This is a genomic window from Streptomyces albicerus (genome assembly GCF_008905045.1).
GTDB lineage: Bacteria > Actinomycetota > Actinomycetes > Streptomycetales > Streptomycetaceae > Streptomyces > Streptomyces albicerus.
In genome coordinates this window covers 55,276-112,946 of sequence record NZ_VWMY01000008.1, presented here as the reverse complement: position 1 = coordinate 112,946, position 57,671 = coordinate 55,276, and the positions used below count along the sequence as shown (strand labels likewise).

51 protein-coding genes and 7 pseudogenes (1 of these 58 running past the window's edge) are annotated in these 57,671 nt (G+C 68.2%); 31 read left to right on the top strand and 27 right to left on the bottom strand.

The genetic code is table 11. The features are described from left to right. Positions 1–105: 105 nt before the first annotated feature. Together GAS53_RS58295 and GAS53_RS08860 are read right to left on the bottom strand one after the other, a co-directional pair. Positions 106–339: a type 2 periplasmic-binding domain-containing protein gene (locus tag GAS53_RS58295; protein ID WP_404829190.1), complete on the bottom strand. Its 234-nt coding sequence runs from the start codon at positions 337–339 to the stop codon at positions 106–108. Positions 340–369: 30 nt separating this feature from the next. Then, a complete protein-coding gene (locus tag GAS53_RS08860; RefSeq protein WP_404829189.1) occupies positions 370–972 on the bottom strand; it encodes a LysR family transcriptional regulator in 603 nt (200 codons plus the stop codon). 70 nt (positions 973–1,042) lie between these two features. Here GAS53_RS08860 and GAS53_RS08855 point away from each other — a divergent pair, with 70 nt between their 5' ends. The 9 genes from GAS53_RS08855 (at position 1,043) to GAS53_RS08815 (ending at position 10,580) form a co-directional block, all read left to right on the top strand. Next, complete coding sequence (locus GAS53_RS08855) at positions 1,043–1,639, top strand: short chain dehydrogenase (RefSeq protein WP_151476901.1); 597 nt, start codon at positions 1,043–1,045, stop codon at positions 1,637–1,639. 196 nt (positions 1,640–1,835) lie between these two features. Further along, the gene (locus GAS53_RS08850) at positions 1,836–3,080 is read left to right on the top strand and encodes an NAD(P)/FAD-dependent oxidoreductase (RefSeq protein ID WP_151476900.1); all 1,245 of its coding nucleotides are present in this window, start codon (positions 1,836–1,838) and stop codon (positions 3,078–3,080) included. Between the two features lie 41 nt (positions 3,081–3,121). Next, positions 3,122–4,039 (top strand): dihydrodipicolinate synthase family protein, encoded by a 918-nt coding sequence (locus tag GAS53_RS08845; protein ID WP_151476899.1) that lies wholly within the window; start codon positions 3,122–3,124, stop codon positions 4,037–4,039. Further along, positions 4,039–5,133, top strand: a complete 1,095-nt coding sequence (locus GAS53_RS08840) for a proline racemase family protein (protein WP_151476898.1) — start codon at positions 4,039–4,041, stop codon at positions 5,131–5,133. The genes GAS53_RS08845 and GAS53_RS08840 overlap by 1 nt, the downstream gene beginning before the upstream one ends. A 3-nt stretch (positions 5,134–5,136) precedes the next feature. Further along, on the top strand, positions 5,137–6,627 hold the full coding sequence (locus GAS53_RS08835; RefSeq protein ID WP_151476897.1) for a gamma-aminobutyraldehyde dehydrogenase: 1,491 nt from the start codon (positions 5,137–5,139) through the stop codon (positions 6,625–6,627). 529 nt (positions 6,628–7,156) lie between these two features. Beyond that, complete coding sequence (locus GAS53_RS08830) at positions 7,157–7,390, top strand: hypothetical protein (protein WP_151476896.1); 234 nt, start codon at positions 7,157–7,159, stop codon at positions 7,388–7,390. Positions 7,391–7,403: 13 nt separating this feature from the next. Continuing rightward, entirely contained in the window at positions 7,404–7,610 is a 207-nt protein-coding gene (locus tag GAS53_RS08825; RefSeq protein WP_151476895.1) for a hypothetical protein, read from the top strand. A 421-nt stretch (positions 7,611–8,031) separates the two neighbouring features. After that, the gene (locus tag GAS53_RS08820) at positions 8,032–9,294 is read left to right on the top strand and encodes a sensor histidine kinase (RefSeq protein WP_225858814.1); all 1,263 of its coding nucleotides are present in this window, start codon (positions 8,032–8,034) and stop codon (positions 9,292–9,294) included. A gap of 314 nt (positions 9,295–9,608) precedes the next feature. After that, a complete protein-coding gene (locus tag GAS53_RS08815; protein WP_151476894.1) occupies positions 9,609–10,580 on the top strand; it encodes an aldo/keto reductase in 972 nt (323 codons plus the stop codon). On the opposite strand, the gene GAS53_RS08810 is transcribed toward GAS53_RS08815, so the two are convergent. Then, complete coding sequence (locus tag GAS53_RS08810; RefSeq protein WP_151476893.1) at positions 10,571–11,980, bottom strand: glycosyltransferase family 39 protein; 1,410 nt, start codon at positions 11,978–11,980, stop codon at positions 10,571–10,573. The two genes, GAS53_RS08815 and GAS53_RS08810, sit on opposite strands and share 10 nt — an antisense overlap. Positions 11,981–12,424: 444 nt before the next feature. Next, the gene (locus GAS53_RS08805; RefSeq protein WP_151476892.1) at positions 12,425–14,425 is read right to left on the bottom strand and encodes an RICIN domain-containing protein; all 2,001 of its coding nucleotides are present in this window, start codon (positions 14,423–14,425) and stop codon (positions 12,425–12,427) included. A gap of 558 nt (positions 14,426–14,983) precedes the next feature. Between GAS53_RS08805 and GAS53_RS08800 the strand changes: the two genes are divergently transcribed. Together GAS53_RS08800 and GAS53_RS08795 are read left to right on the top strand one after the other, a co-directional pair. Continuing rightward, on the top strand, positions 14,984–15,664 hold the full coding sequence (locus tag GAS53_RS08800) for a response regulator (protein WP_151476891.1): 681 nt from the start codon (positions 14,984–14,986) through the stop codon (positions 15,662–15,664). A 199-nt stretch (positions 15,665–15,863) separates the two neighbouring features. Next, positions 15,864–16,562, top strand: coding sequence for a class I SAM-dependent methyltransferase (locus GAS53_RS08795; protein ID WP_151476890.1), 699 nt, complete (start codon positions 15,864–15,866; stop codon positions 16,560–16,562). A 261-nt stretch (positions 16,563–16,823) separates the two neighbouring features. Here GAS53_RS08795 and GAS53_RS08790 read toward each other — a convergent pair whose 3' ends face one another. The 8 genes and pseudogenes from GAS53_RS08790 to GAS53_RS08750 form a co-directional block, all read right to left on the bottom strand. Continuing rightward, complete coding sequence (locus GAS53_RS08790; protein WP_192583026.1) at positions 16,824–17,276, bottom strand: MaoC/PaaZ C-terminal domain-containing protein; 453 nt, start codon at positions 17,274–17,276, stop codon at positions 16,824–16,826. Between the two features lie 165 nt (positions 17,277–17,441). Next, positions 17,442–17,867 (bottom strand): MarR family winged helix-turn-helix transcriptional regulator, encoded by a 426-nt coding sequence (locus GAS53_RS08785; protein ID WP_151476888.1) that lies wholly within the window; start codon positions 17,865–17,867, stop codon positions 17,442–17,444. Between the two features lie 119 nt (positions 17,868–17,986). Further along, positions 17,987–18,094: pseudogene (locus GAS53_RS56155) on the bottom strand (ABC transporter ATP-binding protein); the annotation flags it as partial. Positions 18,095–18,355: 261 nt separating this feature from the next. Beyond that, a complete protein-coding gene (locus GAS53_RS08775) occupies positions 18,356–19,678 on the bottom strand; it encodes a HupE/UreJ family protein (protein ID WP_225858813.1) in 1,323 nt (440 codons plus the stop codon). Between the two features lie 10 nt (positions 19,679–19,688). Next, positions 19,689–20,867 (bottom strand): DUF3500 domain-containing protein, encoded by a 1,179-nt coding sequence (locus tag GAS53_RS08770; protein ID WP_151476887.1) that lies wholly within the window; start codon positions 20,865–20,867, stop codon positions 19,689–19,691. 325 nt (positions 20,868–21,192) lie between these two features. Continuing rightward, entirely contained in the window at positions 21,193–22,056 is an 864-nt protein-coding gene (locus GAS53_RS08760; protein ID WP_151476886.1) for a triphosphoribosyl-dephospho-CoA synthase, read from the bottom strand. Positions 22,057–22,065: 9 nt separating this feature from the next. Then, on the bottom strand, positions 22,066–23,010 hold the full coding sequence (locus tag GAS53_RS08755) for an intradiol ring-cleavage dioxygenase (RefSeq protein WP_404829187.1): 945 nt from the start codon (positions 23,008–23,010) through the stop codon (positions 22,066–22,068). Between the two features lie 217 nt (positions 23,011–23,227). Then, entirely contained in the window at positions 23,228–23,692 is a 465-nt protein-coding gene (locus tag GAS53_RS08750; protein WP_151476885.1) for a hypothetical protein, read from the bottom strand. 409 nt (positions 23,693–24,101) lie between these two features. Between GAS53_RS08750 and GAS53_RS08745 the strand changes: the two genes are divergently transcribed. Continuing rightward, positions 24,102–24,347 (top strand): hypothetical protein, encoded by a 246-nt coding sequence (locus GAS53_RS08745; RefSeq protein WP_225858812.1) that lies wholly within the window; start codon positions 24,102–24,104, stop codon positions 24,345–24,347. A 111-nt stretch (positions 24,348–24,458) separates the two neighbouring features. Here GAS53_RS08745 and GAS53_RS08740 read toward each other — a convergent pair. From GAS53_RS08740 to GAS53_RS08695, 10 genes and pseudogenes are all read right to left on the bottom strand, one after another. Continuing rightward, a pseudogene (locus GAS53_RS08740) lies at positions 24,459–24,776 on the bottom strand (glutamate ligase domain-containing protein); the annotation flags it as partial. Positions 24,777–24,930: 154 nt separating this feature from the next. Next, positions 24,931–25,335, bottom strand: a pseudogene (locus tag GAS53_RS08735) (C39 family peptidase); the annotation flags it as partial. A gap of 37 nt (positions 25,336–25,372) precedes the next feature. Further along, positions 25,373–25,729, bottom strand: coding sequence for a D-alanine--D-alanine ligase family protein (locus tag GAS53_RS57570; RefSeq protein WP_263974116.1), 357 nt, complete (start codon positions 25,727–25,729; stop codon positions 25,373–25,375). Continuing rightward, positions 25,708–26,310 (bottom strand): D-alanine--D-alanine ligase family protein, encoded by a 603-nt coding sequence (locus GAS53_RS57565; RefSeq protein ID WP_263974115.1) that lies wholly within the window; start codon positions 26,308–26,310, stop codon positions 25,708–25,710. The genes GAS53_RS57570 and GAS53_RS57565 overlap by 22 nt, the downstream gene beginning before the upstream one ends. Beyond that, positions 26,292–27,035 carry a diaminopimelate epimerase gene (gene dapF, locus GAS53_RS08725; RefSeq protein WP_151476883.1) on the bottom strand — a complete coding sequence of 248 codons (744 nt, stop codon included), beginning with the start codon at positions 27,033–27,035 and terminating at the stop codon, positions 26,292–26,294. The genes GAS53_RS57565 and dapF overlap by 19 nt, the downstream gene beginning before the upstream one ends. A 388-nt stretch (positions 27,036–27,423) precedes the next feature. Beyond that, on the bottom strand, positions 27,424–27,966 hold the full coding sequence (locus tag GAS53_RS08715) for an NUDIX hydrolase (RefSeq protein WP_151476882.1): 543 nt from the start codon (positions 27,964–27,966) through the stop codon (positions 27,424–27,426). Next, entirely contained in the window at positions 27,963–28,238 is a 276-nt protein-coding gene (locus tag GAS53_RS08710) for a hypothetical protein (RefSeq protein ID WP_225858811.1), read from the bottom strand. Before GAS53_RS08710 ends, GAS53_RS08715 begins: the two co-directional genes overlap by 4 nt. A gap of 211 nt (positions 28,239–28,449) precedes the next feature. Next, on the bottom strand, positions 28,450–29,295 hold the full coding sequence (locus tag GAS53_RS08705) for a helix-turn-helix domain-containing protein (protein ID WP_151476880.1): 846 nt from the start codon (positions 29,293–29,295) through the stop codon (positions 28,450–28,452). A gap of 27 nt (positions 29,296–29,322) precedes the next feature. Beyond that, entirely contained in the window at positions 29,323–29,832 is a 510-nt protein-coding gene (locus GAS53_RS08700) for a DUF6879 family protein (RefSeq protein WP_192583024.1), read from the bottom strand. Next, positions 29,813–30,043, bottom strand: a complete 231-nt coding sequence (locus tag GAS53_RS08695) for a hypothetical protein (protein WP_060904594.1) — start codon at positions 30,041–30,043, stop codon at positions 29,813–29,815. Before GAS53_RS08695 ends, GAS53_RS08700 begins: the two co-directional genes overlap by 20 nt. Before the next feature lie 1,066 nt (positions 30,044–31,109). Between GAS53_RS08695 and GAS53_RS08680 the strand changes: the two are divergent. From GAS53_RS08680 to GAS53_RS08625, 13 genes and pseudogenes are all read left to right on the top strand, one after another. Then, positions 31,110–32,192, top strand: a pseudogene (locus GAS53_RS08680) (reverse transcriptase domain-containing protein); the annotation flags it as partial. Beyond that, complete coding sequence (locus GAS53_RS56145) at positions 32,126–32,779, top strand: group II intron maturase-specific domain-containing protein (RefSeq protein ID WP_263974118.1); 654 nt, start codon at positions 32,126–32,128, stop codon at positions 32,777–32,779. The pseudogene GAS53_RS08680 and the gene GAS53_RS56145, both read left to right, overlap by 67 nt. Continuing rightward, positions 32,751–33,005 (top strand): hypothetical protein, encoded by a 255-nt coding sequence (locus GAS53_RS08675; RefSeq protein ID WP_225858810.1) that lies wholly within the window; start codon positions 32,751–32,753, stop codon positions 33,003–33,005. The genes GAS53_RS56145 and GAS53_RS08675 overlap by 29 nt, the downstream gene beginning before the upstream one ends. Positions 33,006–33,086: 81 nt before the next feature. After that, on the top strand, positions 33,087–33,467 hold the full coding sequence (locus tag GAS53_RS08670; protein ID WP_151476879.1) for a hypothetical protein: 381 nt from the start codon (positions 33,087–33,089) through the stop codon (positions 33,465–33,467). 2 nt (positions 33,468–33,469) lie between these two features. Continuing rightward, positions 33,470–33,760, top strand: a complete 291-nt coding sequence (locus GAS53_RS08665) for a hypothetical protein (protein WP_151476878.1) — start codon at positions 33,470–33,472, stop codon at positions 33,758–33,760. 491 nt (positions 33,761–34,251) lie between these two features. Continuing rightward, positions 34,252–34,398 carry a hypothetical protein gene (locus GAS53_RS55040; protein WP_192583023.1) on the top strand — a complete coding sequence of 49 codons (147 nt, stop codon included), beginning with the start codon at positions 34,252–34,254 and terminating at the stop codon, positions 34,396–34,398. Next, positions 34,399–34,644 (top strand): helix-turn-helix domain-containing protein, encoded by a 246-nt coding sequence (locus tag GAS53_RS08660; protein ID WP_151476983.1) that lies wholly within the window; start codon positions 34,399–34,401, stop codon positions 34,642–34,644. It abuts the gene before it with no gap. Positions 34,645–34,801: 157 nt separating this feature from the next. Further along, entirely contained in the window at positions 34,802–36,040 is a 1,239-nt protein-coding gene (locus tag GAS53_RS08655) for a PucR family transcriptional regulator (protein WP_192583022.1), read from the top strand. 138 nt (positions 36,041–36,178) lie between these two features. Then, positions 36,179–38,254: an NADH:flavin oxidoreductase gene (locus tag GAS53_RS08650; RefSeq protein ID WP_151476876.1), complete on the top strand. Its 2,076-nt coding sequence runs from the start codon at positions 36,179–36,181 to the stop codon at positions 38,252–38,254. Between the two features lie 858 nt (positions 38,255–39,112). Continuing rightward, complete coding sequence (locus tag GAS53_RS08640; protein WP_225858809.1) at positions 39,113–40,282, top strand: quaternary amine ABC transporter ATP-binding protein; 1,170 nt, start codon at positions 39,113–39,115, stop codon at positions 40,280–40,282. Further along, a complete protein-coding gene (locus tag GAS53_RS08635) occupies positions 40,251–41,177 on the top strand; it encodes an ABC transporter permease (protein ID WP_151476874.1) in 927 nt (308 codons plus the stop codon). The genes GAS53_RS08640 and GAS53_RS08635 overlap by 32 nt, the downstream gene beginning before the upstream one ends. Before the next feature lie 30 nt (positions 41,178–41,207). Further along, on the top strand, positions 41,208–42,095 hold the full coding sequence (locus tag GAS53_RS08630; RefSeq protein WP_151476873.1) for a glycine betaine ABC transporter substrate-binding protein: 888 nt from the start codon (positions 41,208–41,210) through the stop codon (positions 42,093–42,095). Between the two features lie 135 nt (positions 42,096–42,230). Further along, a pseudogene (locus GAS53_RS08625) lies at positions 42,231–43,622 on the top strand (IS1380 family transposase). A 224-nt stretch (positions 43,623–43,846) separates the two neighbouring features. Here GAS53_RS08625 and GAS53_RS58290 read toward each other — a convergent pair. Next, positions 43,847–44,392: pseudogene (locus tag GAS53_RS58290) on the bottom strand (SIR2 family protein); the annotation flags it as partial. 841 nt (positions 44,393–45,233) lie between these two features. Beyond that, positions 45,234–45,569 (bottom strand): annotated as a pseudogene (locus tag GAS53_RS56135) (PIN domain-containing protein); the annotation flags it as partial. A gap of 399 nt (positions 45,570–45,968) precedes the next feature. On the opposite strand from GAS53_RS56135, the gene GAS53_RS08610 reads away from it, so the two are divergent. After that, on the top strand, positions 45,969–47,213 hold the full coding sequence (locus tag GAS53_RS08610) for a hypothetical protein (RefSeq protein WP_225858808.1): 1,245 nt from the start codon (positions 45,969–45,971) through the stop codon (positions 47,211–47,213). A gap of 290 nt (positions 47,214–47,503) precedes the next feature. Further along, entirely contained in the window at positions 47,504–47,806 is a 303-nt protein-coding gene (locus tag GAS53_RS08605; protein ID WP_151476871.1) for a hypothetical protein, read from the top strand. 25 nt (positions 47,807–47,831) lie between these two features. Here the strand turns inward: GAS53_RS08605 and GAS53_RS08600 are convergent, their stop codons facing one another. Further along, positions 47,832–50,282: a tetratricopeptide repeat protein gene (locus tag GAS53_RS08600; RefSeq protein ID WP_151476870.1), complete on the bottom strand. Its 2,451-nt coding sequence runs from the start codon at positions 50,280–50,282 to the stop codon at positions 47,832–47,834. 177 nt (positions 50,283–50,459) lie between these two features. Here GAS53_RS08600 and GAS53_RS08595 point away from each other — a divergent pair, with 177 nt between their 5' ends. From GAS53_RS08595 to GAS53_RS08580, 4 genes are all read left to right on the top strand, one after another. Continuing rightward, positions 50,460–53,525, top strand: a complete 3,066-nt coding sequence (locus GAS53_RS08595; RefSeq protein WP_151476869.1) for an AfsR/SARP family transcriptional regulator — start codon at positions 50,460–50,462, stop codon at positions 53,523–53,525. A 458-nt stretch (positions 53,526–53,983) separates the two neighbouring features. Beyond that, entirely contained in the window at positions 53,984–54,388 is a 405-nt protein-coding gene (locus GAS53_RS08590; protein WP_151476868.1) for a hypothetical protein, read from the top strand. A gap of 829 nt (positions 54,389–55,217) precedes the next feature. After that, positions 55,218–55,571 carry a type II toxin-antitoxin system RelE/ParE family toxin gene (locus tag GAS53_RS08585; RefSeq protein WP_151476980.1) on the top strand — a complete coding sequence of 118 codons (354 nt, stop codon included), beginning with the start codon at positions 55,218–55,220 and terminating at the stop codon, positions 55,569–55,571. A gap of 12 nt (positions 55,572–55,583) precedes the next feature. Then, a complete protein-coding gene (locus tag GAS53_RS08580) occupies positions 55,584–55,934 on the top strand; it encodes a helix-turn-helix domain-containing protein (protein WP_151476867.1) in 351 nt (116 codons plus the stop codon). A 547-nt stretch (positions 55,935–56,481) separates the two neighbouring features. Here GAS53_RS08580 and GAS53_RS08575 read toward each other — a convergent pair. Both GAS53_RS08575 and GAS53_RS08570 read right to left on the bottom strand, forming a co-directional pair. Beyond that, the gene (locus GAS53_RS08575; RefSeq protein WP_192583021.1) at positions 56,482–57,207 is read right to left on the bottom strand and encodes an SMI1/KNR4 family protein; all 726 of its coding nucleotides are present in this window, start codon (positions 57,205–57,207) and stop codon (positions 56,482–56,484) included. 164 nt (positions 57,208–57,371) lie between these two features. Then, positions 57,372–57,671: the 3' end of a response regulator transcription factor gene (locus GAS53_RS08570; protein WP_151476865.1), read on the bottom strand. It continues 312 nt past the right edge of the window; the window shows 300 of its 612 coding nt (coding positions 313–612); its start codon lies off the right edge, out of view; it ends in the stop codon at positions 57,372–57,374.

Sequence of the window (57,671 nt, the reverse complement as noted above, 5' to 3'; positions counted from 1 at the left end):
TGATACTTCGAGCGGTGCCGCTCCGCCGCGCATGCCGCTCGCCGCGGGTTACGTGCCGCCTGCATCAGGGGCTTGAGCTGGGCGGATGTGAGGCGCCGGCGGCGGCTACGCGCCCAGCCCCGCGGCGCCGGTCGTGTCCCGCACATGGTCGAGAAAAGCGAGGGTGGCCGGATGCGTGGGCGTGCGCGGCCAGGCCATCCGGACCGTCACGGGAGGCGCGTCCGACAGGGGCAGATAGCGGACGCCGGGGTGCGGATGGCTTTGCTCCGTGGCCTGGGCCGTGACGCCCACCGCGTCACCCGTGGCGATCACCGTGAGCCATTCGTCGACGTTGGCCACCTCGAACGTGCGCGGCCGCGCCCCCTCGGGCTAGAGGCCGGCCGTGGTTGCGGCGGTGGCGCAGAGCACAACCGGCCGGTCGGCGAGGTCGGCGAGGCGTACGGCCGGGCGACCCGCGAGCGGATCGTCCTCGGGGACGGCGACCAGGCGCCGTTCCCGGTACAGCGGCCGGACCTCCAGTCCGGCTTCCGGGGCGGGCTCGGTGCGCAGGAGCGCGGCGTCGACGTCCCCTCGGCGCAGAGCGGCTTCCGGGTCGTCGCCGCGGTGTACCTGTACGGGAGTGTCGGGATGCTTCTCCCGCCAGGTGCGCAGCAGTGGCACGGTACGGTCGCCGAGGGCCGCCCAGGCGAAACCGATCCGCAGCGGTCGTATCCCCGTCGCGGCTTCTGTCAGTGCGTCGTCCAGCTGATGCAGGATCTGGTGGGCCCGCTCGTGCAGCCGCTGTCCCGCATCGGTGAGGGAGAGCGCGCGGGTCGTACGCTCCACGAGGCGCACGCCGACCCGGCTCTCCAGCTGCTCCAGGGTGCGCGAGAGGGCGGGCTGGCTGATGCGGAGCACGGCCGCGGCGCCGGTGATGGTGCCCTCGTCGCCGATCGCGGCGAGCGCCCGCAGATGCCGGAGCTCCACATTCATAACCCTGGAGCATAAGTGCTCTGCGGAAGGTATTTCCCTCGCTCCACGGACCGGACCTAGCGTCGCTGTCATGAAGATTCTCCTCATCGGCGCCACCGGCACGCTCGGCTCAGGCGTTCACCAGGCACTGGCCGTCCGTGGGCATGAGGTCCTCACCGTGGGACGCGGCGGCGGCGACCTGCGCTGCGACATCACCGACCCGGCGCAGGTCACCGAGCTGTACGACCGGGCGGGCCGGGTGGACGCGGTGGTCAGCGCCGCCGGTCACGTGCCGTACAAGCCGGTCACCGAGCTGGCGCCCGAGGACTACCTGGCCGCCTTCCGGGACAAGGTGCTCAGCCAGATCGACCTGGTGCGGCAGGGGGTTCCGCGCATTGCCGAGCGGGGTTCCTTCACCCTGATCACGGGTGTGCTGGCCCGCGAGCCGATCCCCACCGGCAGTGCGGCCTCCATGGCCAACGGGGCGGTGGAGGCGTTCGTGCGTGCCGCCGCCATCGAGATCGCGCCGCAGCGCGTCAACGCCGTCAGCCCCACGGTGTTCACCGAGAGCCTCGACGCCTACGGGGACTTCTTCCCGGGCATGCCCTCGGTCGATCTCGCCGACGTCGCCCAGGCGTACGTCCGCTGCGTCGAGGGCGCCCAGACCGGGCAGGTCTACGCTTTGTAGTGACCGTTTACGCAGTTCAGGGGTCCTCGCGCAAGCGGGGGCCCTTCTTGCTTTCCGTGCCATCACTGCGCCGACTCACGGCAACAACTTCACCGCGACTTATTGACTGCGCCGGGCGTCGAGCCTAGCGTCGCCTCCATCGCCGCAGATTGTTTGACAATCTGCACGCACTTCTCTGTCGGAGGTACACGACTCCATGCGGATCATCGTTGTGGGTGCCGGGGCCGTCGGCCTGGCCAGTGCCTACCGGCTGGCCAAGAGCGGCTGTGAGGTGGTGGTCCTGGACGCCCGGCGCGCGGGCTCCGCCGCCACGCACGGCAACGCGGCCAAGATCGCGCTGGCCGAGAGCGGCCCGGTGCCCGCCCCCGGCGTCATCCTGCAGTCCCTGAAGTGGATGCTGAAGCCGGACAGCCCCCTGTACGTCAGGCCCTCGCTGGCCCCGTCCTTCGTGAAGTTCATGCTGAGCATGGCCCGGCACTGCACCGCCCGGGACTTCCGCCACGGCCTTCAGACCCAACTGCGCCTGGCCGAGGGCACCATGGACATCCTCGACGACTGGACCCGGGACGGCATCGACTTCGAGATGCACAAGGCCGGCGTCCTGCTCGCCTTCGAGACCCGTGAGCGGTACGAGGAGCAGTGCGCCTCCCTCGACGTCTTCGAGAGCTTCGGCATGGTCCCCGAGCACCTGCACGCGGACGCCGTCCAGGCTCGCGAACCGGCACTGAACAGCCGTACCCGCCACGGCCTCTACTTCCCGGACGACCGCCAGGTCGAGCCCGACTCCCTCACCGCCGGCCTGCTCAAGCGCTGCCAGGAATTGGGCGTGGAGATCCACGAGCACACCCCGGTACGCCGCTTCCCGCGCCAGGGCGACACCGTCACCGGCGTACTGACCGACAAGGGCGAGTTCACCTGCGACACACTGCTCCTGGCGGCCGGCGTATGGACCGGCCCCATGACCCGCCAACTGGGCGTTCCGCTGCCCATCCGCCCCGGCAAGGGCTACAGCGTCGACTACACCCCCGCGCCCCTGCAGCTGCGTACGTCCCTCACCCTGGAGGACGCCCGCGTCGCGGTGACCCCGCTGGGTGGCTTCCTGCGTCTCGCCGGGACGATGGAGTTCGGCGGCCTGGAGGAGAACATCAACCCCCGGCGCGTCGCCGCCATCAAGCAGGCCGCGGCCGACGCCTTCACCGACTGGGGCAACCCGCCGGGAGAGGCCGCTCCCTGGGCGGGCTTGCGGCCCATGACCCCGGACGGCCTTCCCGTCATCGGCCGGCTTCACCCGCTGCCCAACGTCTACGTCGCCTCGGGCCACGGCATGCTCGGCCTCACCCTGGCCCCCGCGACCGCCGAGATCATCACCGAGGCCATCACACGGCAGCGTCTCCCCGCTGTCGCCGAGACGGTCTCCCCGCGCCGCTTCATCCGCCGGTGACCTTCACCCTCCACTTCCCCTCTCACTTCAGGAGACCGCCCATGAGCGCCCCGCAGTTCACCGGCATCCTCGCCGCCGTCGTGACACCGCTGACCGAGGACGGCTCCGCTGTAGACGCGGCGGGCGTCCAGCGCCAGGCCGACCACATCATCGGCGGCGGTATCCACGGCCTCGTCCCCGGCGGCAGCACCGGCGAGTTCACGACGCTGACCCTCGGCGAACGCAAGCAGGTCACCGAGCTGTACGTCGAGGCCGCCGCCGGACGTGTCCCGGTCATCGCCGGCACCGGCGCGCTGAGCACGGCCGAGACCGTGGAGCTGAGCGTCCACGCCCAGAAGGCCGGCGCGACGGCCGTCATGATCGTGCCGCCGTTCTACGACGCGCCGTCCTACGAGGAACTCCTCGCCTACTTCGGCGCGGTCTCGGAGGCGATCGACATCCCGATCATGTACTACAACATCCCCTCCGCCTCGGGCGTGCACCTCACCCCCGAGCAGCTGGCGAAGCTGGCCCGCGAGACCGCGGTGAGCTCGTACAAGGACACCGGCGGCGACTTCGCCTGGCTCTCCGCCGTCCAGCAGCAGCACGCGGAGGACATCACCACCCTCAACGGCTGGGACACCCTCACCTTCGCCGCCCTCGCGAGCGGCGCGAAGGCCGGCGTATGGGGCACCGCCAGCGTGATCCCCCGGCTGTGCGCCGACCTGTACGACGCCCTCGCCGTCCGCGGCGACCTGCACGCCGGGCGCGAGCTGTGGGCGAAGATCTTCCCGATCTGCCAGTTCCTGGAGTCCCACAACTACGCCTGCGGCATCAAGACCGGCCTCGACCTCGTCGGCGTCAGCGCCGGCCCCACCCGCCGCCCCGTCCTGCCGCTGGCTCCCGAGCACCGCAAGGAGTTCCGCGCCCTGCTCACGGCGGCCGGCGTCGAGACCGCCGACGACCCGGTGGCCGCGTGATGGCCACCCAGCACCGCCGTATCCACGCGATCGACGTCCACGCCGAGGGCGAGCCGGGACGCGTACTGATCGGCAGCCATCTGCACGTCCGAGGCGCCACCATGGCCGAACGCCTGCAGTACTGCGAGAAGCACCTCGACGAGCTGCGCCGCCTCCTGCTGCGTGAACCGCGCGGCTACCCGGCCCTGTGCGGCGCCCTCGTACTCCCTCCGGCCGACCCGACCGCCGACTTCGGCCTGGTCGTGCTGGAACAGGGCGGCTTCCGTCCCATGTCCGGCTCCAACCTGATCTGTGCCGTCACGGCTCTCGTGGAGACGGGCGCGGTGCCGGTCACCGAGCCGGTCACCGAACTCACCGTGGACACCGCCGTCGGCCTCGTCCGCGTCCGCGCCGAGGTGTCCGGGGGCAAGGCCACCCGGGTCACCTTCGCCAACGTGCCCGCTTTCGCCGTCGCGCTGGACCACGTCCTGGAGCTGCCGGAATACGGGCGGGTGCCGGTCGACATCGTCTTCGGCGGCCAGTTCTACGTCCAGGCACGCGCCGCGGACCTCGGCATCCGCCTGGAGCCCGGTGCCGCCAAGCAACTCGCCCGCGCAGGGGCGGTGCTGCGGACCGCCGCACAGCAGCAGGTCCCGGTGAGCCACCCGCTCAACCCCGGCATCAACCAGATCTCTCTGACGATGATCCACGGCCCCTCCCCGACACCCGGCGCCTCCGCCCGCAACACGGTCGTCCTCCCGAACGGCGAGGTGGACCTGTCCGACCCGACGACCTGGACCGGCACCCTGGACCGCTCCCCGTGCGGCACCGGCACCAGCGGCCGCATGGCCGCCCTGCACGCGCGCGGCGAACTGCCCCTGAACACCCCGTTCATCCACGAGTCGATCCTCGGCACCACCTTCACCGGCAGGCTCCTGTCCGAGACCCGGATCGGCCCCTACGAAGCCGTTCTCCCGACGATCAGCGGACGAGGCTGGATCACCGCGTTCAGCCAGTACGTCCTCGACGAGAGCGACCCCTTCCCGTACGGCTACACGCTCGGCGACCTGTGGGGCGAGCAGGCAGCCCACCCCGAGACCGACTTGGAGACGTGACCGATGGAGACCACCGGACAGCAGTTCATCGCGGGCAAGCGCCGCTCCGGCACGTCCGGCGAGCAGTACGAGGTGATCAACCCCGCCACCGGCGAAGTCCTGGCCACCGACACCCTGGCCGGCCCTGAGGACGTGCACGAGGCGGTGGCCGCCGCGCGCGCCGCCTTCGCCGAGTGGTCGCGCACGACACCCGCCGAACGCTCCGAGGCCATGCTGCGCTGGGCAGACCAACTCCACGCCCGCAGCGAGGAGTTGGCGCAGACCGAAAGCCGCAACGCGGGCAAGCCGATCAGACTCACCCGAGGCTTCGACGTCCCAGGCACCATCGACAACGTCCGCTTCTTCGCCGGAGCGGCCCGCAACCTGGAAGGCCGCGCCTCGGCGGAGTACTCAGCCGACCACACCTCCACGATCCGCCGCGAACCCATCGGCGTCATCGGCTCCATCGCCCCCTGGAACTACCCGCTCCAGATGGCGGCATGGAAGGCGCTGCCCGCCATGGCCGCCGGCAACACGGTCGTCCTGAAGCCGTCCGAACTCACCCCGCTCACCTCGGTGTTGTTCGCCGAGACAGCCCGGGAGGCCGGTATCCCGGACGGCGTCCTCAACATCGTCACCGGCAGTGGCCCCGTCGCGGGCCAGGCCCTGATCACCCACCCCGACGTCGCCATGGTCTCCTTCACCGGCTCCACAGCCGTCGGCCGCCAAGTCGCCGCCCAGGCAGCCGGGTCGGTCAAGCGCGTCCACCTCGAACTCGGCGGCAAGGCCCCCTTCCTCGTCTTCGATGACGCCGACCTGGAGGCCGCCGCCCGCGGAGCCGTCGCCGGAGCCCTCATCAACTCCGGCCAGGACTGCACCGCCGCTACCCGTGCCTACGTCCAACGCCCCCTGTACAAGACGTTCGTCGAGCGCGTCGCCGCCCTCATGGACGGCGTACGCCTGGGCCCCGTCGACGACCCGGACACCGACATGGGTTCCCTGATCTCCCTCCGTCAGCGCGACCGGGTCGCGGCCATGGTCGAGGCTGCTCGCGAGGGCGGCGCCACGGTCGTGCGCGGAGGGAGGGTCCCTGACGGACCGCTCGGGCGGACCGCCCACTACGAGCCCACCCTCATCACCGACGCCGCGCAGGACTCCGCCATCGTCCAGCAGGAGGTCTTCGGCCCGGTCCTGGTCTGCCTCCCCTTCGACACCGACGACGAGGCCATCCACCTCGCCAACGACACCCCGTACGGACTGGCCGCCTCGGCCTGGACCACCAACGTCTTCCGCGCGGGCCGCGCGAGCCGCGAGATCCAGGCAGGCTGCGTCTGGATCAACGACCACATCCCGATCATCAGCGAGATGCCGCACGGCGGCTACAAGGCGTCCGGCTTCGGCAAGGACATGTCGGCCTACTCCTTCGACGAGTACACCAACGTCAAGCACGTCATGACCGAGATCACCGGCACCCGGCACAAGTCCTGGCACGACGTGATCTTCACCAGCCGCTGACCGCGCGTCACCTACACGGCGCACGAAAACGCCGTTCACTTGCCGAGGAACAACAGACTGAGCGCCTCGCGCGCGTCAAGGCCGTGAGCGCACTACGCAGCCCCAGGTCGCTGACCTGGGGCTGGAAGAAGAGCGGGTGACGAGAATCGAACTCGCGCTCTCAGCTTGGGAAGCTACGGCGCTTGGGCGGGCACCATGCCTCTGACCTGCGCAGATGGCTTCCCCGTGGGGTGGTTGTGCGGGTCGGTTCGCACTGCTGTTGACCGTGGTTGTCCACCCTTACGGGCACGCTATGGGCACGGCGTCGTGGATCGGCGGGGTGTTGGGTGCGCGCGATGGCTGAAGCGCCAGGCTCGGCTTGCTCTCCTGCCTGGAGCAGATGCCGCGTCGCGAGTGCACACACCGGATCGTCAGGGAGCGACGCTACGACAGAAATGCTGAGTCAGCGTCACTTGCGCGGATCAGTGTTGAAGTCCCCGACCGCAAGGGAAGATCAACTCCCGTTGAAGGCCGTTGAAGGGAGGGGATCGTGCAGGCAGATCACGGGCAGGGGCGTGGAGGCGCGCTGCTCACCGTCCGGGTGGAGGCGGCGCTCACGGGGCCGGCCGAGCACCGGAGAAAGGCCCGTGCCTTGTTCGAGGAGATGGGCTGGGAGGTACTGGACGCTCAAGAGGAGGAGTACCCGGAGGTTCGCACCCCGGGCGGAGTCCTTCCGGATGAGGCGGTCCGGAAGTCGGTCTACGCGCGCCACGATTCCCCGTAGTTGTCGTTCCTGAGTGGATGACGATCTCGGTGAAGCCGAGTTCCATGTGCTTGCCAGTAGCGTGGTGCCGCGTGCCTATGGTCTTGTCCGGCGCCGCAGGAGTGCCCGTCAGCCGCGCACCATCGCCGCCGCGGAACTGTCCGGCGACCCACTGAACTCCGGAGGCGGCTGGCGAGTTTCGGGTTCAGACCCGATTTTGCTCAAACAAGTGCGCACCTGACCGGGACTGGATCTGCTTGAGTGAGGTGGTGCGCTGATGCGCCTGACCCGCGCCCCGCGCCGTCAGTCTCTTCCTGCTCCTGTCGTGCTTGTTCCGCAAGGTGCTCTCTCGCTTCCCCATAGGTCGGTGGATGGTCCCGAGTCGCACCCGCCCGCGCGGGCGCATGGGGCGGCCCCGGGCTGCACGAGGGGGTGTGAGCCGGGGCCGCCTGAGACCGTCGGCGGGGGGGATGCCGTCGGTCGGAACCGAGTCTTGGATCCGGGGGAATTGGTCAGTAGCCCGTCGCGGGCGCTGAAAAATCGGGGAGAAGTCCTGTTCTCGGGAAGTCTCGGCCGTTCGGCCGATTGCGCGGCCCTGCCGCGTTGCGGCATGTGGCCTTTCGGCTGATCCGGTTGTGTCGGCGGGGGGCTAGGGTCGCGCCGTGGAACTCCTGAAACCCGTGCGTGCCCTTGGTGCGCCTCGCGGAACGGAACCGGATGCCCGCCGGCAGGTCATTCTGCGGGTGCTCGGCATCGTCCTGCTGTTGCTCGCGGCGGGTGTGGACCTGCTGATGGCGGGTGTCGACGGCAAGCCGCTGTGGCCTCAGCTGGTCGTGCTGCCGATCGGTCTGGCTGCGGTCCTCTGGCCCGCCGCCGTGCGGCCGGCGTGGCTCACCACGCCGGTGCGGACCGCCGTGCCCGCGGTCCTCTCCGGCGCCCTGACAGCGGCCCTGCTGCTGTCCGGCCGGGGGTCGGAGCTCGGACCGGGCGAACTCGCGATCCTGCTGTGCCTGCTCCTGATCGCGGTGCGTGACTGTCCCGCGCCGTGGGCGGCGGTGTGCGGCGTTGTGGTCGGTGCGGCGGTTCTCGCCCTGCCCTACAGAGAGGCCGCCGGTCACCCCTATGTCACGTCGGTCAACCCGTTCCAGTACTTGCTGCCGGCGGGTGCGGTCGCCGGACTCGGCGGGTACCTGCGCACGCTGGACCACCGACGCCGCGTCGCGGTCACCGAGACACAGCGGACCGAACGCCTCGCCATGGCGGCCGACCTGCACGACTTCGTGGCCCACCATGTCACCGGGATCCTCGTGCAGACGCAGCTGGCCCAACTCCTCGCCACCACGGAACCCGAGCGTCTGGGCGGAATCCTGAAGGACGTCGAGCGCTCGGCCGTGGAGGCCCTCGCCTCCATGCGCCGCACCGTCGGTCTTCTGCGTGAGGTCCCCGAGTCCGCCGAGGCCGGGAGCGACGACCGCCGCCCCGGGGGTGATCTGGCCGCGCTTCCCGCGCTGGTGGCGGGCTTCGGCGGGCCCGTCGGTCCGCGGGCCGAACTGCGCCGCGATCCCTCGGTGCCCGACGACCTGCCCCATGAGGTGCAGGCCGCCGCCTACCGGGTCGTCCAGGAGGCCCTCACGAACGTACGGCGGCACGCCGCGGACGCCACCGAGGTGACGGTCGGCCTGGCCTACGACGGCCGCGTGCTGGAGGTGACGGTGCGCGACGACGGCCGTGGCAGCACTCGCTTGCCCAAGGCCGCACGCGGCGGCGGCTTCGGCCTGGTCGGGCTGACGGAACGGGTCACCGCGCTCGGCGGCAAGCTGCGTACGGGATCCCGCTTCGACCGCAGGGGCTGGGAAGTCATGGCGACCCTGCCTACGGAGAGGGGCCGTCGGGACCGCCTCGGTGCGCTCGGCCCCACGCCGTAGAGAGCAGGACTGCGGCCACCATCGCCCTGGAGGCGACCAGCGGGCACTGCGGGAAGCCGGGTGAGAGCCGTGCCGGGGGTGAGGCATCGGACATCGAACTCGAAGCCTCGTACCGCCGTTGCACGCGGCGCTCGACGATCGCGCCGGCAGGACGGCGGACTCGCCGACGCGGTACGAGCGAAAGTTTCAGTGATCCTCCGCAGGTGGTGACTGAATGCCACCGTTTGTACAGTCGTGCAGGCACGTCGTGGCATTGAGGGGCACGCGCAGAGCGGCCCTCACCGTGGACCGTCAGCAAGGGGCCTGAACAGCACATGCGTTATCGGGAACTCGGCCGCACCGGGCTGACCGTGTCCGAGATCGGCTACGGCGCCTGGGGACTTGGCCAGGGGGCCTGGGTCGGCGCCGACGACGACTCCGGCGTCCGTGCCCTGCACCGTGCCCTCGACCTGGGCGTCAACCTCATCGACACTGCCAGGGCATACGACCGCAGTGAGCGCGTCGTCGGCCGTGCGCTGAGGGAACTCCCGGGCGGCGGTGACGGCGTGTACGTGGCGACGAAGGTCGGGCCGAAGCTGCCGGTCTCGCTGGCGCCCAGCGGGCTCGATCCCATGGAGGCGTTCCCTGGCTCGCACCTGCGCGAGAGTCTGGAGACCAGCCTGCGCGAGCTCGGCCGCGACCACGTCGACCTCCTTCAGCTGCACACCTGGGAGGACGAGTGGACCGGGCGCGGTGACTGGCTGGAGACGGTGGACGCCCTCAAGCAGGAGGGCAAGATCAGGTTCTTCGGGATCTCCGTCAAGGACCACCAGCCCGAGAACGTGCTCACGGTGCTGCGTACGGGGGTGCTGGACACGGTCCAGGTCATCTACAACGTCTTCGAGCAGGCCCCGTCCGACGCCCTGTTGCCGGCCTGCGAGGAGTACGGCGTGGGGGTGATCGGGCGGGTCGCGCTCGACGAGGGGGCCCTGACGGGCTCGATCCGTACGGGGGTCACCTTCCCCGAGGGCGACTGGCGCAACTGGTACTTCAGGGACGATCGGCCCGCCCAGGTGGAGAAGCGTGTGGACGCGCTCCTCGCCGACTTGGGGATCGTCGTCGACGAGCTTGCGTCCACGGCACTGCGGTTCGCGCTCGCCGGGCGGGCGGTCTCCACGGTCATCGTCGGGATGCGGTCACTGGCGAACGTGGAACGCAATGCCGCGGTCACCGAGGCGCCGCTGCTGACCGCCGGGGAACTCGTGCTGCTGGCCAAGCACCGTTGGCAGAAGAACTTCTACTGCTGATCCGTTCCTCCGCTCTCCTGGCCGGGGCACGGGACGTCGTCGCGCGCGTAGACGGTGACGCGGGCGCCGGTGACGTTCTTGGTCGTGCATTCCCGGAAGTACCGTTCCAAGGTGCGGTGTTTGGCCAGCTCCGGGGCGTTGATGTCCGAGTGCGCGCCTGCGGCGTCGCGGACTGCGACGATTCGTCGGAAGGCCCGAATGCGGTGGGCGATCTCCTGGGCGGGCAGCTCGGTGCCGGACAGCGTGTCCGAGGACACGGCGTCCTGTGCAAGCGCGAGGTCGGTGAGTACCCGGATGTCCTGGGGGCGAGCCTGGGTCCAGACGCGGTGGCGGCCCGACAGGTAGAGGAGGCCGTCGCCGGGGCGGGCGGACTGGCGTACCGCGCGGCCGATGGCGATCACGTCGTCGTGGTGGCTCTGCGGTGTCCGCAGGTGCGTGCTCACCGGCACCAGGGAGGCCAGCACCGCGGCCGCCGCCGCCCACGGGGCCCATCCCGTCGGCGGCCGGCGGAAGGCGTGATCGATACCGGCGCCCAGCAGCAACGCGAAACCGATGGTGCTGTAGAGGACGTACCGGTCGACGAAGAGGGACTTGATGGGCGCGAGCAGGAGAAGGAGCAGACCGGGCAGGATCAGGATCGGCAGCGCCAGAGCTGCCAGGCTGATGGGCCCGCGCCCGGTCACGGGGCTTCGCGCGCACCAGACGCCCACCACCGCCATGGCCAGCAGGCCCAGCAGCTGCACCGGGTGGGGCCAGGCGATCCAGGCGACCTGTCCGGACTGACCCGCACTGAGCACCGCCAGCGGCAGCAGCCCCGCCGCAGCGCCCCAGGCTGCCACCGTCCACGCCCGCATCACAGGGCGAGGGACCCCGGAGACGAGCAGGGTCACGCCGTGGGCGGCCACGGCCAGGATCGCGAACTCGTGGAGCAGGCCGGCGAGCAGCATGGCAAGGCCGTAAGCGCACCACCGCCCTCGGGACGGGCGGGAGACGGTGCGGACGAGCAGATAGGTGGACCAGGTGACCAGAGCGCACACCATGGCGTACGAGCGGCCCTCCTGCGCGTACAGCTGAATCTGAGGGATCAGGGGGAAGACAAGACCGGCCAGCAGTCCGACACGAGGGCCGGCGAGACGATGTCCCAGGAGTCCGATGCCTGCTGCGGCCAAGGACATCGCCACCACTGAGGGCAGGCGCAACGTCAGCAGCTCACCGCCGAACAGCCTGAACAGCCCGTGCATCAGCGTGTAGTAGAGCGCGTGCACGAGGTCCACGTGTTGGACGGTGCGCCAGATGTGCGCCACGCTGCGGTGCGCGAGCTGGTAGGTGACGGATTCGTCGCCCCACATGCTGTTCTGTCGGCGTATCCCCCACAGGCCCAGGGCCAACGTGACCAGCATGGGCACGATGACCGCCAGCGAGGCAGGCGGTTCGCGTCGCGGACTCCTGGATCGAACGACGGCAGGCTTCAGAAGAGGGTGCGTTTGTCCCTGTGCGGTGTTGATGGCGAACTCCGAGGGCTGCGACCGGACCTGACGGTCCCGGAGGCCGGCTCGCCTCTCGATGTGCTGGTGCATGCGCGCGCTCCGTGCTGATGGGCCGCTGTCGGGGGCGCGCTGAAGGTAGGAGGGCGAAGTGCGAACGCACGTCACACCCAGGTGCTGACTTCTGGCTCATACCTGGGTATGACGGTGCCAGTTTCTGGAACCTTCAGGCCCTCGCTCAGCGCCCGTTGACCTGCGGGCCGGCGGCCATCGGCTTCGGAACGACAGATCCCGGCAACCGGAGGTTCGGTTGCCGGGATCGGGTTCGGCACGGTGACATCACACCGTGGCGGCGTCAGGTCAGGTGAGGGTCCACTTCTGGTTGTTCTGGCCGTTGCAGGTCCACAGGATCAGCTTGGTGCCGTTGGCGGTTGCCGCGTCGGAGGCGTCCAGGCAGAGGCCGGAGAGGTTGTTGGTGATGGTGCCGCCCGAGCTGACGGTCCACTTCTGGTTGGTGCCGCCTGTGCAGTCCCAGATGATGACCTTGGTGCCGTTGGTGGTGCCGTTGTTGTCGGCGTCGAGGCACTTGTTGCCGTAGACGACGAGTTCACCGCGCGACGTCTGCTGGAAGGTCTGGTTGCGTCCGCCGGAGCAGTCCCAGATCTGTGCCTGGGTGGCGTTGATGTAGGTGTTCTTGTCGATGTCCACACAGCGGTTGGAGGCGGAGCCGACGAGGGCGGCGCCGTCGGCGCCGGGGATGCCCTGGACGCGGAGGGCGTCGATGTCGGGAGCGGTGCTGCCGGAGACCGCGGCGAACTTCACGGTGTTCGCGCCCTTGGCCAGGTGCGCGAGCACCGAGACCGTCCGGTAGGTGGTGGCCGAGCCGGTCGGAGGGAAGGCCACGACGTACGCGTACTGGCCGCCCACCTGGAGGGTGGCCTTGCGTGCGGTACCGGAGCCGTTGGCGTACGTGATGTCCACCAGTTTCGTACCCGCCGTGGAGGCGGTGACGTTGCTGAACGTCGGGGTGGTGGCGGTGGTGGTGTCCTCGTACGTCGAGCCGGATGCCTCGGTGCCGGAGACGGTCAGCAGCACCGCGTCGTTCGCGGGGACGGAGGTGGTGTAGCCGGTGGCGAAGGATCCGGCGTTGGTGCGGGTCCAGGCGTTGCGCACGGTGGCGGAGGCCGAGGTCAGGCCGAGGTCGGCCCAGCGGACGGTGATGTTCGCGGCGGAGCCGGTGCGGTTGAACAGCATCACCGCGCGCTTGCCGGTGCCGGCGAGCACCTTGCCGTACACCTGCAGGTTCCGGGTGTCCTCGGCGACCTTGACGCCCTGCAGGCCGCGCGGGTCCTGGTTGACGGCGAGGACCTCGGGGTTGGTGAGGATGTCGCGGGTCTCGGTGGTCATCGTGGCCACGTTGTTGCCGGCCAGCAGCGGGGCGCCGGCGATCGACCACAGGCTCATGTGCAGCCGGTTGCGCGCGGCGGTCATACCGTTCAGGCCGACCATCAGCATGTCGGGGTCGTTGTAGTAGCCGGTGTGCTGTGCCGCGGGCTGCAGGGCCTCGTCGAAGTTGCGGTACATCTTCGTCAGGCCGGGGGTCTCCTGGTGCAGGAGCACGTCGTGGCTGGTGCGCCACAGGTCGCCGTAACCGGTGGCCCAGTTCCAGGGCAGTCCGGTGCCCCACTCGCAGAACGACAGCACCAGCTTGCGGCCGGTCGCGGCCGATGCGGCCTCGTTCGCGGCGGCGATCTGCTTGTACTGGGTCTCCTGGTCCAGGCCCTCCACCCGGCCGCCGCACCAGTCGATCTTGACGTAGTCGAAGCCCCAGCGCTGGAAGGTCTCCAGGTCCTGCTGGTAGTGGCCCTCCATGCCGGTGTTGGGCGCGGCGGGCCGGGTGGTGGGGTAGTAGTAGCCGCAGCCGTTCTTGCCGGCGTCGGTGTAGATACCGGCCTTGAGGCCCTTGCTGTGGATGTAGTCGGCGATGGCCTTCATGCCGCCGGGCCACAGGGTCTCGTCGACGACGATGTTGCCGTTCGCGTCACGCTGACCCTGCCACCAGCCGTCGTCGAGGTTGACGTACTTGTAGCCGGCCGCCGCCATGCCGGAGGAGACCAGGGCGTCGGCCTGCTGCTTGATCACGTTGTGGTCGATGCTGCTGAAGAAGCTGTTCCAGGACGCCCAACCCATCGGCGGCGGGGTGACGCCGATCTGATGGGTGCTCACAGCGGCCGGTTCGACGGCCAGGGGCGTCGACGGCTCCTGCCGGTCGAGGCTCGCCAGACCGACGACGACGAGCCCGACGGCGAGGACCCGGGCGATGATGCGCCTTGTCCATCTTCGTGCAGCAGTGTGGGACATGCGGCTCTCCAGGGGGAGGGAAGGGGGAATGAACGTGATCTTGCCAGGACGCCGGCCCGGGGCGTCGTGAGAGAGAGCTCTGGGGGCACGCCTGTGCGGCCACCGCCACTCTTGCTCGATATACCGGACGGGGTTCGGTGAATCGGTCAGAAGGTAGGGGCGCGGCAAACGGCAGGTCAATGGTTCTGTCGTTTCTCGTTGGATTCTGTGCGGCGGATTCAGCCGGGGGCGTCCGCACGCCGTGGCGACGTCGACGAGCCGGCTGCCGAGATGGGGCCGTGGGCCGCGGGCCGTTGGACGCGGGCGTCGGTCGAGGCCCACCGGACTCTGCCTGTCAGCTCCGTGCCCCTCAATCCGCCGTTCGGCCGAGATTCCGCGTGTCCGGGCCGGTTGCTCATGGCCGTTCGGCCGAGGCGGTGGTCCCTGCTGAGAGGGGAGAGTGGGGCCCGGTCTCCGCCCCGGCTGCAGCGGTACGGCGATGTCGCTGCAGCCGCGCCTCCGACGCCATGTGGCCGGGCCGCACGGGTTCTTCAGGTGACCGGGACAGGAGAGATGAGCATGACTATCCGGGTGGTCGTCGTGGACGACCAGGACATGGTGCGTTCGGGGTTCGCCGCGGTGCTGTCGATGCAGAGCGACATCGACGTCGTGGGGGAGGCGCCCAACGGCAGGCTCGGCATCGAGGTCAGCCGCAGCACGCATCCCGACGTGGTGGTGATGGACGTACGGATGCCGGAGATGGACGGGCTGGAGGCGGCGCGGCAGCTGCTCGATCCGCCGCCCGGTGTGGTGCACCGGCCCAAGGTGCTGATGCTGACCACTTTCGACATCGACGACTACGTCTACGAGGCCCTGCACGCCGGGGCCAGCGGCTTCCTGCTCAAGGACGCCCCGGTCGCCGAACTCGTGCAGGCGGTGCGGGTGATCGCCGCCGGTGAGGCGCTGCTCGCCCCGTCCATCACCCGTCGCCTCATCGAGGACGTGGCCCGGCGCCGCCCCGTCCCGCGCCGGGACGAGCGCGTGCGGCTGAACGGCCTCACGCCACGGGAGACGGAGGTCCTGCTGCTGGTCGCGCAGGGCCTGTCGAACGCGGAGATCGCCGCGACGCTGGTGGTGGCCGAACAGACCGTCAAGACCCACATGACCCGGATGTTCGCCAAGCTCCACGCCCGCGACCGGGCCCAACTCGTCGTTATGGCCTACGAGTCGGGGCTGATCACCCCGGGCAAGTCCGCCTGACCCGCGCCCGGTGCGGCGGCCGGCTCACAGACGGGAACGCCCGGCGCCCGCCCCGACGGTCGGCCCAACGCTCGCCCCAGGCACCTCATACCCGGGTGTGACACCGGAGTTGGCACCTGGGTGTGACGTGCGGTCCCGTCCCCGCGCCCTACCGTCACCGCGCCCTGACCAACCAGGACCGGTTTCGCACGGAGCGCACATGCACCAGATCATCGACATCGACCACATCATCCGGCTCTACCGCACCTACGCCCACGACCTCGACCGGGTCCGCGAGAAGCAGCGGAAACTGCTCGCGCCGCCGACCTCGCTGAAGGCCCAACTCGACGACATCGAGGCGGAGATCACCTACCTCCTGCTGCGTGAGACCCGACCGGAGACGGTGGTGGAGATCGGCACCTTCCACGGCTGGTCCACCACCTGGATCCTCCAGGCACTGAGGGACAACGGCACCGGCCACTTGTACTCGTACGACGTCGTGGACCACGTCGTGCGCAACATCCCCGAGCAACTGTCCACCGGCCGCTGGACGTTCACGCAGGGAGACGCACGGGAGAACCTGGAGAAGATCCCGGACACCGCAGACTTCCTCTTCATCGACGCGGCGCACTCGGCGAGTTTCGCCCGCTGGTACATCCGCGAGCTGTTCCCGCGCCTGCGGCCGGGCATACCGGTGTGCGTCCACGACGTCTTCCACGGCCGCAGGCCACTGCCGTTCACCGAGGGCGCGGTCGTCCTGCGCTGGCTCACCGACCGGGAAAACGCCTGCTTCACGGCCTCCCGGGCCCGCGAACCCGAGATCCACGATCGTCTGAACGACGTCAAACGAGCCCTCGCTCTGGGGCACCCCCTCCGCGACAGCAGGGACAACCCGATGATCTTCTTCACCCTGCGCTGACGCCGTGTGGAGCGCGCGGCCGGCGCAGCGCGGTTGCCGCGCCGCGCCGGCCGGTGAGCCGAGGGCCGTCCGCCGTCACCGGGCGGCGTCCGGCCCGGGCGTCGTCGAAGCCGGCCGCTGCGCCGGGCCGCGGAACGCTGCCCGGTCGGCCCACCACCGTGGCCCGCAGCGCCGGCCGAGAAGGCACCCGCACCCGCGCGGCTCGCTGTCAAGCGGGCGCCGGTGGGACCACCGGGGTACCGGAATATCGAGCCGTGCCGCCTACGGTCCAGCCCGCCGGTGCTCCCAGAGCGCCTCTCCGTGTGCTTCCAGCACGACGGTGCCGGAGTCGTTCGTGAGGGAGCCCCGGCTGCGGACGACGGCCGTACCGTCGTCGCGGGGGCGCACCTCCACGATCTCCAGCGTGCCGTGCAGGACGTCCTCCGGCCTGACCGGCGCCCGCATGCGCAGGGAGCTGATCTCCCGGCCGGCGATGATGGCGGCGCGTGAGAACACGGCGTCCACCATGAGGCGTTGCAGGACCGCCGCGGTGTGGAAGCCGCTGGCGATGAGGCCGCCGAAGCGGCTCCCGGCCGCCGCGTCCTCGTCCGTGTGCAGAGGCAGCGGGTCGAAGCGGCGGCCGAAATCGAGGATCTCCTCCCTGGAGATCTTGGCGCTGCCCAGGGCGAACACGGCCCCGGGCCGAAGGTGTTCGGCGTACAGCACCCGACTCACCGCCGTTCCGGCGCCGGTGCAGTCCCTGCCTGACCTCTGACCGGGACAAACCGGTGGATGTGCGTGCCGAGTCGCATACGGGTCTCCGTCCGTCCTGCCTGCGGTCACTGCTGAGCGCTCGTCTTCGCCGGCACCGCGAGCGGTGTCCTGGGCGGGTCCCGGACGTCAGTCGAGTTCCGTGACGAACCGCCAGAGCAGGCGGCTGAACGTCTCGACGTCTTCGTCCGGCCACCGGCCGAGCCGTTCCTGCAGCCCCTTGCGCTGGTGCTGCCGTACGTGGGCGAGGCAGGCGCGGCCGGTGTCGGTGAGTTCCAGCAACTTGGTTCGGGGCCGCGACGGATGGGCCACCCGGCGCAGCAAGCCGTCCGCCTCCAGCTGGGACAGCTGACGGCTGACGGTGGACTTCTCCAAGCCGTACCTCTCCGCCAGATCGGAGGCGGTCGGATGGGGGAAGGTGCCTACGTAGGACAGCATCGTGTACGCGACGAAGGAAAGCTCGTCGTACATGTTGTTCGCCCGAACCCTGGCATTGCGGGAGAACAGGATGATCGCCTCATGGATCACATCGAGGAGTTCGTCCCGGGCTGTCATGACGCCATCCTGGAGTTGTACGAAGCAACTGTCAAGGTTGTATTGCGCAACTCTGACCTCGTCGCTCTTCTCCGATGACCAGAGCCCCGAGCCGAGATCATGGGTGGCGTCGGATCGATGACGAGGTCCTCCGGATCTGCGCTGGTCTGGGCATCGAGCGCCGCGAAGGGCTCGTCCATGAGCGGCACTTCGGGCCTGTTGGCGGCGGCGCGGGCGATGGCGACGCGTTACCTTGCTGAGCAGTGCCCGGGCTCGGTGGGCCGTCACCTCTCATGTGCTCGACGAGACGGTGGACGCGCTGCGGGCGCGCTCGGACCGGAGGAGTTCCCCCCACCAACGGCAAGTCCTACACGCCTTCCAGGCGCAGCAACAACCGTGCCCGTTCCCACAATCCTGACCACCTACCCGGCAACGGGTCACGTGTGGTGTCCTCAGGAACATGCCCCCTGGGCACGGCTGCCGCAGCGGCTGGGCAGGCATGAACGCTGTCAGTGGGCTCCGGCTCGAAGCGTTCCGTCGCCGTCGGACGACGTCTGTGGCGCGGTGCGCCGGGCGATGACGGCCAGCGCCGCGACCGTCACGGCGACGACCAGCGGGTGGTCGACCAGCCACGTCTGGATGCCCTCGAAGGGGTCGGTCGATGTCAGGGTGGCGCGCTCGAGCATCCAGGAGATGGAGAACAGCAGGCCGAGGAGGGCAACCCCGATGCGGAACGCGGGGTAGAAGGCGGTGCGGGCCAGGACGATCAGGGAGGGCATCATCAGGGCGACGACGAGCAGTTGGGTCAGTTCGATGCCCAGGTTGAAGCCCAGCAGAGTGGTCACGAGCGAGCCGCGGTCGAGGCCGAGGTCGCTGATGAGGGAGGCGAACGCCAGGCCGTGGACGAGACCGAAACCGGCGGCGATGAGGATCTCTCCGCGGGTCACCAGGGGGCGTAGAGCGTGCACCGCGGACACGGCGATCGAGAGAGCGATCAGGGTCTCGACCGGGCGGGTCGGCAGGTTGATCACCCCGGTGGCCGCCAGGGCCAGGGTGAGCGAGTGGCCGATGGCGAACGCGGTGACGACGTGGACGACCCGGACGATACTGCGACGCGATGAAGGAGCCGCGCGCCATCGGCCCCCTGCGGCCACCAGCGGGGCCGGGATGAGCAGCATGAGGAGGAACAGCAGGTGATCGGCGCCCTCGCCGACGTGCTCGATACCCAGGCCGGCGGTGGTGGCGAAGCCTCGTATCCAAGAGCCTTCGCCTGCGGGGACCTTCAGGCTCTTGGTGTCGAAGTCGAAGACTCCGAGGGTCTCGGCGTCGTCGGTCTTGAGGATGCCGCGGTCGAAGTCGTAACGGACGGTGGCGATGACCTTGTGGGTGAGCAGTTCCTCGACGATGACGTCGTAGGCCAGGTCGAAGGTGGTGACCCGGCCGTCGGGCGGGCGGAGTTCGAGGGGATAGACGAGGTGCGCCACCTCGTCGATCGTTCGGACCGAACCGGTGCCGAGCCTGACGGTCCAGGGCCGGTCGTCCTCGCCGACGGCCGTGATGTGCTCGGCTGTGTACCGCTTGAGGAACGCCCGCTCGGCGCCGAGCACGGTCTCCCGGGTGAGGTCCCGGTCCACGGCGACGGCCAGGCGGTCGACGGGCAGCTGCACCTCCCCCTCGACCCGGTCGTCGCGGACATCGAGGAGGACGGCCGAGGTGCTCATCGGATGGGCGCCGGCCGGCGACGCGAGGCCGCCGATCAGGATGAGGGCCGCGAGCAGGAACGTCGGCAGCAGACGAGCTGCCGACGGACGTGCGGGCAGGAGACGGCGCACCGTGGAACCCTCAGCTCCATCCGTAGTCGGCGGTCTGGTCGCGGAAGATCGTGTGCTGGTGCACTCCGTCGACCACGATGCCGCCCTGGTTGGAGAACTCGATCCAGACCGACGGGCCGTCGACCCGTACGTAGGTCTCCTTGTTGTCGATGGTCGTCGCGCCGCTCCAGCCCAGATACGTCTCGTCGTACTCGGAGACGTACTTGGCGATGAGCGCCTCGGCGGCCTCCTCGTCCAGGTCGTCGACCCAGGTGCGGATCATCGCGGTGACCTTGTCCTGCTGCTTCTTGCTGAGGTCGCCGACCACGACGCCTTCGGGGTCGGGGAAGGGGCCGTCGTTGCCGGGGCCGAGCAGCAGGTCGTCGAAGCTGCCGTCGATCTCGGCCTTCTCCAGCTCGCTGTCGCTGAGCGATCCGATGGCCGCGATGGTGGTGTCCCGCTTGTCCTGGAGCGGGGCGTACGACGTGCCGTCCGTCTCGAACTTCGACGGCTCGATGGCGGTCAGCGTGGGCGAGAGGCTGACGTCGTCCTTGTAGTAGGTGATGTTGTACCCCGCGTGGTGGCCGTTGAACTGGACCGTGAACTGCTCGGTCTCGCTGGGCTCCCCGAAGAGGGCCAGGTAGTACTTGTCCGCGCCGTAGTCGTCGCCCCCGCCGGGGCCGCCCCCGCTGCCCGACGACCCCACCTCGCTGAGGTACTCGTCCGCGATGCGGATATCCTCCAGCTCCTTGTAACCCTGCTCGCTGAGGGCGGCCTCCATGACCTTCAGCGCCGCGGCCTTCTGGTCGTCGTCGAGGTCGGCGAACTCGATGCCGTTGCGCGCGACGAGCGCGGTCGGGAAGTTCGACCAGCCCTTGGCCTTGGCCTCGTCGTCGAAGTCGTAGACGGCGGTGTCCTTCTCGTCGTCGGAGAGCGTCGTGAGGAACGCGTTGGCGGCGGCAACGACCTCGGCGGTGTTCGCCTTCCCGGCGCCCGTGCTCGACGTTGCGGATGAACTCCGGCTCGAAGATGCCTCGGACGACGTGGACGAGGAGTCCTCGGAGCCGCAGCCGGCGACGCCGAGGCCGACGCAGGTGGCCAGGGCGATGGCGCGGCGAACGAGTGCCCGTCTTCGCCTTCCTCCGCGCGGCAGTGACCCGTGTGCGGGCAAAGCCGTCGGGGAAGAGGCGGTGGGGGAATGGGTGGACATGGGACTCCTGGAGTGGTGCGTGCAGGGGCTCCCATCGTGGGTGAGCCGTATGGGACCTCCATGGGAGCCGCTTGTGAATTGGGCAAAGTCCGGGTCCCTGCCGGGCAGGGGCGAATGCGTTCGGAGGCCCCGGCCGACCGCATCGACGCGTACCAGGGCTTCTTCGGGACCGGCGTGACCGTGGCCCGCACCCTGGGCCCGCTGGTCCTGACCTCGCTGCTGCTCGGGTGGGGGACGGCGGGGTGGCTGCTGATGGGAGGGGCGACGCTGGTGGCGTCGTACGCGATGGGTCCGGCGACGCGCCGGGCCCACGAGCGGACGGCTCTCAGGCAGCCCGTACTCGCGAACTGCTGCCGGTGTCTGACTTCGAACCGACGGTCACCGGAAGCGAGTCCAGGAACAACGCCCCCGCCAGCAGCCCCGCGCTCCCCCTCGGGCTCCACGCGCGCGCGTGCAGGTCGGCGTCGAGGGCGTGCAGGGCCTCGCGGCCGGCCTCCGTCGCCGTACCGCCGGTGTCGAGGATCCCGCGGGCCCCGGCCTGGACGTGCCGGAGGCCGATGGGGCCTGCGGTGTACAGGAGTTCGGTGTCCTGGAGGGTGGACATGACGGCGAGCAGGGCGTCCAGGCGGGCCTCGTTCTCGTCGGCGCCGGCCGAGCGGGCGGCGGCGAGGGCGTCCAACGCCCGCCGTACGTGCGGGAATCCGGCCCGTGCCTCGCCTCGCGCACCGGCGGCGCCGTACTTCGCCGAGATCGATGAGCCGCGCGAGGGCCGTCGCGGGGCCCGTCGGTCGGGGTGGGCGGCGATGCGCTTGGCGGCCGCGGCCACGTCCTTCGCCCCGGCATGCGGGTCGAGGGCGGCCGCGGCGACCAGCAGGCCGAGCGCCCACAGGGCGCCGCGGTGGCCGCCGCCGGCCAGGCCCACCGAGTGCTCGGTGCAGCGGCCGATCGCCCCGAGTTCCGTACGGAGCTGGGAAGTGGGCTCGCCCGTGCGGCGGGCCGCGGCGGCCATCGCCGCGAGGCCGGGCGCGAGCGCTTTGGCAGACCAGCGCAGGGCGCTGTGGTCCACCCGGGTCGTACGGGCGCCCAGGTCGCGCGGATCGGGCAGGCCGGGCTTGGGGGCGAGCGCCAGCTGTCCGGTCAGCGCGGTCACGGCGGCCTGCGCCAGTGTCTCGTCCTCGCGGCTGCTCATTAGAGGACCTTAGGAGGACGCCGAGGCCGACGGGGAGGCACTGTCGCTCGGCGGCGTGCCCGTGGGGGCGTCGCTTGGGGGCGTACCGCCCTCGCCGCCACCGCCGCTGCCCGCACCGGTGTTCTCCGCGTCGGGGTCGACGCCAAGGGTGAGGGAGCCCTTGTAGCCCTTGGACGGGTCCTTCTTGTGCATGGCCTTGAGGGTGAGCAGACCGCTGGAGGCACCGCCGCCGTCGTACACCATGTCGTTGTCGAGGGTGGTGTAGCTGCCGGAGTGCTGGGAGTAGGGCTCCAGCGTGAAGATCTCCTCGGCGATGTCGTCGGCGAAGAACAGCTGGCCGGTGTAGTTGACCTTGCCGCCCTCGTAGGTGCCGTCCTCCTTCTCACCGCCCGTGTGCACCTTCAGGTGGATGTGGCAGGTGCGCGGGGTGTACCAGCCCGGGAAGATCGTCTCGAACTTGACAACCCCGTTGGCGTTGGCGATCTGGTAGCCGCGCAGATAGGTGTTGTCGTTGGCGGTTGAACCGTCCTCGCTCTCCGCGGGCGCGGAGCCGCCGGGGTTGGCGGTGGTGTAGCCGGAGTAGTAGCCCCAGGCGTCGCAGTGCCAGATCTCCACGGCCGCGCCGGGCACCGGGGTACAGCCGTCGGTGGCGTCCACGACGGTGAGACGCAGGGTCAGCGGGACACCGCTCTTACCCTCGGTGATGTCCTTACGGACCAGGGCACCGTCCAGGTAGTACGGGCCCTCGGTGACACTCGACATCAGTGTCATGCACTCGCTGCTGGCGGAGGTCGCCGAGGCGCTGGCGGTGGCATCGGCGGTGGTCGTCGTCGCGTCATCGGCGAAGGCCGCCTGGTATCCGGCCACGGCGAGGCCGCCGGCGGCGACCGTGCCGCCGGTCACCGCGAGGGCGCGGCGCCGGGTGATCGAGGTGTCTCTGTGGTTTCCCGTCATGTCCATGAACGTAGGGACGGCGTCTGTCAAGAGCCTGAGCCGTCGCTGTGCGCAAGCCGAGAATGCGTACCGCGCATCTTCAGGAAGGCGCGGTAGTCGGCGCGTTGGCCCTACACCGCCATCAGCGGCGCGTCCTTCTGCCACTTGAGGATCAAAGACGGGGGTGGGGGATGACCTGGGGGCCGGCCAAGGCGCAGGTCGTCGCGCCCGCCCACGTTCACAGTGTGGTGGTGAACTTCCCGTCCGCGAGCTTGCGCAGCCAGCCCCGCTCGGCCAGCCGGTTCAGCTTCGCGCGCATCGCCTCCGAACGGACCGGCTCCAGGGAGATCCCCAGCTCACCGCAGACCTGCTTGACCATGACCGGTCCGTCGGCCCGCCGCACCACGTCCATGATCCGCTGGTAGTCCGCGGACAGGACCGTCTCGTCCATGCCACGCTCGCGCTGCGGCACCGCCAGTACCGCACGGCCCGCGACCTGCCCGGCGGGCGGCGTCACGGGCCGCTCGGCCTCGGCGCGTACCTGCTCAGCCAGCCGACGCACCACCCGTTCGGCGACAGCAAGTTCCTCCAACTCGTCGCGGACCTCCTGCAACTGCTGGCTCAACTTCTCTGCCTGCACCTCCAGTTCGGCGCTGCGGGCCGTGATCAGTTCACGAAGGTCCGCTTCCGCGTCCTGGGCCACCTTGATGTACCTCCCGCCCGGATCGTACGGATATCTGCCTCACACGCGCCGGAGAATCCACAGGTCCGTGATCGCCGCAACGTCAGACGATCTTGAGGTCCGACAACCGCCCGCGACCAGCACGAGTACACGATCACCGACTCACACCAGCCCCGTGGCCAGCGACTTCAAGATGGTGGATCTTCATTGAACAAGCACAGGCCCGTCCCATGCCGCCGCAGGACCGCGCGAGCCGCTCCGGCGCACGGCCACATCCGCGGACAGGTGGTTGGCCAGGCCGAGCCGCCCGTCGGCTCCCGGGCCACCATGGAGAACCTGCACCCTGCCCGTGGATTGGAAAACGCCCAGCTTGCGGCAGACTCTGCGGAACTTCCGCGAGACGTACTCGCAGCTGCGGTCCGTGTGAAAAATGACGCCCCGCACGTCCCCGCCGCGGGTGGCCGCAGCCGGTGGCTACACCCTGCCGCGGATGCCGCTGCAGCGGGTGAAGCCGACGCTGATCACGTCCGTCGAGCGGGCTGCCGCCTCGGCCGCGCTGGGCTGTCCGCCCTGGGTGCTGGGGCTGTGCGCCGGGTGCGGTCAGCTGATGCGTCGGCACGGACGCCGTGCGGCCATGTACTGCGCGGTGTGCCGCGCCGAACTCAACGGCCGATAGTCGGGGAGCCTTCGCGCCATCCAGTGTGAACCTGGTGATCCCCGAATCGGGCGTCCTCCCCGGGCGCGAGTCCGGTCCTAACCTGGCGAGGTAGCGGGCCGGCGGCTCTGCTCACAGGCCGGTGACGGGCTGCCCGGTGAGTGCTTGGGCGATCTGCCAGAGCTGTCCACCGCGGGACGCCTTCACGAGAACGACGTCGCCGGGGCGGAGGATGGACGCCAGGTAGGCGGCGGCGGTGCCGTTGTCACCGACCATGGCAATGTCCGGCACGCCCGCCGCACCCGCGGCGAGGGCGAGTTGCTTGGCGAGTGTGTCGCCGACCGCCACGACGAGATCGACGCCGTTCTCGGCTGCCATGCGCCCGACCTCGCGGTGAGCTTCCACGGCTTCGTCGCCCAGCTCCAGCATCTCTCCGAGTACGGCGATTCTCCGGCCGCCTGCGGCCTCGGTCGTGTCGCCGTCTGCCTCGGGACTCTCCGTTGTTCAGGGGCGCGAAGGTGATCGCGCGGCCGGAGTAGGAAGGGGACAGGCGGCTGAGAGGGACTCGATCGTGCGTCTGGCCCCAGGCGGACGGGTCCCGGATGAAGATCGTCGGGTCGGGGCCGTCCTCGTAGCCGCGAAGGATGACGAGGTGGCCTCCGGAACGTCCGTCGTCGGGGAACTGCTCGGTCACGGACACGATGACTGGTGCGTCATCGAGTCGGGTGAGCAGGTCTTCGACCGGTACGGGCTCTGCGGTCGAGGGGACCCCGAGGTCGGTAGCCAGGCTCGCGACCCCCGCGTGGAGTGCTCCACGCGGGGTCAGAACCTCGTGCTTGACCGCGAGTTTCAGCAGTTCCGTGACCGTGGGTGCCTCGCGCTCGTAGGCGAGCAGGATCATTCTCAGCGACGCCAGGCCGCACGCCCGGTTGGACCATTCCACCCTGTCCCCGAGTGCCCATCCTCCGTGTAGATCCCATTCGGCGGGGGCGATGAGCTGGCGGCACATGGGGACATCGTGGACGCGCGGCACGGTGGGCGGGCTCCTACGGTGAGACGGCAGCCTCCCGAGTCAGTGTGGTGCCGGAGAACGCGGGAGTGGGCAGGGGAACATCGTAGGGCGGGCGAGCCAACGCCTCGTGCAGCATCGCCACTACGACATCCACGTGCGTGAGTCCGACCATCGCGGCGCCCACCACGAAGTTGCTGTCACGGGACATGCCCGGCGTGCTGTTGACCTCCAGGACGTACGGCTGGTCATCCTCGGTGAGGATGAAGTCGACGCGCGCCGAGCCGCGCAGGCCGAGCCCGTCCCACAGCGTCGTGGCGTACTCGGTGACCTTGGTCAGTACCTCGGGCGGCAGCTCGGCGGCCCGTACGGCTACGGCGCCCCTGGATTCCACGTCGAGCTTGGTGTCGGCGTCGAGAACTCCGCTTCGGTGGCTTCGGTGGCCAGCGGGGGGAGCACGACGACCGCACCTCCGGGCAGCTCCAGCAACCCCACGGTCAGCGGCACGCCGGTCAGGTAGTCCTCGACCAGCACGTCTGCGTCCTCCTCGCCGGCAGCGTCCGTCAGTGCCCTGGCGAGGTCCGCCTGTTCGCGGACCAGACTCATGCCTACGCTGGAGCCGCCGAAGGGCGGCTTGACCATCGCGGCCCGCCCGTTCCAGTGCATCGGGCCCCCGGACCACACCCACCATCCGGGCGTGGGGACGCCGAGGCTCAGCATCACCCGCTTGCAAAGGATCTTGTCGGCGGCCACCGCGGATGCCCCGACTCCGCTGCCGCAGTACGGCACGCGCAGGTAGTCGAGCAGGCCCTGCAACCTCCCGTCCTCCCCGTACGGCCCGTGAAGGTTCGAGAGGGCCACGTCGTACCCGGCCAACTCCATGATGAAGTCCGGCTCGCACGGGTTCAGCACTTTCCAGCGGGCTCCGATGTCGTCCAGGGCCTTGGACAGGGCGGTCACGGAGCGCTGGTCCACGGGGCACTTCGAGTGGTAGAGCCGGTCCTCTGCTGATACCGGCCCGTAGAGGAGCGCGACACCGAGCCCCGTTCGGTCGCGCTGCCAGTCGCGACGGCCCCGCTCCCGCACGACAGGGTTTCCGCCTCGACGCCGCGCTCGTAGGTGCGGATCTTCAGCGCCTGTCTGCCGGCGGCCTGTACGAAGTTGACGTTCGTCCCCAGCGGGGCAAGGTCCGCGTGGTGGCGCACGAGGCGCCCGAGGAGTACCGGGTCAATGGCGTCCACGTCGTCCACGACGGCGACGACGTGTTCGGTGCCGGTGTGGGCGCTGTCGAACCAGGTCGCCTTGCCGTTGATGACGGCCTGCACGCGGCGGGGCTTGACCGCGCCGACTTCGGCCGTGACCCACACGGAGTCGTCGCTCACGATCGCCTCGTGCATCACCCCCGCCATGCGGAGACTCATCTCGCGGAAGCCGTGGTCATGGTGCGCGGCCCAGGCGGTACATCGCAGAGCGTTCCCGCACATTGTCGCGATCGAGCCGTCGGCGTTGAAGCAGCCGACTTCGAGGACGACCGGGCTGACGCTGAGCAGGCTGCTGATGACAAGGCCATCCGCGCCTACGCCGGTTCGCCGGGCACAGAGGCGCTCGGCCTCCTTCGACCAGTCCTTCTCGCCGTCCGGCCCGGGGTCGGCCAGCAGGACGAAGTCGTTCCCCGCTCCGTGAATCTTGCGGAAGCGCATGGCAAAGCTCCTCCCTGGGCTGAGGTGACAGTGCTCGTGATGGTCGAATGGGGCCCGGGGTCAGAGGAGTTCGATGGGCCGATACGTGGTCGTCGGCTCCTTCATGACCCACGGGGCGTGCCCGTCGAAGATCAGCACCCGGTGCCCCGCGGTGCCGGCGGACCTCATGTCGCGGATCCGCAGGTCCGCCCGTCGAGGCACACGAAGTCGCCTATGTGGATATCGCTGGGCTGCCTCTGACCGGCGATGGTGCCGAGGGGAGGAGGGGGCGCGGGAGTCGGGTCGGTGGTGCGACGCTCGTACATTCAGCCTCTCCAGATGGCCAGGAGGATTGAACCGCCGAGTGCCAGGAGGCTTGCCACGCAGGCGAGTTGTTGGTTCCGGGGGTTCATCGGGCGCCGACCAGGTGGCCGTGAAGGCGGTTGCGGACTGACGGGATACCGATTTCTCCGAGGGGCATCCAGGCCGCCGCGCCCGCTTCGATCACCATGGGGGCGACGGCGCCGGAGTGGGCCCGGAAGAGGTATCGGAAGCCGATCCGGAGGCGGGGGCCGTACCTGTGCTGCCCCGCTCTGGTCACGTCGATCAGGAAGGGGCCATCGCTGTCGGGTTCCGTCCATACCTCGCGGATGCCGACCGCCTCTGCCAACAGGCGCAGGGCCGCTCCGCTGAGAGAGTCGTCCTGTTCCTCCGGCTCCGCCTCCGCGAGGGCGAAGGCTCCTTCGTGCCGCAGGGACAGGACGCAGTTGCGTTCATTGACGACGACCGCGCCCGTCGTCATGAGGGGGCAGCGCCGGCTGTGGGTGCAGGTCCCGCACTGCGCGTGGTCGCGGGCGGCGTCGTACAGCGGCATCAGCGCCATCTGCTCGTCAGGGTGCTCGTAGATGTAGTGGGACAGCTCCCGGATGATCTGGTCTTCCCTGACACTCACGGGGCGCCGAGTCCGTGGCGCTGGGTATAGATCCACAGGAGCCTTCGCGTGACGTCGGCGGCATCCCGGAGGTAGATGAAGGCGCCGAACGACGGGGTCTCTGGGGTCGGACGGTTCTGCAAGTCGATGAGCCGGTACCCCTTGTGGAACAGCTCCCGTACGTCCTCGTCCTCGTCTGCTCCCAGATCCTCGCCGAGTAGACGGTTGAGGTGCCCGACGATCTCCGGCAGGGACACGTCCATGTCCTTGCGGGTCGAGGTGGCCATCTGCATGGAGAGGACTGTCTCGGTGCTCTCCGAGATCGTCTCGAGATCGGCTGGGAGAACTCCGGTGCCAGCGCTGTCGGTTGCTCTCGATGCCTTGCCACTACTTGCCACAGTGATCACCGTCTCGCCCCTTCGGTGCACGTCTTCCAGCCGTGCCAGTAACGCTAGGAAGAGCGACAGGAGGGGCTCTACGAGTGTGCCGGAACTTGCCCGGCGTTCACCCCAGAGATTCGATGGCTGCCGTGACGATTTCGCGCGCCGCCGGGCCGTAGACGGCAAGTTCTGCCAGATCGGTGAACGCCTGGGCATACATGGCAAGTTCGTGCTTCTGCGTGACGGTCAGGTGGGCCGAGACGAGTTCGACGTGGACCGTGTGGTCGTCGTACAGGAAGAATCCCTCGACGGGCCAGAGGCTTGAGCGGTCGGCGTCTTCAGGGATGATGCCGAGGCTCACCGAGGGAAGCGCCATAACGCTGAGCAGATAGCCGAGCTGGCCGGCCATCACCTCCGTTCCGCCTATGCGCTTTCGGAGTGCGCCCTCTTCCAGGAGGATCGCGAACGTGTGGTTGCCGTACACGATCTGCTGCTTCTCCACGCGCACGCTGACGGCCGCCGGCACGTCATCGATAATGCCGCGACGGTCGCGAATAGAGGTGAGCAGTGCGGTGATGTACGAGGCGGTCTGCACGGGGCCGGGAATGAGCCACGGCGAGTAGATGCGGAAGCGCTGGGTGCGTTCCCACAGGGGCAGAACGGACTCCTGGGCCTGCTTCAGGCCGGTGCGCTCCATCCGGCGCCACTCGACGTACATGCCCTCGATGCCGCGGGCTGTCGAGACGAGATCCTCGGCCGCACTCTCCGCGCCGCAAGCAGCGGCCCACGCACGCAGGTCGCGCTCCGAGGGCGGACGCGTGCCGCTCTCGAAGCGCGAACACTTCGACTCATGCCAGCCGAGACTGTTGGCCAACGCTCGCTTGGTGAGCCCGGCTTCGAGCCGGATTTCGCTCAGGCGTCTACCCAGGGCCCTGCGGGCTTCCTGAACGCTCGAAGATGGCGATGTCATGTCGCTGCGATGAGGCTGTTCGAGCTGTCAGGCCGGCTGGAACTCTGCGTGCGGTGTTGCCCGCGCCCACACGGCCTCGAAGGCCGACTCGCAGAGCTTCGCGACCTCAGGGTCGTCTGTGAGTTCCACCTCCATGTTCTCGCCGTCGCCATCGAAGTGGTTGACGAGAACGAGGCTGGAGTCGAAAAGCCAGAAGTCGTTGCCAGGAAGCGCGAGGCCCGTTGCGTTTCGCCGGGAGAGCCAGCGCACGTTTTCGCCGGCAGCGATGTTCAGTCCATCCGTCACGTCGTACTCGAAGCGGATGTACTCGCTGACGGGAGTCGAGACGATCCGGGCCCGGCGGACCTCGACGCCGCGCGAGGTCGCCTCCGTGACGAGGCTGTGCCAGTCACCCCAGCGCTCGGCCGGGTCGAGTGTCACGCCGGCCTTCCAGTCGATGAAGGCCGGATCCGACTTCATGTAGGCGTCGCGCATCTCCAGATGGACGGCCGTCCTCTGGCAGTCGCGGAACAGCTCCTCAAACGTCGGGGTCCTCATCGGCCTTCTTCACCTCCAGGAAGAACTGCACCATGCGCCGGGGGATCTCCACCACCGACTCGTGGCCGGGGATGTCCATCTGCCTGAGACGCTCGATGTCCTCCACCTTCAACCCCTGCACGAGGTAGCTGTCCTTCTCCTCGTCGAGGTAGATGGTGGGGGAGCCGCCACTGGGACTCTCCGGGTCCTTACCGAGCTTACGCAGGGCCATGATGTCCTCCTCGGGTGCCGGTAACGATCTCTGTGCCAGAGCTTGCCCGCGGCTGGGCCATGGAGCGAGGAACTTGCCGAAACTTGCCAGACGTACGGGAGTTGACCTTACGCGGCCGGGGGCAGAGCGACGAGCAGCAGGCCAGCCGCAGCACTCCAGGGATGGCCGGATTGAATTGTTGTCCGCCCCTCCTCCAGCCCGTAGAAGAGGCGCCGTCCCAAGCCGGGAAACCGCTGAAGTCGCCCGTCGAGCTGAGAAATTCTGGTCGACGCGCACGGGCGCATACGCGCGGTTCACTTCGACGACTCACCAGTTCGTGTCTTTTGACAGTGAAGTTAGTCCGGCCGAGGTCGCTGACCTGCGCGGACTAACTTCGCTGTCGACGCAGTCTCGTGCCCCTGCCTTCGGCCCGAACCCTCTGGCCTGCGGCGACTGGGTTGGATGGCAAGGAAGTGCGCCACGAAGTACCGCGTAATCGAGTGGAGGTGAAAGGCCGACACCGCCGGGCCGTCGCAGCGGTCTGGTGAAGCTGGGGGCAGCCTGATCCGGGGAACGCCGGGGAGGGTGGCAAGCGGCCCCGACAACGGCGGGACGTGCCGGGACTACCGGACGGTGCGGGTCCGTCTAGCGAGGTCAGAAGGTGTAGCGAGAGCGAACCAGTGGTTGAAGCTCCGTGAGCATCCAGCCGGCTCAAACCTGGTGGATATGGGCCGGTATGCAGCGCGTGATCCGCCCCTCTTCGGACGGCGGGTCAACTCCGAAGCCGGACTTTCCCTTTCCAGTGGGGAGGCCACGTTGAAAGCCTGCGGCGTAGGCGTGGCGATGCTGCCGGAGTAGAGCTGGGCGCCTCCCTGACCGATCGATTGCGTGGTGAACGTGGGAACTATCCGCGGTCGCCCGAGCCGCCGGGCAGCCAGTTCGGTGGTGGGCAGGTCCGTTGCCGACTGATGGCCGTGGGTGGGGCGGAGGCCCCGTAGTAGTCGCGGGAGTAACGACCCGTCACGGAGACCGGGAAAGCCGGTCGCAGGGCGAAGGGGGCCAGCAAGTCAGTGGCTGACGTACTGGAATGTCGGGAGGGTCGCCGGTGAATACCGACGAGCTGGAGCGTGTTTTGTATGAGGCGGAGCGCCGGGTACTGAAGATCCAGACCAAGCTGCACCGTTGGGCTCGTGATGATCCTCATCGCAGGTTCGACGACCTGTTCAGTCTCGTTGCCGATCACGGCTTCCTGCTGGTGGCCTGGGATCGGGTGCGGGGTAACAAGGGTGCACGCACGGCCGGGGTGGACGGACGCACGGCGTCGTCCATCGCGCTGTGGGTCGGCATCGAGGAGTTCCTCGACGTGCTGCGGTCGCAGATCAAGGACCGCAGTTTCCAGCCCATGCCGGTGCGGGAGCGGATGATCCCCAAGTCTGGTGGCAAGCTGCGCCGTCTGGGGATCGCGACGATCACCGACCGGGTGGTGCAGGCGTCCTTGAAGCTGGTGCTGGAGCCGATCTTCGAGGCGGATTTCCTCCCGTGTTCCTACGGGTTCCGCCCGAACCGCCGGGCTCAGGACGCGGTGGCCGAGGTGCGCCTCCTCACGTCCATGAAATACGAGTGGATCGTGGAAGGCGACATCAAAGCCTGCTTCGACGAGATCTCGCACCCCGCTCTCATGGAGCGCGTGCGGGCACGCGTCGGGGACAAACGGGTCCTGGCCCTGGTGAAGGCGTTCCTCAAGGCGGGCATCCTCAGCGAGGACGGCCTGCTGCGGGACAACGACACCGGCACCTCGCAGGGTTCGATCCTTTCGCCGTTGCTCAGCAACGTCGCGCTCTCGGTCCTGGATGAGCACATCGCCCAGGAGCCGGGAGGCGCCGGACCTGATGCCAACGAGCGCCGGAGGCGTCGACGCCGTACTCTGCCCAACTACCGCCTCGTGCGGTACGCGGACGACTGGTGCCTGATGGTGCACGGCACCAAGGCCGACGCCGAAACGCTGCGCGACGAGATCGCGGAAGTCCTCTCCACAATGGGCCTGCGCCTATCGCCGGAGAAGACTCTGATCACCCACATCGAGCAGGGCCTGGACTTCCTCGGCTGGCGCATCCAGCTCCACCGGAAACCAGGCACCGACCGGTACTACGTCTACACCTACCCGGCCAAGAAGGCCCTGCGGGCCATCATGCCAAGGTCAAGACGCTGTGCCGACAGGTCGGTACGAACCAGCCGCTCGATGCCCTGCTCGCCCGGATCAACCCGGCAGTGCGGGGCTGGTGCGCCTACTTCCGGCCCGGGGTGTCCTACGCGACCTTCTCCTACCTGCGCAACTACATGTGGCACACGGTCTGGAGATGGGTGCAGCGCAAGCACCCCAAGACGGGTCGGAGGAAGATCTACCGGCAGTACTGCGGCCGTAGGTCATGGTGGACCAGCGAGAACAGGGAGTTGTTCGACCCGATCACGGTAGGCACCACTCGCTACCGATACCGAGGTCTGGTAGTCCCTCTCCCTGGGGCGCCACGGGATGAGGACCACCACCGCGGGTCCCTCGGGGCTTGTGGAGAGCCGGGTGCGGTGCCAAGTCGCATGCCCGGTTCGGGAAGCGGCTCCGGGGAAACGGGCCGGTCGAAAGACCGGAACCGCGCCCCGGGCCGACTTCACCAACAGTTCGCCGGAGGCAGACAGGAAAGATCCCGAAAGCACTGGTGCACTGCGGACGAGCATGTCGCCCGCGCCGCTGGTGCGGGTTGAGGACTGGGCCAGGTGCTGGGCGGTGGAAGAGGTCTTCGGGATCGAGCCCGGTCTGCTCAACGATGACCGTCTGGCCCGGGCACTGGATGCGATCGCTCCGCACCTGGAGCACATCGCGGGCACGGTCGGGGCGCGGGCGATCGGTGAGTTCGGGATCGATGTGGCCCGGATGCACTGGGACGTGACCAGCATGTCCGTGCACGGGGCCTTCCCGGTTGAGGGTTAGGACGAGGGCTTCCCCGTCATCGGCTACGAGCATCCCAAGGACCGGCGTTTCGATCTGAAGCAGGTCCAGGCCGGACTCGCGGTGTCGGCCGACGGCGGCATCCCGCTCCATGCCCGGGTCTTCGGCGGTGGTGCGGCCGAGGTCAGCCAGGTCGTCGGCGCGATGAAGGACCTGCGGGCCATGGCCGGTGAGCGCGACTTCCTGATGGTCGCCGACTCCAAGCTGGTGTCCTATTCCAACGTCTGTGCCCTGCTGGCGGCCGGGGTTCAGTTCATCGCCCCGGCCCCGGCCGTCCAGGTCAAGGACGAGGTCTATGCCGCTCTCGATCTCGCGCAGGCCACCGTTGTGGACTGGACGCCGGACCGGGAGGCGGGCAAGCCCACGGAGCGGCGCGAGACCTACCGCGTGCTGGAGGACACCCACACCCTGACCGGGCCCCCCGCAAGAGCGATCCTCAGCTGACCGTGCGACGGATCCTGGTCCACTCCACCGCGAACGCCGCCGGCCAGCAAGCCGCCCGGGACAAACGCCTGGCCAAGGCCGCAGAAGACCTGAACAAGCTCACCACCGCGGCCGGCGGACGCCACTACAAGACCCGGGAGAAGATCGTCGCCCGGATCGGTGTCATCGCCGCCAAGCGCCGTGTCACCTCTTGTCTGCGCTGGACCGTCACCGATAACGAGGACGGCACCCCGGTCCTGGCCTGGCACTTCGACACCGGCGTGCTGAAGGCAGAAGCTGCTGTCGACGGCTAGTACGCACTGCTGACGTCCGTCCCCGCCGACCAGGCGGACGCCGGACAGGCCCTGATCCACTACAAAGGCCAGGGCGTGGTCGAGCGCAGATACCACGACTTCAGCAGATACCACGACTGCAAGGGCCCGCTCGCGATCGCGCTGGTCTTCGTGCAGCACAACCGGCGCGTCGCCGGGTCGCGTCCCGCCAGGTGGTGTAAGCGATCACGCGCTTCGCCCTCCGGTATCCGGCTCGCGATGATCTCTCCGTCGGACGCGGCACGCGAAGTGGCCCGGTGAGGCGCCGGGTGCCCCAGCCGGTCGAAGTACCCCCCGTGACCTGCGAGTTCCGTTCCGTTGATCGGCTACACCACCCGGCGGGACGCCATCCGTCGCCGCCCTGATCCAGGTCTTCTGCCTGATCGAGCGGCAGGTCAGACGGGCGCTCGGCCCCGAGCAGACCATGAGCGGCCTCTACCCCGACAACCGCCGCGTCCGCCCCAACCGGCCGCATGATCTTTTACCACCTCGGCGAACTCACCCTGCGGATCGGCAGCGTCACCGACCCGCCCACCGTCCAGATCACCCGCGGCATCCAACTCCACCTCCTCGACCTCCTCAACACCGACATCGGACAAACCCGCTGGCCACAGACCTGAATCAGCAACCTGCGAAATACGGGGCTAGATCACGATGCCCGCACAGGCGACAGCCTTCTGGCACTGCTGCGCATCTACCTCGATTGCGCCGACTCCAAGTCACACACTGCTCACTTGAGCGGTCTGAGCCGCCCAACCCTCTACAGTCGTCTGCGGACCATCGAACGTATCCTGGGCGCGTCACTTGAGTCCGTCGAGTCATGCACCTCGCTTCACATGGCCCTCATGGTCATCGACGCCCGCTGACCGCTGGACACCCTCAGGGCAGCTGACTTGGATTCGCAAGGCAGGCTCCGGTCGCTCCGCCCGGCATGCAGTTCATCGGGACATGGAAGCCTTCGCTGCTCTTGGCTCGACGGCAGGACCGGACTACCCACCTGCTGCGTGTGGGGATGAGGAGAAGGTGAAGTACTCGCAAGGAGTGCAGACCGACGAACTGCAGCAAGTTGTTGACAGGCTGGCTGCGCAGCTGGGGCGTTCCGTTGCGATCGATGATCCGCAACTGCGTCTCTTGGCGGTGAGCAGGCATTTCGGGGACGAGGACGCGCTCCGTGTTCGTGCGGTCATGCAGCGCGAAGCGGACCCGTCAGAGAAGGCCCGGATGCTCTCGCATGGAATCGCCGACTGGGATCGACCAGGCCGGGTGCCGGGCGATGCCGAGAAGGGCATCAAGCCGCGGGTGTGCGTGCCCATCCGCGAGCACGGGCTGCTGCTCGCCTACCTTTTCCTGATCGATGAATCGGTGGAAGATTGGGAGATCGCCCGAGCGACCACCGCAGCGGTCAGTATTGGACTGCTGCTCTACCGGCGTTTGGTGCTGCACGAGCGGCAACAAAGCCGGGAGGAGGCGCTGCTGCGTGATCTCATTGCGGCTGACCCTGCCGTCCGTGCTCGTGCCGGAGAAGAGGTCGACGAGGAGGGCCTGCTGAAGTCCCTCGAACAGGCCATGGTCATGGTCATCGAGTTGGTCGACACACCCCCGGCCCTGGAGAGTGCCGAGGTCGCCCTGCGAGCCGCCACCGAGCATGCCAGGCGCATCGAGCCACCTGGAACGGTGCTGACCGTGGTCCAGGGGCGGCGGGCTCTACTGCTGCGAGGCGGCGACCGACTGTCCGACGCGACCGGCCGGGCACTTGCGCAGAACGTGATCGCCGAAGTGCAGTCCCAGGCCGACGTCGGCCGGTGCGTTGCAGGCCTCGGCACGGTGCGATCGGGCCCGGATGCAGCCGCGGTCTCGCACGAACAGGCGCGCGTCGCAGCGCGTGCCGCTGGTGTGCTGCCTTCGCTCGGAGACGTGACCGCGTGGGAAGACCTGGGTGTGTATGCGTTCCTGCTCAAGCTCTCCCCACGCGACTTGAGCCCCACCCTGTACCCGCCCGGTCTGCGCGCTCTTGTGGAGCGAGGGCACGCCGACAGCCTGCTGGATACCGCAGAGGCCTACCTCGACTGCGCCGGCGACGCGACGCGCGCGGCGGCAGCGCTTCATATCCATCGCTCCACGCTGTACTACCGGCTCGAGCGTATCGAGAAGGCCACCGGGATGGACCTGCGCGACGGCCGTAACCGGCTCACCCTGCATCTGGGCATCAAACTGACGCGGCTCGTCGGCGCATACGCCGAACTGGCCGACGACGCATCGTGACATTCAGACACCGCGTCGGACAGAACCCTCGCGAATTCGTAATCCTGTCGGAAGACGGAGGGCCCTCCTGACTGGAACTGTCGTTCCTCACAACGTGCAGGTTGTGCAGGCCACAGCACCCAAGCTTCAGGAGGGCACGTGTCCCACGATCTTGGCGACGCCCCGCCCGGTGCATCCAACGATCCACTGCTCCAGCCGTTTCAGCTCAAGCATCTCACCCTGCGCAATCGCATCATCAGCACCAGTCATGAACCGGCCTACGCCGAGGACGGCAAGCCGAAGCTGCGCTACCAGCTCTACCACGAGGAGAAGGCCAAGGGCGGCATCGCTCTGACGATGATCGGTGGGTCAGCGACCGTCGCGATCGATTCCCCGTCGTCGTTCGGCCAGCTCTCCGTCGCTGACGATGCGATCATTCCGTACTTCCGAGAGATCGCCGATCGTGTGCACGCCCACGGCGCGGCGATCATGAGCCAGATCACGCACATGGGTCGTCGCACGAGGTGGGACACCGCGGACTGGCTGCCGACCGTGTCCTCCTCCACGCTGCGGGAGCCGGCGCATCGGAGCTTTCCCAAGGCCACCGAGGATTTCGACATCCGCCGGATCGTACGTGCATACGGCGATGCGGCGCGGCGGTGCAAGGACGGTGGTCTGGACGGCGTCGAGATCAGCGCGCACGGCGGACACCTGATCGAGCAGTTCTGGTCGCCGCGGATGAACCGGCGCACCGACCACTACGGCGGCAGCCTCGACAACCGTCTCCGGTTTGTGTTCGAGGTGCTCGAGGCGGTCCGCGCGGCGGTCGGCGACGACTACATCGTCGGCATCCGCATGAGCGGCGACGAGCAGGTGGAGGGAGGCCTCACCCAGCAGGACGCGATCGCGATCGGACAGCGCCTGGCCGAATCGGGGCTCATTGACTTCATTTCGTTGAGCGTGGCATCCGCGACGACAGACACAGAACTTGCCCGGCAGATCCCGCCGCTCGGCAGCCCTCTCGGCGCCTCGCTGTCCATCACCAGGGCATTCAAGGACAAGGTCGGCTTGCCGCTCATGCATGCGGGCCGCATCGCGGACCTGCCCACCGCGCGCCATGCGCTGCGCGAGGGCGGTCTGGACCTCGTCGGCATGGTGCGTGCCCACATCGCTGATCCGCACATCGTGCGCAAGCTCGAGGCCGGTGAAGAGGACCGGATCCGCCCGTGCGTCGGTGCCTCGTACTGCATCAACCGGATTTACGTCGGCCTCGACGCCCTGTGCCTGCACAACCCGGCCACCGGCCGCGAGCAACTGATTCCGCACATCGCACCGGCAGCGGAGCGCCGCAAGCGAGTCGTCGTGGTCGGTGGGGGTCCGGCCGGCCTCGAGGCGGCCCGGGGGTGCGCCGAAGCCGGGCACGAGGTGACACTCTTCGAGGCGGCCGGTCGGATCGGCGGCCAGGTGCAGCTCGCCGCGCGTGCGAATGAACGGCAGAGAGAGCTGCTCAGCATCGTCAACTGGCTGGAGGACGAGGCCCGTCGGCTCGGCGTCACCCTGCGGCGGGGCGTCTTCGCGGATACCGATGACGTACTGGCGCTCGAGCCGGACGTGGTCATCACTGCCACCGGTGGGCTGCCCGCGACACCCGAACTCACTGCTGGGGAAAGCCTGACCGTCTCCACGTGGGACATTCTCAGCGGCGATGCGGCGCCGGGCCGACGGGTCCTGATTTTCGACGACCACGGGGGAGACCAGGCATTGTCCACCGCCGAGCGGCTCATCGCGGCGGGCTCACAGGTCGAGATCGTCGCGCCGGACCGAGAGATCGGCCATGAGGTGATCGGTGTGCTTTACCCGGCGTACTTGGAGTCGTTCTACCGCACGGGCGTACGCCTTACTCCTGACCACCGCCTGCGCGAGGTCCGCCGCGGCGATGGCGGGCTGGTGGTCGTGCTCCGCAACGAATACACCGGTGAACTCGTGGAGCGGGTCGTGGACCAGGTCGTTGTCGAGCACGGAACCGTGCCCAACGACGACCTCTACCTCGAGCTCAAGGACGCCTCCACCAACCTCGGCGAAGTCGACCTCGACGCACTCGCCACCGTTGCGCCGCAGCAACTGGTGAACAACCCCGACGGACGCTATCGGCTGTACCGCATCGGGGACGCCGTGGCCAGCCGCAACATCCACGCCGCGATGTACGACGCGCGACGCATCGCCCTGTCCATCTGATCGAGCCACCAAGAAGCCTGAGCCCCAGCGAGAGCAGCTCGGGAACAGTGAGATGCGTGCCGGGGACACACAGCCGCCACGTAGACCCCGAGAACCATTCACTCCGGCCGTCGCACAGGGATCCTCCGTTCGCTTTGGACGGTGGGCCGACGGCCGCACCACTGAGGAACATGAATCCCGGCCCAGACTGGGCTCTCCCCTGCGCGGGCGGGTCTGGGCCCTGAACCCCGGAGGCTGTAATGACCGCGCATGCGCTGGACGACGCTCCCTTGTCTGGTTTCCACAAGAAACTCACGCCGTACTCGTCCGGGGGCCCGTTCCTCGATGGCTACATCTGGTGTGCGCCTTCTCGCGCAGTAGGCCTTGACAAGCCGGTAGCCCGAACACATCGTTCCTGCAGATTGTTTTACAGTCTGCAGTTACCGGAGTCCAGGTCTGGAGACGCACGTGAACCTGCCACGCCTCGAACCCCGCTGCTGGAACCTCTCACCCTCAAGGACCCGCAGCTGCGCAACCGCATGATCAGCACCTCTTGCGAGCCCGCATGCGGGGATAACGAGGTGCGCGGGCACACCCTCTCCGCCGCTTCCTGCGTCATGGCGACGACGCCATTCATGCGCCTGCGGGGGCGTCCCTTCCGGGGGAGCCGCCACGGTCGCCTGCAGTTGACCTCCGCCTCGTTACCCACGGTGCGGGGCCAACGTGGGGCGATCGGCCACATCGCGGCCGGCCGCAGCATCCACGCCGTCCATCCTCAACGCGACGAGAGCCGGTTTCGCCAACTGATCGGCTCGGCGCTCCCTTTTGATCAGTAGGACCTTCACCGCAGGGTCCTCACAACACACCCGTGGAGGTGTGATGGCCATGATCGAGGCACAGCAACTGTCGAAATGCTATGCCCCCCCGGCAGCCAAGAGGTGGTTTCGAAAGAGCAAGGAACCTGCACGGACCTTCGCCGTCGACCAGGTCAGCTTCACCGTCGACAAGGGTGAGCTGTTCGTCATCATGGGGCTGTCGGGGTCGGGGAAATCCACGCTGCTTCGGATGCTCAACCGACTCGTCGAACCGACGTCGGGCTCCGTAACCCTGGACGGAAAAGACTTCCTCGCCCTCGACGACGACGCGCTGCGGCAAACCCGCAACCGCACCGTGAGCATGGTGTTCCAGCACTACGCCCTGCTGCCGCACCGGACAGTCGCAGAGAACACGGCCTTGGGGCTCTCCCTTCGCGGCACGTCGGCCCAAGAGCGGCAGCGCCGTGCCAAAGAGGCGTTGGAGATCGTGGGCCTCGGGGACTGGGGCCACGTCTACCCATCCCAGCTGTCCGGTGGAATGCGCCAGCGCGTCGGTCTGGCGCGAGCTCTCGCCACGGACGCGGAAATTCTGCTCATGGATGAGCCTTTCAGCGCGCTCGACCCCATCATCCGCCGCGACATGCAGGACCTCCTGCTTAGGCTGCAGGCGGAGATGCAGAAGACCATCGTCTTCGTCACACACGACCTCAACGAGGCCATGCGTCTAGGCGACCGGATCATGGTCATGCGTGACGGTGGCGTCGTGCAGTTGGGCACCGCTCAGGAGATCCTCACCCACCCGGCCGATGACTATGTCGCCAACTTCGTCTCCGACGTCGACCGGTCGCGGGTGGTCACCGTCGATCTCGTCATGCGGGAGCCACTGATCACGGCCACGATCGACGAAACACCGCAGGACGTGCTCCGCCGCCTGGAGCTCGCTCAGACAGGTGGCATCTACGTGCTGGATGCGAACGGCGTCGTGGAAGGCGTCGCCCACGACCCGTCTCTGGCCAAGGCCATCCGCTCGGGTGCGACGACACTCGACGGTCTGCTCACCCAGGACTTCGAGTCGGTGACTGAGGATGCACGCCTGATCGACCTTTTCACACGCGTCGGCAAGCATGCCGTACCGCTCGCAGTCGTCGACAGCGAGCGGCGGTTGATCGGTGTGGTGCCGCGTGCTGCCCTGCTCACCGCACTTGCTGATCGCGAGGAGGCCGTCCATGCCTAATTTCCACATCGGCGACGGCGTGGCCAAGCTCGTCGAATGGTTCCAGAACCACTGGGCCGGCTTCTTCAACGCCTGCGCCTCCGTCATGCAGTGGCTCATCGACAAGGTGCTCTTCGTGCTCACCGCACCGCACTGGTTGGTCATCGTGGCCGTGGCGGTCGCTCTGGCGTGGTGGGCGCGAGGCGTACCGTTCGCGATCTTCACTCTCAGCGGGTTCCTCCTTATCGAGTCCATGCAGCTGTGGAACGACGCCATGCAGACGCTTGCGATCGTCCTGGTCGCTTCCGTCCTCGCAGTGGCTGTCGGTGTGCCTGCGGGAATCTGGGCCGCACAGAGTCGCCGGGCCAGTGCCGGCATACGGCCGGTCCTCGACTTCATGCAGACCCTGCCGGTGTTCGTCTACCTCATTCCGGCTGTGTTCTTCTTCGGCATCGGTGTCGTCCCGGCGGCCCTGTCGACCTGGATCGTCGCCACCCCTCCAGCCGTGCGACTCACGCAACTGGGCCTGCGGCAGGTCGACCCGGAGATCGTGGAAGCCGGAGCTGCCTTCGGCGCGAAACCTGGCCAGCTGCTCCGTGAAATCAAGATCCCACTTGCTGTTCCGGCCATTATGACCGGTCTGAACCAGGTCGTCATGATGGCGCTTTCCATGGTCGTCATCTCCGGCATGGTCGGCGCCGGGGGCCTCGGGACGACCGTCGTAAGCGGCCTCAGCCGCCTCGACGTCGGCATGGGTGTCGAGGGCGGCCTCGGCGTCGTGTTCCTCGCGATCTACCTCGACCGCCTCAGCGGTGCCTTCCCCAAGCCCCGCAAGGCGGCGCCTATCGCCATTGAGCCCAAGGCCGATATCGCCGCATCACCCGAAGTCGGCGCGGCGCCGGCGCCCACCGCGTGAAACAAGCACTGCACCGAGGAGAACTTCGCCATGCGTAACAAGTGTCTGACCATCACCCTACTGACCGTGATCGCCGCTTCCCTGACTGCCTGCAGCGGAAACGCGCAGACCACCAGTAGCGCAAGCGGCAAAAAGACCGTGACCATCGGAGCTGTCGCCTACGACGAGACCATCGCCTCCAGTTATCTGTGGAAGGAGTTGCTGGAGGAGCAGGGCTACACGGTCAAGGTCAGTCAGCTCGAGCTGGGATCCGTCTACGCCGGAGTGGCGAACGGCCAGCTGGACATGTTCACCACCGGTGTGCCGAAGATCCATGCCGACTACTACTCCAGGTTCGGCTCCAAATTCACCGCCCTGAACAAGTGGTATTCGCCCGTCACACAGGCGGTCGCCGTCCCGACCTCCACCGGCTTGACCTCGATGGATCAATTGGCCAGTCATGCCGCCGAATTCGGCAGCCAGATCGTCGGTATCGAGTCCGGATCGGGACTGATGCGGGACCTCCACAACAAGGCCGTGAAGGATTACGGGCTGCAGAAGTACACGGTCATCGACGGCAGCACGCCGGCGATGTTGGCCGCACTCGACAAGGCGATGAAAGAGAAGAAGTCGGTCGCGGTCACCCTCTGGCAACCGCACTGGGCCTTCAGCAAGTACCCACTCACTCTGCTCAAGGACCCCAAGAACGCCTTCGGTGGGAGCGACAGCTTCGAGGTCGTCGCGAACAAGAAGTTCGTCGGAAGCAATGCCAAGCTTGCCGCTGAATTCAAGAAGTTCAGCATGACCGCTGATCAACTCCAGAGCCTGGAGCTGATGATCAATCAGGCGGGGGCGGGCCACGAGCAGGAAGCTGCCAAGAAGTGGATCCAGAAGAATCAGTCCGCCGTGAAGGAGTGGACCTCGGCGGGTACCAGCTAGCCCCGCCCCTGCACTTGGGTACGGCTGGCTGTGGGGCGGAAACGCGAAAGTGCCTTCCTGACCTGGAACGATGAACCTTGCTGAGGGGTTCTGTCGGTCCAGGCGGAGGGCACTTTCCACGTGCAGGCTATCGGGATGCGGCCCAAGGTCCATGGCAGTGCCGATGGTTCGGGGGTGGTCGGGCATGCCGGGGCACGGTTGCTGGCGGATCTCGCTGATGCCACCGGGCTGACCGCCGCGTATTCCGCCGCTCTCAGGTCGCTTCGGCCGCGGGGACCGGGCATGATCCGGGCCGGGTCGCCACCGGCCTGGCGGTGATGCTCGCCGACGGTGGTGAGGCGATCGCGGATCTGGCCGTGCTGCGGGACCAGGCAGGGGTGTTCGGCCCGGTCGCCTCCACGCCTACCGCTTGGCGGTTGCTCGCCGACACCAACGAGGCTGCACTCGCTTCGCTGCGAGCGGCCCGCGGTTCAGCCCGGGAAGTCGCCTGGATGCAGGCCGCCGAGACCGGCGAGGGCATACCTGCTGCTCGGGCCGGCGGGCGAGAACTTCCCGGCCTGGTTCTGGACCTCGACGCCACGCTGGTGACCTGCCACTCCCAGAAAGAGCAGGCCGCACCCACCTATAAGGGCGGCTTCGGCTTCCACCCGCTGCTGTGTTTCCTCGCGAACACCGGCGAGGCCGTGTCGGGGCGGCTGCGGCCCAGGAACTCCGGAGCCAACACTGCCGCCGATCACATCGCGGTGCTCGACCAGGCGCTCGCGCAGATCCCCGACGCTCACCGGCACGGCACCGACATCCTGGTCCGCGCCGACAGTGCCGGATCCGCGAAAGCCTTCCTCGCCCACGTCCGCGACCTACGGAAACGAGGAATTCGTACCTTCTTCTCGGTCGGATACGCAATCACCGAGCCGGTCCGCCGAGCTGTCCGGGCCATGCCCGACCGCCTCTGGCATCCCGCCCCGGAACCAGGACGGGACGCTGCGTGATGGCGCCGAGGTGGCCGAGCTGACTGGCATGGTCGATCTGGATGGCTATCCCACCGGCACCCGCATCATCGTGCGCCGGGAGCGGCCGCACCCCGGAGCCCAGCTGTCCCTGTTCGATCAGGACGAGGGCCTGCGGCATCAGGTGTTCCTCACCGACACCCCGTACTCCGGGGGCGGATCCGCCCAGTTCCTGGAGGTCCGTCACCGCGGGCATGTCACTGTCGAGGACCACATCCGGTGCGGCAAGACCACCGGCTTCGGCCGCTTCCCCTCCCGCGACTTCGCCGTCAACGCCGTCTGGCTCGAACTCAGCCTCGCGGCGATCGATCTGCTGGCCTGGACGCGCGTCCTGCTGCTGGACGGGGAGCTGGCCACTGCCGAGCCGAAGAAGCTCCGCTACCGGCTGCTGCACGTCGCCGCCCGCCTCACCCACGGCGGCCGACGCCTGCGCTTGCGGATATCGGCGACCTGGCCCTGGAGAAACGAACTGGCCACGGCCTTCCATCGCCTCGCCGCACTGCCCCGTCCCGCCGGCTGACCGGAAAACCCTGACCGCCCACGACCCGAAGGACCCTGGAGAACCCGACCACCGCGCCGGGTCTCCACCATGTCCGAACACCGAAATCGCGTCGGCCACTCGACAGTTACCCCGCAACGACGCCTCATCGCCCCCAACCGAAACGGCGAGGCTAGTAGCCGCTGCTGTGCTTCCGGATAGGTACCGAGCTCGTCCACGGTGTTGCGCTGGTCGAGGTCTGCGTAGTCGCCGTGCAGTTTGATGATCGTGACAGTGCTGTGCGCCAACGGCTTGATGGCCGTTGCCTGGTCTGGCCTGTGGACGACTTGTGGTGAGATTCCTACCTCTTGCAGCGCATGTTCCATGAGCCGGTCGAAGTTCGTGGTCAGGATGACCCGAATACTGCCGCGTTTGACGAGCTGTGCGATGGCGCGGTGTGCAGCAGTAGGCAGTTTGCCGTTGCCTTCTTCGTCGTCCTTGTCAGGATCGAAGTACCCAGCGAGCTGCGCCTGTCGTGCGGCGGAGGTTGGGGCGACAGCGGCCAGAAGCCCGGAATAGCTCAGTGCCTCTCCGAACTTCTCCCGCCACCAGCCCTCTGGATCCTCAGCAGCAGACTGGGCTGCGTCTGGGGCGTGAGGGTCATGTGCCGCAGCGACTTTGCCGACGAGGTCTTGGACGATGCCCCAGCCCGTCTTCACTCCTGAGGCAAGGGAGACGCCGGAGCCCAGCAGGAGTGCGTATACGCCTGGACTGGCATGGACATTGAGTGACAGAGCCACTGCCGGATCCATAGCTGTTCCAGCGGGCAGTGGAAGCGGGGCGACGGTTGCGCCGTCTGTTGATGCCGTATCAGATGCCATGATCATGTGCTCCTCGTTGCTGAGCAAGCGGCTCCTGGGCAGATGATGTCGTCGCCCGTGCAGCACCATACTCGAATTTCGTCAGATTGACGATAACCCCCCCCATGGGGCCGTTGTCGGCGGCGTGGGGGTGGGGTGCCCGTTTGGGGGCGCGCACGGTGTGGGGTGAGGGTCTCGCGGCCTGGCTGGCGTGAATCTCAAGGTGAGGTGTCGGTTGCTCGTCGTGGTGCGCGTCCCCGGGTTCGGTTGCGAACTCGCTGTTTGCGTAAGCGACTTGCCTGACTTTGCTTCGATCGTGACGCAGGTCACTCGAAGTGCATCTCGGGATTTGAGACGACTCTGCTTTGCGGTGCTCGATCTTGCAACGAAAGGCGCTCTGGGGGTCCTCTGGCCTCGACTTAGGGCACGTGGGGGGGCACGGCGCCCCCAAATTGGACTAGACAACAAACAAACCCCAGGCCACTGACCTGGGGTTTCATCATGGAGCGGGTGACGAGAATCGAACTCGCGCTCTCAGCTTGGGAAGCGACGGCGCTTGCGTGGGCACATGGCTGCTGACCTGCGTGGATTCGTCGCGCCGACGCCGTTGCGCGGGCCTGATCGCACCGCTGTTGACCGTGGTTGTCCGCTCTTACGGGCACGCTGTGGGCACGGCTTTGCGGAAGGAGGGGACAGAGAGGCTGCGCGAGTGGGCTCTGCGCTTGGCTTGGCCAGCGGGGACGTCCAGCTCGGGCGCCTTTGCGCGTGCACACGCCTTCTGCTCGGCTCTGGCTCACTTGCCGACGTCAGGGTCGTACCACTGGAGTGCTTGGCCGGTGACGGCGGCGATGCACTCAAAGTCCCGGTCGTGGTGCAGGAGGTCAGTCCCTGCAACTCGGCCGTGGCGGCTACCACGAGGGCCGCCGGCCCGGCGTTGCGGTGCTGTCCGCGCTGGGTGAGGATCTCCTGGACTTGCCAGGCGCGGTCGTAGCACGATCGTCGACCGGCACTCGTCCGAAGAGCAGGCGCAGGTCCTCGATGACCTGTGCACGGTCGGCGGCGAAGCGCGCTTGTATAAGAACTCCAGCTCGGTGATGGGGCAGGTGGCGATGAGCCCGGATGCCGCTGCGAACAGTGCTCAGGTGGGGATGCTGGCCGCCGTCGCTCTCGCCCGGACCGAAACTGCACGTCGTAGCCGCCGCTGAGAGTGTAGGCGGAGACGGACACGATGTTGTCGTTCCGGTTCGCCACGGCGGGATGTTGCGCTCGCCGCGCGGGTTGGTGATGTCGAACAAGTCGGCCGGCGCGGCTCGCCCCACCTGCGCCGCGATCCTCGACGGGGCCGGACCGCGACCCCCGTGCTCCAACCGCAACCGCCCCTCCCTCGACCCGCCCCCCCTGCAGACCCGACAACTCCCTGCCATGCGCCAGGGCAAGGGTGTTGCAAGAGGCCTGCAAGGAAAGCGCCGTGCGCACAGGGAACCCTCCTGCCGTCTGTTGTACGCAACGACGAGCGACGGGGGATCGCGTGTCTGTCCAAACGACGAAACCAGCACTGATCGAGCAGGGGCACTGGCTGACGGTACGGGACTGCAAGAGGGTCCTGGTGGTCGTGCACACGGTGACCTTCGCCCAACGACTGCGCGAGGTTTTCGAGCTGCTGGAGACCGATCTGCGCATTCAACTGGTCTTCACGGTCGCACCACATGCCTTCGGCAACGGGGTCACCGAGTTCCTGCAGAACCTGAGCATCACCACGGTGCCCTGGGAAGAGGCCCTGCGGTCCGAGTTCGACCTCGCGCTCGCGGCGGGCTCCCGCGGGTTACACGAACTGCGGACTCCGGTCGTACGCATCTCGCATGGGGCAGGTCAGATCAAACTGCTCACCGACGTCACCGTACTGGCACCGGGAGAGCCGAGGTCGCCCGGGATGCTGAGCCGCCAGCACCTGCTGCACGAGGGGCGGCTGGTTCCGGCGGCGATCGTCTATGCCCATGACCGGGATCTGGAGGAACTCGCCCGCTCCTGCCCGGAGGCGCTTCCGGTGGCTCATGTGATGGGCGATCCGTGCGTCGACCGGATCACGATCGGCAGGCCCAGGCGCGAGTCCTACCGTCGTGCGCTGGGAATCGAGGACGGACAGCAGCTCGTGGTCGTCACGTCCACCTGGGGACCGGCTTCGACGTTCGGGCAGCTCGACTCCCTGTTGCCGCAGCTGCTGAGCCAGCTGCCGGGTGACGGCTACCGTGTCGCGATGCTGGTCCATCCCAATGTGTTCGCGGGTCACGGCATCCGACAGGTGCACGGCTGGCTGTCCTGCTGCCAGGGCCGGGGGATCGCGGTCGTCCCACCGGAAGCCGACTGGCAGGCGCCGCTGATCGCGGCCGACTGGATCATCGGCGACCACGGATCATTGACCGCGTACGGCACACTCACGGACGCGACGATGCTGCTGACGGCCGGATCCCCACGTGAGGTGTCGGCCTGCTCCCCGGCGGCTCTGCTGTCCGCCGCCGCGCCTGTGGTCTCTCCGGTGTACCCGTTGGCGGAGCAGCTGGAGTATGCGGCAGAGCTGCACCGTCCGGGACAGTACGACAATGTCGCCGCCTCGCTGTCGTCGGCGCCGGGTCAGTTCCACCGGCGGATGCGTTCGGTTATCTACCGCATGCTCGGGCTGGGAGAACCCGCTCGTCCGCCGTTCGTCGCGCCGCCCTCGCCTCCGCCGTCACTGACGCGGTGGGAGATCTCCGCCGGTAGCGGGGTGGCACGGTGAGCGACCGGCTCGCGATCCCGGGGCCCGATACCGCGTGGGCCACGGTGTGCTTCCGGGTGGCAAGCACCGGCGGGTTACTCCGTGATGACGGCTTGGACGGCCAGTCGTCCTTCGTGGCCTGGCGTTCGGATACGGCGCACGGTCCGGCTCTCGTCCGATCCGACCGGCTGCTCTCGTCCGCGGGACAGCACGCGCATCCGTATTCGTCCCCCTGTCCGCACGCGCCCGGCCCGCTTCCCTGTGACGTGCACCTGTGGGTGGACGCGGATAGTCCGGATCGGACAGAACTCATGAAACACGCCGATGCGCTCGTGAGCCGCGTGCCGCTGCCTCCCGAGCGAGCTCACCGGCGGGTGCGCGAGATGCTGGCGGACCACTCGGGATGCCTTGCTGCCGCCGTACCCGATACGACCACGATGTGTGTCGTCGGGATACGAGGCCGCGTGGGTGCCGTGTCGTTCGTACGGCTGGACCGTGGCGGGGCCGATGCTCCGCTCTCACCGCACGCGGTCGTGTCGGTCGTCCACGCCTGGGTGGTGTCCGGGGGATCGCCCCGCGCGCTGCGTTCCATCGCTCCGATGCCGCGTCGCTGACAGGCATGCCGGCCGGCTGCGGCGATCACGGCTGCCGCAGCCGGTCGTCCAGACGTTGTGCGTCCTCGGGGCTCACGCGGCGGAAGAGATCCCGGGCGGCCTCGTAGTGACGTATCGATTCCGCATGATCACCACGTGATTCGGCGGCCTGGCCGAGCCATTCCAGGCAGCGCGCCTCCCAGTGCTCGGACCGGGCGTCGCCCGATCGGAAGCGCGCGAGCGCCTCCCGCAATCGCCGGACGCCTCCGACGCGGTCCCCGCGGCGGTCCAGGACATGGCCGAGAAGGGCCAGGACGCGGGTCGCCTCGTACGTCTCTCCCAGTGAGTCCAGTTCGGTGCCGGCCCGGCGCAGCTGTTCGGCGGCCGTGGCCAGGTCACCGCCGGCCAGAGCGGTCTCGCCGAGGCGCCGCCGGGAGAGGGCGGCCCCGCGCCGGTAGCCGATCGACTCCCTCAGGCGTAGGGCTTGTTCGAAGTGGGTGCGTGCGTCGTCGAGCCGGTGGTCCAGGAGACTGACGTGTCCCAATCCGCTGACAGCTTGGGCCTGTTGGCGTACGTCACCGTCAGCCGTGGCCAGCTCCAGCGCCTGCCGGTACCAGTTGGCCGCCTCCGGATACCGGCCGGCGTTGCGCAAACCGATCGCGCCGGAGGTGAGCATGCGGCCCTCCCCTTGCCTCGATCCGCTTCGGCGCGCCGCTTCGAGACCGAGTCGGTGCGCCTCGATCCACATCTCGGATGGACGTAACCGGAGGAAGAGGGGCCACATGAGGTCCGTCAGACGCCAGCAGGAGGAGTGCCAACCGGCCCGGGCCGAGTGCCGTACCGCGCCCATCAGGCCGTTGCGGTGTGTATCCAGCCGGGCGAGCGCCTCCTCGGGGCCGTCGAGCGGGGGCGCAGGCACCGTTCCCGCGGGGAGGTCGTGCTCCGGCAGCCGGTGGCTGGGCGTGAGGATGCTCTCCGCCAAAGCCGCGGTGGACAGGCACCAGTCGACGAAGCGGCGCAGCGTGCGCTCGCGCCGATCGGCGTCCTCCAGCTCTTCGCCGAGCCGACGGGCGTGCGGCTGGACGAGGTCGTGGAATCGATAGGTGCCCGGCCCGGTCTCCTCCAGGAGATTCGCCTCCACGAGCGCGTTGACGGCGATGTCGGCGGTGTGCCCGGCGTCACGCGAGTCTTCTCCGTCGCCCGCGAGGGCGGTCAGCAACGAGAGGTCGTAGCGATCCGCGGGCAGCAGTCCCATCCTGCGGTACAGCGCACGGCTCTCGTCCGGGAGGATGTCGTACGAGAGGTCGAGCGCCGTACGCATCACGGCCTCCCCGTCGACGCGCAGCGTGTCGACGGCCCCCTGACCACGGGACAGACTGTCGGCCAGGGCGGACACGGAACGGTGGGGGCGCAGGGCGAGTTGGGCGGAGGCCAGGGCCACTGCCAGGGGCAGGCGGCCGCACAGTCTGACCACTTCCCGCGCGGCGGCGGGCTCCCGCGCCACGCGTGTCCCGCCGCCGATGGTGAGGAGCTCGACGGCCGACTCGGCAGGGAGCCCGGTCAGTTGGTGTATGCACGCCCCGTCGACGCGTAGTCCGGTCAGATTGCTTCTGCTGGTCACCACGGTGAGGCCGGTCGGCGTTCCGAGTAGGAGCGGGCGCACCTGAGCGGCAGTGAACGCGTTGTCCAGGAGGACTGCCAGCCGTAGCCCCGAGGTCATCGAACGCCACAGGACGCTGCGCTGCGCGATCCCGGTCGGCACCGAGGACGCGCCGAGCGCGACCAGGAAGGCTTCCAGGACGACCGCCGGGGAGGTGGGCCCGTTCGTTCCGTCGGGAGTCTGTCCGCCCAGGTCGGCGTAGAGCTGGCCGTCAGGGAGGCTGCCCGCCTGCTCGTGCAGCCAGTGGGCGGCGAAGGTGGTCTTCCCGACGCCCGCGAGCCCGCTGACCACCAGGACCTGCGGTGCGTGCGCCGAACGCTGGGCACGCAGGGCGTTCAGGGCCCGTCGGTCGGCCTCCCGGTCGATGAACCGTGCGGTCACCGGCGGCAGTTGACGGGGCACGGGGAGGCCGGGTCGGGGCGCCGGCGAGGGCGGGTGGAAGTGGATGCCCCCGTGGACGTCCCGGGCCTGCACGCTGGGGCCGTGGAGCACGGAATCGCCGCTGATGACGTTGGTGGTTGCCGCGGGTGGGGGGCCGGGTGGCGTGTGGGTGGAACGAGGATGGTGACGCAACCACTCGGTCAGTGCGTGCCGTGTCGCCGCGTCTCGCGAAGCCAACGCGTGGAGCTCCTGGGCCAGTTCCTGCCGGGATGCCGTCGCGGCCGGCCCTCCACCCGTGGAGCGCGGGGGCCAGAGCCGGGTCACCGACGGGTCCGCGCGGGCGGCGGTGGCCACCACCCGGGCCAGATCGCGCCACGCGGGGGATTCCGGGTCGGCGTCGCAGGCGGCCATGGCCGACAGCAAAGCCTCCAGTCCATCCGAGGAGAAAGCACGCACGTACGCAACTCCTTTCGATTCCTGGGAGTCCCTCCCCGCTCCGGACAAGACGTGAACTAATGCGGCTGTTTATCAGTCAATTTTGAACTCATAGCGCTCATATATGGTCACCTGTGCCAGTCCATGTCACTCTCGAATGCTCGGCAATCACAGGCCCTACCGGCGGGGAGGACGCTGGTGGAGTTCGAGATCAGGCTTTCGGGATCGGTGGAGCTTCGAGCAGCGGACCGCCGTAGTGATCTCGGATCGACGAAAACGAGGATGGCGCTCGCTGCCCTCGCCTGGGACGCGGGCCGTACGGTGAGCGTGGACACTCTGATCCACCGCATCTGGGACGAGCATCCGCCCGGCAAGGCCAGGGAAGCACTCCACGCTCACATCTCACGGATCCGAGGTTCCTTGCGGATCGCGGGCGGCGACGCTCCCGCGATCGTCAGCCGCACGAACTCGTACTCCCTGGAAGTCGACCCGGACCGGGTGGACTTGCGCTGCTACACGAGCTGCGTCGAGCGAGCCCGTTCCCTCAGAGACAGCGGGGACGAGCAGGCCGCCCTGCGCCTGCTGGACCGGGCGGACAGTCTCTGGCACGGTGAACCGCTGGCCGGGATCACTGGATCGTGGGCCGAGCATGTGCGAGCCGCCATCGGTGAGACCAGTCTCGTGGCCGCGATGACCAGAGCCGAGATCCTCCTCGACGGAGGGAAGTTCACCGACGCCGTTCCCGTACTGCTGCCTTTGGCCGAGGCACATCCTGTCGACGAGGCCCTGGCCGAACGGCTGGCCGTCGCCCTGTATGGCAGCAACCGGACGGCCGAGGCGACCAGACTGCTCCAGCGGACGCGGCAGCGTGTCGTCCGTGACATCGGTCTCGACGCCGGCCGCGGGCTGCGTCGAGTCCACCAGGGAATCCTCGCGGGGGCCCCTGCGGCGGCCCTGCTCCCCAGTGCCGGAGCCGCCGAGAAGACGACCCCGAACCCGATGCGTCGAGTTCCGGACAATTTGCCGCGCGATGTTCCGTGGGCCGGACGGCGCGATGAACTGCGGCGGCTCACCTCGGCGCTCTGCGAGGGACGGGGGGCCTCGGACGTCGTCACCATCGAGGCGATCCATGGAATGGGGGGTGTCGGCAAGACGGCCTTGGCTGTCCATCTGGCGCATCGGCTACGAGACCGTTTCCCGGACGGGCGCGTTTTCCTTCACCTGGGCGGGTGCTCCACCGACCGGACACCGCCGACCCCGGCCCGGGCGCTCACCGAACTGCTGCGGTTGCTCGGCATGGCCACCAAGGAACTACCAAGCGAACTCGACGAGTTGGTTGCACTATGGCGCTCGGTGGCGCGTGACCGCCGCATGCTGGTCGTCCTCGACGACGCGATTTCCTCCGCCCAGATCCACCCCCTGCTTCCGGGAGCTTCCCCGACAGCGGTCGTCGTGACCAGCCGCCGACGGCTGCCCGGACTGCCCGGAGTGCGGCCGGTCTCACTCGACGTGCTGCCACCAGAGGACGCGGCCGCGCTCTTCTCGCAGCGGCTGGGGAGAGGGCGCGACACCGATCCGTCGGACGTGGCGGAGATCGTCCGGATCTGCGGGCACCTCCCTCTGGCCATCGAGATCGCTGCGAGCCGGTTGCTCGCCCGTGCCTCGTGGACCACGTCCGACCTGTTGCGCCAACTGGGCGGTGGTGGTGGTCATCTGACCCAACTGCGTGACGCGGAAAGGACGTTGACACGTATCTTCGCGGTCTCGTACCACGCGCTGAACGCCGAGCAGCAACTGGCCTTCCGCCGTATCGGACTGCATGTGGGGGTGGAGTTCGGACCTCGGGCGATCGCTGCGCTCACAGGATTCTCCTTGGACACGGCTGAACGCGTACTCGAAGAACTTATGGCTCACCATCTCGTGTCCGAGCCCATTCCACACCGTTTCACCATGCATGATCTTCTGCGCGACTACGCGAGATCGCTGGTCGAGGCAAATGACGCCGATTCCGAGGACGACGTCCGACGGGCCGCACAGGGCCTTGTGGATCACTACGTTCGCACCGCGGACCAGGCGGACCGGCTGGCCTATCCCTTCCGATCGCGCACGGATCTCGATGCCGGCGATCCCGGCACTCCATCGTGTCCGGAAATCGTCGACGCGCAGTCGGCAGAACAGTGGCTGATCGCCGAGTCGGCCAATCTCCTGGACACTGTGGACTGGCTTGTAAAGCATGGAACGGAACGCCAACTCGCCATTTCTATCCATGTGTTGGCGGGATTCCTGGACATGGAGGGACACCTCGCCGCGGCCGGGCCGTTGCTGCTGCGCGCCGCAGACCATTGGGACGTCGCAGGTGACAGTGTGGCCAGGGCGCGAGCCCTGCTCGACCTCTGCGCGGTCTACACCCACGGCTCCCGCTACGGCGAGGCGATCTCGGTCGCGCGTGCGGCGCTTGACGTCGCGCGGTTTCTGCGGGACCGGGAACTGGAGAGCGAGTGCATTCATCAACTCTCTATCTCCCTGTGGCAGACAGGCCAGTACGCGCTCGCCAGATCACTTCAAAAAGACTCACTGAGTTTTCTTGTGCAAACTAGAGATCTACTCCGGATAGCGCGCTGTAGGAACCTACTCGGAATAACTCACCTTCACCTGGCTGAGAACGAAGAGGCATTGAAGTGCTTCACCTCGGCTCTTGCTGATTTCACGGCAATAGGGTACGACCGGGGAAGGTATAGTGCGCTGAACAACACCGCGGAAGTCCACAAGAAAGCTGGACGCCCAAAAGCTGCGGAAGTCGCTTACCGTCAGGCGGTGGCGGTGGCAGAGCAGATGGGAAATCCAAGAGACAAGGCCACGCTCCAAATGAACTTGGCGTCGGTCATGGACGCGCTCGGCAGGACCGATGAAGCCCTTGCGTTGTACGCCATGGTTCTGCCGGTGCTGCGAGATGTCGGAGACCGGCGTGCAGAGGCCATCGCGCTCACGCGAACAGGCAGGGCGTACCGGGCGGTCGGCCGCACGGAGGAGGCCCTACGGCAACACGTCGCCGCACTTGAAGTGACACGTGCCATTCACGCGGCGGGTGAAGAGGGCGACGTGCTCTACGATCTGGCCCTGGCCGAGCGGGATGCGGGGCGCACGGCTCAAGCCGTGGCTCATCTGGAGGAGAGCCTGGCCATCAGCAGGCGCATAGGGGCTCCCGCCGAAGAGGCCCGTGCCGCAGGGATGCTGGCCGAACTTCGGGGCGAAGTTACTGCCTAGTCAATTTTGGGCGGCGTACCTGAGCGCAGGGATACGCGCGTAAACCGGCGCAAAGTTCGACTGTGTTGCTATCGGTGCGACACATGCCCAGTAGCCGGTACTGTTGTCGCTCGGGAGGCACTGGTGCCGCCACTCCTGGCTGGAGCCCTGCCTTGCCCACTCCTCAGAAGTTGACCGGCACTACATGAAAGACCGAAAGGCACAAGGCTTCGTGAAATACTTGCTCGCCGCCGCGGCACTTACATTCACTTGCATTGCATGCGTGATCGTCAGCGGCTCTGGCCCAACCAACTTCAATATATAAAAACCCGATGTCCGGTACCTATCGCCGACTCGCGGCTCGGTACCGGACACCGGCCCCCCGATGTGGCCGACGGAGACCGCTCCGCTGAGTGGGCGATTCTGAGACGATGGCGTTCCGACCCGTTCGACTCCGCTGCGCGACTGGGGGTACAGGCGTGGATCCGATCTCGGCGAGCCTTCTCGTGGCGGTGGCGACCGGGGCGGGTGGTGAGGTGGGGCACCAACTCTGGGCGGCGCTGCGCGGGTTGGTGCGGAGAAATCAGGCAGAAGAAGCTGGCGGATCACCGGGGCAGGCGACCGGCGAAGCCGAACTGACCTCCTTGTCCGTGGCTCCCCATGATGTGGAGCGAGCGCGGGCGCTCAGCGAGGCTCTGAGCTGCCGCGCCGAGCAAGATCCCTTGTTCCGCGCGAACTTGACGCAGTGGCATCAGCAGGCGCAGACGCTGCGTACCGGAGACGGGGGCACCAGCAACACCATTAGCGGCGGCAGTCAGAGCGGCCCGGTCGTGCAGGGGCGTGACTTCTCCGGGATCACCTTCAATGTGCCGGGCCAGGGGTAGCATTCTCATCCGCTGTCCGCTGTCCGCTGTCCGCTGTCCGCTGTCCGCAGACCAGCGAGCGCGACGAACTCATCCTCGCGGTACGGGTAGTCCTCGGCAGCAGCCTTTCACGCGGGGCCGCCAGTTCTCGGGGCCCCTGCGCTGGGGACGGACCCGGGCGAAGTGCGCGATGACTGCGGGCAGCGCGAGCGACACCAGCAACACGGGGAGGGCAGACATGTCGGTCGCGAACATGAGGCAGCCCCTTCAGGTGTTGCCGACGCACGTGTCCGCCTTCGGCGGCGCCATGCGTGGCACCTGGCACGGTCCATACTGCGGCAGTGGGCCCGTACGCGAGTCCCACGGGTGTCGCCCAGCGGGATGTACTGGTCGTCTGGACCTTCCACCGGAGTCGACGGCTTCATCATGAAAGCTGGCGGTGCGACGGGATCACCGAGTTCGCACAAGTGGATGCTCCGGGACGATGGCTCTGTAACGTTGCCACGCGCGAGCTCGGGCGGGCGCCGCCCTCAGCGCAGTCGACGACCTCCGGCGCTGGATGAGCCGGGGCTGTGTTGTCAGCCGTGTTGTCATGGGGAGTCGCGGAGGACCACCTGGGCGCCGCCCAGTCCGTCCGAGAGGCTGTCTGCTGATTGTCGGCGGCCCGGCCTTGCCACTCGCGTGGAAGCGGTCCGGACGGGATTGCGCTCGCGTCGTCGGCCTGGACGGATGTTAGAAGCTTCAGGCACAGGGGTCCTGACGGAGGTGATCAGACTCGGCACCGGTTGCGCGATTTAAGGAACTCCTTAAACTTGCAGTGCTGGTGTCGAGGGGAGGCGTCTTGAGCTGGGTGATCAAGGTCACCAATGAGTACGCGGAATGGTTCAGGCGGATGATCAAGGAAGATCTCGGCTCAGCCGCTCAGGTAGCCCAGGCTGTTGCCGCTCTGCGTGAGACGGGTCCCACTCTGGGGCGCCCCCTCGTGGACCGGCTCAAGGGATCGGAACTGCACCACCTCAAGGAGCTGAGGCCGGGATCGGGCGGTCGGTCCGAGATCCGGATCATCTTCGCCTTCGACCCGACACGTTCGGCCCTCCTGCTCCTTGGAGGCGACAAGGCTGGAAACTGGGAGCGCTGGTACCGGGGCAACATTCCTCTGGCTGAGCAGCTCTACCGCGACTACACCGGCGCCCCGGAGGATTGAGGAGGAGTGAGCATGCCCAAGAAGGACCCGCAGGACTGGGAGACCCTGGAGCAGGAGCTGTACTCGGCCGGAGTGGATCCTGCCGAGGTGGAAGCCGGAGCGCGCCGCCTTCTGGCGGAGGCCCGTGGGCATCAACTAGCTGAGGCGCGTAAGCAGTACGGGCTGGCCCAGAAGGACGTGGCGGCTCGCATGGGGGTGAGTATCGCCCGCGTGTCCCAGATTGAGCACGGCGAGGTCGCTGCTCTCGATGTCGTCGCGCGCTATGTCGAGGCACTCGGCGGCCGACTGGACTTGGTTGCCGATTTCGGGGACCACACAGTGCGTATGCCGGCGAGCGGCGATCAGGGCGACGCGGCAGCATAGTCGGCCCCAAAGGCTTGCGGGTTGCGCTGTGCGTCGAATCCCCAACAGCGTTCTTCGGGGAACGGCAGGCTGAGAGCTTCCCTACTCGAATCTCACCATGCGCCGCGTGGAACCGCAGGTCAGCGTTGCACTGCGGCATGATGACTCGTGCGCGTGTGGCCTCTGTCAAGCCCTCGTGCCCTCCGTGTGCCCAATCTTCGGGTGCGTAGTGGTGCGGAAAGGCAAGAGAAGCAGCGGTAAAAGAACGAGCCCCAGGCTGCTGACCTGGGGCTTCAAGAAGAGCGGGTGACGAGAATCGAACTCGCGCTCTCAGCTTGGGAAGCGCCGGCGCTTACGTGATCGCATGGCTGCTGACCTGCGTGGCTTCGTCGCGTCGATGCCGTTGCGCGGGCCTGATCGCACCGCTGTTGACCGTGGTTGTCCGCTCTTACGGGCACGGATTGGGCACGGCCTCGGCTTGTGTCGTTCGGCGGCACCATCGGGCCCGCGAGGAGCTGTCCCAGATGACACGTCGGCGGAAGCCGTACGGACGACCTTGCGTGTGCACTCAGCAACCACTCGCCACGGCGCCATCACCACGAGGGCTGAGCTGCACGCTCCTTGTTGATGGGGGGATGCCGTCGGCGGTAGTCAGTTCCTCGTCGATCAGTCTGCCGAACTTGCCGTACCGCTTCGGCGCATCCTCCTCATCCTCCTCATCCCCCTGCCGCCACTCCAGTTCGCCTTCGTCCGTGATGCGTGACGTGTAGCCGCCGATCCCTTCCCCTTCTTCCAGGCCGATCGCGACGGAGGCCAGGAGCGCGGGCAAAGACGCCATCCAGGCCACCGGCTCGAAGCGGCTGACGTCGTCGTGCCAGGCGACACCGATCCGCCCCTGCTTGGTGCAGTCGCGTTGATCGATGACCATCGAATCGCCGCATCCGTTCCATGCGATCGGTATCCACTGCGGGTGCCACCACGGTCCGTACTCCCGCTCCGGGTCCCACTCGTCGTCGGTCTCGGGATGGATCCGTATCCGCTGCTGCCAAGTCTCGGCCAGGCCGCGCACCCCATGCAGCATCCATATGCTCGGGAGCAGCGTGGCGTGGTCGGTTCCGTCGTGGCGCAGCAAGGACTCCACCAATGCCCTGGGGAAGCGCATGCCCAGCGCCTTTTCCGCTTCGGCGATGGCTGTCGGCTCCGCCGGCCCCGGCAACGAGGCGAAGGTCCGCGGGGCGTGAGCCTTCAGCCACGCTTCGATCCTGAGCCACGCTGGAGTCACGGACACGGCCATGGCGGACAGTATGTGCCGCACCTGCGACAGAGGGTAGACCCGCGACATCCGGCATGTCCGGTTCGGCGAAGAGGTGCTGGTGCGGAGTCCCCGTGTTCGAGGCAGCCTCAGGTTTGGCCCAGCCGGCACCGCCACCGTGCCGCGCTGGCGCTGGCGAAGCGTTCTTACAGCAGGCCGTTGTCCTTGGCATAGAGCGCCGCCTGGGTGCGGTCGCGCAGGCCGAGGCGGGTGAGGATGCGGGAGATGTGGTTCTTCACGGTGCCCTCGCTGAGGTAGAGCCGGGCGGCGATCTCCTTGTTCGAGGCACCGACGGCGATCTGCCGCAGCACCTCCGTCTCGCGTGGGGTCAGCGGGCCGGGGGAGGGCGGTCCGACGACGATTCGGGCGGCGACGGAGGCGTCGAGCTGGGCGACGCCCGCGTGTGCCAGGTGTACGGCGCGGGCCAGGTCGGCGGCGGGGAGGTT

Excerpts from the sequence above, each read along its gene's own strand:
- GAS53_RS08745 (WP_225858812.1), top strand. The coding sequence starts at position 24,102 with ATGACGCCCCGCACGTCCCCGCCGCGGGTGGCCGCAGCCGGTGGCTAC.
- GAS53_RS08640 (WP_225858809.1), top strand. The coding sequence starts at position 39,113 with ATGGCCATGATCGAGGCACAGCAACTGTCGAAATGCTATGCCCCCCCG.
- dapF (WP_151476883.1), bottom strand. The coding sequence starts at position 27,035 with ATGCGCTTCCGCAAGATTCACGGAGCGGGGAACGACTTCGTCCTGCTG.
- GAS53_RS08710 (WP_225858811.1), bottom strand. The coding sequence starts at position 28,238 with ATGCAGATGGCCACCTCGACCCGCAAGGACATGGACGTGTCCCTGCCG.
- GAS53_RS08695 (WP_060904594.1), bottom strand. The coding sequence starts at position 30,043 with ATGGCCCTGCGTAAGCTCGGTAAGGACCCGGAGAGTCCCAGTGGCGGC.
- GAS53_RS08755 (WP_404829187.1), bottom strand. The coding sequence starts at position 23,010 with ATGACGGGAAACCACAGAGACACCTCGATCACCCGGCGCCGCGCCCTC.
- GAS53_RS08605 (WP_151476871.1), top strand. The coding sequence starts at position 47,504 with ATGAAACACGCCGATGCGCTCGTGAGCCGCGTGCCGCTGCCTCCCGAG.
- GAS53_RS08805 (WP_151476892.1), bottom strand. The coding sequence starts at position 14,425 with ATGTCCCACACTGCTGCACGAAGATGGACAAGGCGCATCATCGCCCGG.
- GAS53_RS08840 (WP_151476898.1), top strand. The coding sequence starts at position 4,039 with ATGGCCACCCAGCACCGCCGTATCCACGCGATCGACGTCCACGCCGAG.
- GAS53_RS08785 (WP_151476888.1), bottom strand. The coding sequence starts at position 17,867 with ATGACAGCCCGGGACGAACTCCTCGATGTGATCCATGAGGCGATCATC.
- GAS53_RS08630 (WP_151476873.1), top strand. The coding sequence starts at position 41,208 with ATGCGTAACAAGTGTCTGACCATCACCCTACTGACCGTGATCGCCGCT.
- GAS53_RS08770 (WP_151476887.1), bottom strand. The coding sequence starts at position 20,867 with ATGTCCACCCATTCCCCCACCGCCTCTTCCCCGACGGCTTTGCCCGCA.
- GAS53_RS08675 (WP_225858810.1), top strand. The coding sequence starts at position 32,751 with ATGTCGCCCGCGCCGCTGGTGCGGGTTGAGGACTGGGCCAGGTGCTGG.
- GAS53_RS08845 (WP_151476899.1), top strand. The coding sequence starts at position 3,122 with ATGAGCGCCCCGCAGTTCACCGGCATCCTCGCCGCCGTCGTGACACCG.
- GAS53_RS08855 (WP_151476901.1), top strand. The coding sequence starts at position 1,043 with ATGAAGATTCTCCTCATCGGCGCCACCGGCACGCTCGGCTCAGGCGTT.
- GAS53_RS08700 (WP_192583024.1), bottom strand. The coding sequence starts at position 29,832 with ATGAGGACCCCGACGTTTGAGGAGCTGTTCCGCGACTGCCAGAGGACG.
- GAS53_RS55040 (WP_192583023.1), top strand. The coding sequence starts at position 34,252 with ATGATCTTTTACCACCTCGGCGAACTCACCCTGCGGATCGGCAGCGTC.
- GAS53_RS08835 (WP_151476897.1), top strand. The coding sequence starts at position 5,137 with ATGGAGACCACCGGACAGCAGTTCATCGCGGGCAAGCGCCGCTCCGGC.
- GAS53_RS08850 (WP_151476900.1), top strand. The coding sequence starts at position 1,836 with ATGCGGATCATCGTTGTGGGTGCCGGGGCCGTCGGCCTGGCCAGTGCC.
- GAS53_RS08795 (WP_151476890.1), top strand. The coding sequence starts at position 15,864 with ATGCACCAGATCATCGACATCGACCACATCATCCGGCTCTACCGCACC.
- GAS53_RS08705 (WP_151476880.1), bottom strand. The coding sequence starts at position 29,295 with ATGACATCGCCATCTTCGAGCGTTCAGGAAGCCCGCAGGGCCCTGGGT.
- GAS53_RS08800 (WP_151476891.1), top strand. The coding sequence starts at position 14,984 with ATGACTATCCGGGTGGTCGTCGTGGACGACCAGGACATGGTGCGTTCG.
- GAS53_RS08575 (WP_192583021.1), bottom strand. The coding sequence starts at position 57,207 with ATGGCCGTGTCCGTGACTCCAGCGTGGCTCAGGATCGAAGCGTGGCTG.
- GAS53_RS08760 (WP_151476886.1), bottom strand. The coding sequence starts at position 22,056 with ATGAGCAGCCGCGAGGACGAGACACTGGCGCAGGCCGCCGTGACCGCG.
- GAS53_RS08860 (WP_404829189.1), bottom strand. The coding sequence starts at position 972 with ATGAATGTGGAGCTCCGGCATCTGCGGGCGCTCGCCGCGATCGGCGAC.
- GAS53_RS08810 (WP_151476893.1), bottom strand. The coding sequence starts at position 11,980 with ATGCTGGTCACGTTGGCCCTGGGCCTGTGGGGGATACGCCGACAGAAC.
- GAS53_RS08580 (WP_151476867.1), top strand. The coding sequence starts at position 55,584 with ATGCCCAAGAAGGACCCGCAGGACTGGGAGACCCTGGAGCAGGAGCTG.
- GAS53_RS08815 (WP_151476894.1), top strand. The coding sequence starts at position 9,609 with ATGCGTTATCGGGAACTCGGCCGCACCGGGCTGACCGTGTCCGAGATC.